The sequence below is a fragment of the Faecalicatena sp. Marseille-Q4148 genome (genome assembly GCA_018228665.1).
In the GTDB taxonomy this organism is placed as follows: Bacteria; Bacillota; Clostridia; order Lachnospirales; family Lachnospiraceae; genus UBA9414.
This window is the reverse complement of sequence record CP073692.1, coordinates 1,153,429-1,211,099: the sequence shown is the minus strand read 5'-3', so window position 1 is coordinate 1,211,099 and position 57,671 is coordinate 1,153,429. Positions and strand designations below refer to the sequence as shown.

Here is a 57,671-nt window from a genome sequence, read left to right as displayed (position 1 = left end):
TTCCAGTTTTGTCTTGGGGCAGCCAGTATTGTTATTTTTCTAATCATGAAACGGCTGAACCGCAACTTATCCTCCCCGACGATTACCGCAGAACTTCTTGGCTGGAAACTAGATATTGTATATAGTTTGGGCATGTCTCTTGCCTTTTTTGTATCGATGTATCTGGAAAAAACACCGCTTGGATTTCTTACGCCGTACTTTGACCAGATTGTAGCGGTCATCGTTATGGTATTCATGCTTCCGGAAAGTATAAAGGTACTGTGGGGAGCGGTAAAAGATCTTTTTCTGTTTTCACCGGATGAGACATTCATGGAGGAAGTCAAAGAAATCTGTCATCCGATACTGGAACAATACCAGTTTACGCCTGTCTTTTTCGATATTACGAGAACGGGACGGCATTTGTGGATTGCGATATATTTTCAGATTGAGGCAGACAGCCTGGAAGTAAAAAATCTGGAACTTGCATTAAAAGTTCTAAATGAAAAAGCAAAAGAAGCTTTCCAGGAGTCTACCTGTGAGCTGATTTTAGTGCCGTAAACTTAGGGCGGATTTAACCGTTGATCTCACTGAGATAGCGGTAGATCGTTGCCGATGAACAGGAAAATTGTCCTGCAACAAAGGAAATTGCTCCTTTGAGCTGGAAAAGTCCTCTGTCATGCAGTTGGCGTATCAGTTCTTTACGTTCACTTTGCGTTAGCCGATCCAACGGTGTTGAAATGGAAGCAGTTGTATCGTCAAAAATTTTCTGCATAAGTGAATGAATGTCCATAGAGAAATGTTCTGTAATTTCCGGAATGCTGTCGGACGTCTCGGAACTTGAGAACGAAAGCGTTTTGGAAAATGCAGGAACATTTGCAGAAGCAGAAGCCGGATGTATGACCGCCATTAGCTTCTCGTGGAGTTCCATGAACCGGCTGTCATCAAAATTAATGCACAGAAGTCCAACAGGGATGCCGGAAGAATCTTTAATAAACATCGTAGAAGAGCGCAGCACATGACCGTTTTCAGCGATGCCTTTATAGTTTACAAGAAAATCATGGGATTCGTATAATTTTCCGGAAAGCATCTGAAGCGCAGCATTGGTCAGCGGGCTTCCAACGGTTCGGCCGCTGATGCTGCCGTTTGCGATTGCGATGATGCAGTTGTGTTCAGGAGTCAGGTCCTGAAGAACAATCTCATAATCCGGTCCTAACGTCTGACCGAGAAATTCAACGAGGGGGATATAGGGCTGTAAAATAGTAGATATCATATTATAGCTTCCTTTTCCTTATTAGAATTAGTTTTTTTCCGAAGATGGTTCTGAAGAAATCAGTTTTGTCAATACAAGACTTTCTGCTTCTATCTGAGATTTCAGATCAAAAATCAGATGACACTGCTGTCTGATATCGGCGGCACGTTCCTCACATTGTGCTTTGATACGCGTCAGACGTTCCTCATACAAAGCGACGCTGTGATTGTCATCAGAGCCTGATGGCAGCATGGATTCTTCCAGGCAGGCTTTTTGATACATCTGTTCTACGGTCTCCAGCTGCTTTAGCAAATCCGGAATTTTCTTTAAATATTCATTATAAACTTCGATAAAATGTGATTCTTTCTGATTCGAAAATAATATTTCCATAAGATGCTCCTTTTTTAATTCTTTATCCGCGCAGTCCTGCGATCAGTCGATTCGGGTGAATCAGCAGTTCTAATCCATCTTCGATAGAAGAGACGCAAATGTCTGCCTCTTTGAGAAGCTTTCCATATACGCCTTCCGTTCCCATGACTGCAACGGAAAATGCGGCTTCTTTTAACATGAGTTCGTCATTGCGTCCATTGCCAAAGGCGGCACATCGTCTTGCACCAACCGATTTTAATAATTCTTTTTTGTAATCTCTTGCATTTCCCGATGGAAATGTCTGTAAATAAACCGGAAGCTGTTCACACTGTTCTTTTGCTGTTCCATTGGTATCTGCAGTCAGCACATAGATACGAAAATTGCCGGCAAGAGTAATCAGTCTTTGACAAACACTCTTTGGAATGACGCCGTCCACGGCAATGGTTCCGTTAAAATCAAGAAAAATAGTGTCAAGTTCTAATGTTTTATATTCCGGGATCTCTATTCTCATAACAACCTCCTGTATGCTTTCCGGTGGAAATAATCTATTAGCTTTAGTATAGTGCAAAAATTGTTTAAAGTCCATGATAATCAATAGAGAAATACAGGATAAAAAAGAGCAAAAGAATATAAAATTAACCAAAAATTTATATATTTTTGTGCAAAATGTAGTATAATAGAGTTAAATTCCGAATAAGAGGTGAGAAAATGAGACAGCCGAAGAAAGAACCATTGTATAAAAGTTTTGGTTATGCATTTGAAGGGATTTTTGCCGGAATCCGAAAGGAACGGAATATGAAGATTCACTGTGTGGCAGCGATAGGAGTGACAGCAGCGGGAATACTATTTCATATTTCTGCACTGGAGTGGTGTATCTGTCTGGTATTGTTTGGAATGATTATGGCGCTGGAACTTGTGAATACAGCAATTGAGGCAGTAGTAGATCTTGTGACGGAAGAGAAACGTCCCCTTGCCAAGCTGGCAAAGGACACTGCCGCCGGAGCAGTTCTGATTGCGGCGCTTATGGCAGCAGCAGCGGGACTTATTATATTTCTTCCAAAGCTTTTACAGCTTTTTTCGCTGTGAAAGAACCGGATAAGGAAGCGCAGAATATGCAGAGAGAGGAGCATGTAACATGGATGGATTTGGAGATAATATTAAGAAACTTTTGTTAGCAGGGATTGGTGTTGTGGCAACAACAGCAGAAAAATCAAAAGAGATGCTGGATGAGATGGTAGAAAAAGGCGAACTGACAGTGGAACAGGGGAAGGCGCTGAATGAAGAGTTGAAACACAACATTAAGAAAACGGTAAAAGAGAAGATGAATGTGGCAGAAGAGCCGGATTCACCGGAAGAAATCAGCGAGATGCTTGAGAAGATGTCGCCGGAGATGATCGAGGCGCTGAAAGAGCAGCTTGCAGCGATGGAGGCAGCAGATGAGCAGGCAGGAAACGCAGGAGTACCGGACTAGATTAAAAGAGATGACAGGGGTGCTGAAAAAGCACGGGATTACAAGAGGTGTAACGCCGGAGAAACTTCGCCTCATTCTGGAAGACCTGGGACCTACATTTATCAAATTGGGACAGATTATGTCCATGCATTCAGATATTTTGCCGAAGCGATATTGTGATGAACTGATGCGGCTCCGCTCAGAAGTTGCCCCAATGAGTTTTTCAGAAGTAGAGGAAGTTCTGGAGAGTGCTTATGGATGCCCCTGGAGCGAAATATTTACAGCAATAGACGATACCCCTCTTGGCTCAGCTTCTATCGCGCAAGTACATAAAGCGGTATTGAAGAACGGCGCTTCGGTTGTTGTGAAAGTGCAGCGAAGAGGGATCTATGAGACGATGGCAAGAGATATCGGTCTTTTACATCGGGCGGTCAAGCTGCTCCCTCCGGTAAGCCTAAAGGAAATGGTTGACCTGGATATGGTGCTTGATGAACTTTGGGCAGTGACGCGTGAGGAGATGAATTTCCTTACAGAAGCAGCTAATATGGAAGAATTTGCAAGACACAATAAAGCAGTTGCATTTGTCGGTGTTCCAAAGCTTTATCAGGAATATACGAATCAGTCCGTACTTGTTATGGAGCATATTGAAGGGTGCAGTGTGGATGATAAGAAAGCATTGCTCGCTGACGGATATGATCTGGAAGAAATCGGAATTAAGCTGATAGACAACTATATCAAACAGGTAATGGATGATGGGTTCTTTCATGCCGATCCACATCCGGGCAATGTAAAAGTGTGCGAAGGAAAGATTATCTGGATTGATATGGGGATGATGGGACGGCTGACGGAGAGGGATCGGGAACTCCTCGGACGGGCAATTCAGGGAATTGCAGTCGGAGATGTGGGACTTCTGCAGGATGTTGTGCTGGCGCTTGGAGATTTTAAAGAAAAACCGGATCAGAGCCAGCTTTATGAAGACATCAGCAGTCTGCTTTCAAAGTACGGAACAGCAGATTTTGGGGCGATTGACATTGCAGAGGTAACAATGGATCTTATGGAAGTGATGAAAGAGAATAAGATTATTATGCCTCATGGAATGACTATGCTCGCAAGAGGATTAACACATATGGAAGGTGTGCTGGCAGATATTGCGCCGGAGATCAATATGGTTGAGATTGCATCGAGGCATATGGCGGGAAAAATCCTCGAAGAAAAGAGCTTGAAAAAAGAGCTGAAAAACAGTGGAAAGAATCTGTACAGATTTATTCAGAAAGCAGTCAATATTCCGTCATTATTATCCGATATCCTTCAGGGCTACTTAAAGGGGCAGACGAAAATTAATCTGGAACTTCATGCAGCCGGAGAATTGGAAAGGCTGCTGCGAAGGCTGGTAAGAAACATTGTAATGGGGCTTTGGGTAATGGCGCTTCTGATCAGCTCCAGCATTATCTGCACAACAGATATGACACCGAAGATATGGGGGATTCCGGCGCTTGGAGCGTTTGGATATCTGATTGCTTTTGGGATTGTAATGTATGTATTTTTAAAACATATTTTTTCGAGAAAATAAATATTTCGGAAGATTGAAAGGGGGATACATGTATGACAGATCATGTAATTATTACGATTGGAAGAGAATTCGGCAGCGGTGGACACGAAATTGGCAACAGGTTGGCAGAGCGTTTGAATATTCCGCTTTATGATCATAATCTGATTGCAATGGCTGCAAGAAAGCTGGCAATTACGAATGAAGAGGCAAGTCAGGTGGATGAGTCGATTCTTGGGAAATTTTTATCCGGCTATGTTGTAAATACCGGAGATTATACGGTGTTTATGAGAGAGGGAGAGGACACCGTGCCGCTCAGCGACAAAGTATTCCGCGCACAGAAAGAGATTATTTTGGAACTGGCGAAGAGAAGTTCATGCATTTTTGTGGGGCGATGTGCAGACTATATTCTTGGAGATTATTCCAATTGCATCAATGTATTTGTCCATGCCTATCGCGATGACAGAGTTCGCCGGATCATGCAGATTTACAAATTGGATGAGCGTCAGGCAAAAGAAAAGATCAAGCGGGTAGATAAAGGAAGAAAGCTCTATTATGAGGCGCATACAGGAAGAGAATGGGGAAGTATTGAATCGCATGACATTCTTTTGAATGTGAGCCTTCTCGGTGTGGAAGGAACCGTGGATGCACTGGAGAGCATTTATCGGAAATGGGAACAATCATAAAACTATATAAAACTATATGCAGGACAGGACGGTAATAGACATGGGATTTTTAAATATGTTTGGAAAAGAACCTTCACTGGAAGAAGGAATTAAAGCACAGCAGGAGACAAAGGGTTCCGTGCTTCTTGATGTGCGTTCAGAAGGAGAATATGCGGAAGGACATCTGGAAGGCAGTGTCAATATTCCGCTAAATAAACTGGCAGGCATTGATCTGCCAAAAGAAACGCCGCTTTTTGTCTATTGTTTAAGTGGGGCAAGGGCAGGGAGAGCAGTTACCTTTTTGACAAAGATGGGATACAAAGCTGTCAACATCGGCGGGGTATCCGGACATGAAAGTAAATTGGTGCGGTAATTGCTAAGAATGTAATTATATTTAAGAAAAAGCATTAAGAAAAGAGGGATTCCATTCATAAAGTATCGTAAGGTGATATGGGATGAATGGAATTTCTTTATGCTCATTTGGAGTGGGAGAAGAAATAATGGGACAAAGTATTGGGATGATTTTGGGAAGCTTGCGCAAGGAAAAAGGCTATTCTTTGAAACAATTAAGTGAGGGACTGTGCGACATTTCAGAACTTGCGAAAATGGAAAGCGGGGAGCTGTCGCCGGGGTATTTTCGTTTAGACCGCTTATTTGGCAGATTGGGTGAATCAACAGAACGGCTGGAATATGTGCTGCCAAAAGAAACGTATCGCTTATATGAGCTGCAGTATCAAGTGCAGTCGGCTATTTGTCATTTGCATTTAGAAGAAGCAGAGCATACGCTGCAGCTGTATGAGAAAGAAAAAAGAGCAGGGAAAAAGCTTCACAGACAATTTATCGAGCAAGCAAAGGCGCAGATATTATGGATTCGCTGGAAACAGGAGAGAAATTCGCTGCATTTGCTGAAAGAAGCATTAAATCATATCGAAAGTGCAATTGTACAGACGATGCAAGGTGAGCGTGCGATTGATCAGCGGATTTTTAGTGCAGAGGAATTAAAACTGCTGCTATTTCGCTGGGAGATTTGTGAGCAGACACAGGAAAAAAGAAACGAAAAGGAATTATGGGAAATTTCAGAATATCTGGAACAGAAGCGCTTAAATCCGGGAGAATTGGTTAAGGTTTATCCATATGCAGTATTATTGCTGAAAAAATACTCCAATCTGCCAGATGCGTATTTTCAGAGCCGGTTAGAAGATGCATTAGAACTTCTGCGGGAAGAGGGAAGAATTTTATATCTTCCGGAGATATTATGGGAAAATGCATTACTGCTGAAACAGGATGGAAAAGAAGCAGAGGCAGAAGAACTGTTAGAAATGCGAAATGCATTAGTAGAAGTAGAGACAGAATATAATATACATTTTGAAGATTTTCCAATGTTTCAGCATATTAACAGGGCATTTGAATTGGACTATGAAGTGATTCGAAAAAGCCGTCTTGCAAAGAAAATGTCGCAGGAAAAATTATCAGAAGGATTATGTACCAGAGAAGCGCTGTCAAAAATTGAACGAGGTAAAGTACAGGTAAGAGAAGAACTGATGAAAAAACTTCTGCATCGCCTAAAACGGGAAAGAGAGCGCGTTGGAATGTATGTTGTGGCAGATCGATTTGAAGCAGTGCGGTTGGAAAGAGAAATTGCTGCCAGAAGACAACGTTTTGAGCATGAAGAGGTAGAAGAAATTTTACAAAAACTAGAAAAAACAGTAGATATGTCAAATATTAAGAATCAGCAGTACATAATATCGGAAAACATCATGACAGAATATTTATGTCATAATATCAAAAGAGAAGAGGCAATAAGGAGATTTAATGAAGCTATAACGCTAACATTACCGCATGCGGAGAATGATATTTTGTCTTATCGTTTAACACATAGTGAAAATATTATTTTGAATCGAATTGCCAATCTTTACTCGGAAGGTTCGACAGAGGAAAAAGAAGTAGCAATTTTGTTATGGGAGAGAATATTGAGTAATTATGAAAATAGCGATTTAAACCCTGTTTATAATATCCGGGATTGGGAATTAATAGCAGGAAATATGGCAGGAGTATTGACTGAATTGGAGAGAACAGAAGAAGCATTTGCGTGGAACAGAAAGCGTATGGTTATGATACTGGAAGCCGGCAAAGGAAATGAATTGGGACGTGCTGTTACGACCATGGCTTGTATTAAAGAATTGACCTGCAAAAAAGAAAGCCCTATGTTGTTTCATCAGGCGCTAAATATTTTAAAATTAATGAAAATGAGATATCGTTATCAAGCTGTAAAAGAATATGTAGAAGAAAAAATGTATAATGTTTAGACATTTTCATCGCTGCCACTGCCGGAATTACCTCCGCTATATAAAAGTATAAAATGAATAGAATATATAATAAAATAAAAAACAATAAATAGTCTGTGAATTATCTTAAAATGAATAATTTTCAAAATAATTCACAGATTTTTTGTGTTAAAAATGCTAAAATTATTCTAATAAGCAAGAAAAATAAGCTATCCACGGAGGTGAAGTCTATGAAAAAGAAATGGTTAGCAGCGTTGTTTTTGAGTGTGATTTTGGTGATTTCCGGCTGCAGCACAGGCGAAATGAGAGAGAAAAAAGGCAGTCAAAAACAGGGAGAACAGTTGACTCTTGTGACAGAAAAAATGTATGAAGGCATTACGAAAGATATTGTGCGCTATTATATGTCACAGCATCCGGGAAAAGGTGTGAAAGTAACATATTTGCCGACAGAACCGCAGGAACGGGAGACGAAATTTCAAAAATTGCGGACAGAAATGATGTCAGGAAAAGGAGCGGATTTATATGTTTTGGGCAATCCTGATGAGCAGATCAATGCGTCTCTTCGAAATACGCAGTTATTTACGAATGTCAGCAAAAGTATGCAAAGCGGAGTATTTGCGTCTCTGAATGAATATATGGAAGAAGATGCTTACTGGAAAGATGGAGATTATCAAAAGTCACTTTTAGGCGCCGGACAGTATGAAGGAAGACAGTATATTATCCCATTGGCATGCGAGTATTATGTGTTTGCATCTCCGCAGGAAAACAATGCGCTTCAGGGGGAGACATTAGAAGAATGGTATGAGAATGCATTAAATTCGGACAATATGCAGATGCGTGATGCAGTTGTAGCGGCAGTAGACGATATGTCCAGCAGATGGCAGCAGGTATCTGTGGATTATGAAACGCAAAAGGTAAATTTTGATAAGCAAACATGGAGTTCTTTCATGAAAAAAGTACTTCTGCAAGAGGAACAGAATGTGCAGGAGAATCCATATATGCTTGGCAAGATGGAAATTGACGGGATGCTCGGAAGAACAGCGGGAACAGGAGGCTATCGTTATCAGGCGGTACCAAATCAATTTGGAAATAAGATGGCATCGATTACAGTTTATGGCGGAATTGGAATGTCTTCCGAACAAAAAGAAGAGGCATATGAGCTTTTAATGTATTTTGCAGATCCGGAACTTTATGCGAAGAAGCAAACGAGCTATACAAGTATCGGAGTAGGAGATTTTCCGGTCAGCGAATCCGGAGTTAAGAATTATTTAAACGCGCATTACCAGATTTATGATGAGACTGTCATTCAGGCGGTGTTAGAAAGCTTCAGAGAACTGGAGAGCGGTTATTTTGTGTCACAGGCAGATTATAGTTTTTATGACCTGACAGGAGGAATGCGGCTTCAGGCAGAGAGAGATGCGTCTCCGACAGGAGTAGATACGCTGGTAGCGAAGATTGCTGAACAGGCGGAGGAAGAATATACGATTCTTGTGAAAGAATAAGAAAAGCGGCTATAGAAATGAGGGACTGCTTATGAAGAAAAAGAATGGGGGATTTTGGCTGGCATTTCCGGCAATCGCCGGTTTTACTGTTTTCTACTTTGTACCATTTTTGATTACGGTTTGGTATTCTGTGTCATTTGGAATTGGACAGCGGGAATTTGTCGGAATGGCGAATTTTATAGATTTATTCCATAATGAGATGTTTCTTCTTTCGTTAAAGAATACGGGGCGCTTTTTAGCAGTAAGCGTCCCTGTGATTCTTGCCGGATCGCTGCTGCTTTCAATGCTGCTGCAAAAACTGACACGAGGATTGAAAGGATTCCGCCTGGCATATTTCTATCCAATGATGATTCCAATTGCTTCAACAGTACTCGGTGTACAGTTATTTTTCGGGGAAACAGGTATCGTTAATCGTTTTTTACTTTTGGTAGGAGAAAATGATAAAGATTGGCTTCATTCATCACTTGCATTTTGGGTGATTTGTATTTTATATTGGTGGAAATATACGGGATATCATGTATTGATTTTATTTGCAAGACTTCAAATGATTCCGAAGCCTTATTATGAAAATGCCAGACTGGATGGAGCGGGAAATGGAACAATCTTTCGCTGTATTACGTTGCCGTTGATCGCCCCTGTGCTTTTATTCAATCTCGTGCTTGCCCTTATGAATGCATTTAAGTGTTATCGTGAAGCATTCTTGCTTGGCGGAAACTATCCAAATGACAGTATTTACCTGCTGCAGCACTTTATGAATAATAATTTTCAAAATCTGAATTATCAGAAGATTTCATCCGCATCTGTTGTGCTTCTGACAGTGATTCTTGTATTTTGTGGAATCGGTTATGGAATTTATCGTGTGATAAGGGGGCGGGCTTATGAGTAAGATGAGAAAAATGCCGGCCAGACGACAAAAAAGATATTGGTTTATGCTGCTGCTGGCAGGGATTGCACTGCTTCCGGTTATTTATATGCTCTTTAGTTCTTTCTGGGAGATGCCGGAAAGAAAAGTTTCGCTGATGGGATATTATCATGTATTTCTGGCGGAACCGGGATATCTGATGAAATTTTGGAGAAGTATGGGGCTTTGCCTTGTAATTGCGACAGGGCAGACAATTATTAGCTGTATGGCAGGAACTGCATTTGCCAAATACAATTTTATTGGAAAGAGGATGCTCTTTGGGATTATGCTTCTCTTTATGTTACTGCCGGTTCAGGTAACATTGCTTCCGAATTACATTTTGCTTGAAAAACTTGGATTTCTGAATAGTTGGAAAGCATTGATTATTCCGGGAATTTTCGCACCATTTGGAACGGTATGGATGGCATTTGTATTTCGCTCTCTTCCGGGAGAGATCCTTGAGGCAGCAAGCCTTGATGGAGCTACAAAGCTTCAGAATGTATTTCAGATTATGGCTCCGGCAGTAAGACCGGCTGTACTTACCTTGTTTATATTAAGTTTTGTAGAAAGCTGGAATATGGTAGAACAGCCAATTACATTTCTTGAAGGGCCGGAACAATATCCGTTATCTGTTTTTTTAGCCGGGCTTGAAGGCAATGAGCTGACGGTTCAGTCCGTATGCGGTATACTCTGTCTGCTTCCGGTTACATTTTTATTTTTCTACTATCATGAGGAACTGGTAGAGGGAATCGGAGATTCATTATGGGGTTGATTGTATGAGAAAGAAACAAGTCTGGAGAGGCGGATGCATTATTTTAATGCTCCTTGTGTATTGTACAGTACTGTCAATCCAAATAGAAAATTTAATGCGGATTGAAGTGAGTGTGACAACCGGGGAAAGCGGGAAGGAAGGAGAAGTTCTGCTCCCGCAGCGTTCTGTACATGAAAATGAGATGGGAAATATTGTTTACTGTGTTGAAGAAGTTGCCGGGAAATTTAGGACTGAGGAAAAGGTACAGGAACGACCGATCACTGTTTATGGAAAAGAAAATGGATATGTAATTGCGGATCGTTCCAGTCTCACAAATGATTACGGAGGAATGCTTCGGGTAATTGTTGATTCCTCTTATCCGGTAAAAGAAAATGAGGTTGTAGAAATCATACCGGGCGGGAAAAATCAAGTGCAGGAGAGACATTGGAAAATGATGGAACAGATAAAATGGCTTGCTGTTTTCCCGGCATTGCTGCCCGTATGGATTTTGTGGTGCAATCAGATTTTAAAATTACTGGATGGATTTTGGAAACACCAATACGTTCAAGGTGTGGCAGGAGGGGCTGTTCTTGTAATACAGGCTGCGATCTTATATGGGATAACGAGCATGGTTCAGATTCCGCGGAAGTTTCTTCCAAAAGAACAGATTTTCGACATATCATTTTATGCAGACAGAATTCATCATTTTTTCTTTGAAATGGATAATTTATCAGGGAATCCTGCGCTATATAGGGAAATTCGTTATGAATATTTGTCAGAATTGTGTCTATACGGAGCGCTCTGTATTGCGCTTTGGCTTGGAATGGTGTTATGGAGTACATTAAAGCGCAGAAAATAAGAACGAAAAAGAATTCCATTCATATACTATTGTGGAGGTGATAGTGATGAATGGGATTCTTTTTGCATTTTTAGGAACAATCGTTACTTTTTTAGTAACAACGCTGGGAGCAGCGGGAGTTTTCTGTGTGAAGCGGGATGTAAATGAAATTTGGCAGAGCGGTTTTCTTGGGTTTGCAGGCGGCGTAATGATCGCGGCATCGGTCTGGTCTTTGCTGCTTCCGGGAATTGATTTTGCAGAGGAACAGGGGCAGATTGGCTGGTTGGTTGTAACAGTTGGATTTTTGACAGGGGTACTTTTGCTGCTGCTTGCAGACAGTCTTTTGAAACGGTGGTATCGGAGGGAAGCGGGACAGGAAACATCTTTGCGAAAAAGTACGATGATGCTTGTAACGGCAATTACAGTCCATAATATTCCGGAAGGGATGTCAGTAGGGCTTGCTTTTGCCCTGGCAGCACAGCAGCTGGAAAATCCGGCGCTTTTATCCGGTGCAATTGCACTGACGATTGGGATTGCCATTCAGAATTTTCCGGAGGGAACTGCAGTGGCACTGCCGCTTCAGAAAGAGGGGATGGGAAAATGGAAGGCATTTTTTATTGGCAGTATGACGGCAATCGTGGAGCCCATCTTTGGTGTGCTGGCGGCGATCTTTGCCGGAGCAGCCAGATCATGTATTGCTCTGGCGCTGTCATTTGCGGCAGGAACGATGATTTATGTGGTAGTAGAAGAATTAATTCCGGAGGCGCATATGGAAGAAGAGGGAAAAGCGGGAACACTCGGATTTATTGTGGGATTTCTTGTCATGATGATTTTGGATGTGGCGCTTGGGTAAGTTTATGGAGAGAACAACATATAATGTTGAAAAGACTTGACAATGATAACAGGAAAGCGTTAAAATATGGTTGTTAGTAAAGACTAACCAAAGAAAAGGAGGAACAGAGATGTTAGGATTTCTGATGGAACATATGGGGACAATTGTTGTCTCGCTGCTTTTGCTTCTAAGTGTTGCAGCAATTATCATAAATATGAGTAAAAAAAAGGGAAAAGGATGAGGAGGCTGCTCCGGCTGTACGTCGGCAGGGTTTTGTCATAAAAAATGATTTTGAAAAATGGAAAACCGGTGCGTCTGGCATCGGTTTTCTATTGTCAAAAGAAAGTGGCTGCTATATAATATGAAGAGAGCAAAGGAGGGGAAAGATGTATACATTAAAAAAATTTATTAAATACTATGGACCGTATAAGACGGTATTTTTTTTGGATTTAATTTGTGCGGCGCTGATCAGTTTCATTGATCTGGCATTTCCGCAGATTTTAAGAACGCTGACAGCTACGCTGTTTACAGAGGACAGCAGCTTGATTCTTAAAGCGCTGCTTCCGCTTGGAATAGGTCTTCTTCTAATGTATGTGATCCAGGCATTTTGTAAGTATTATGTGAGTTATCAGGGACATATGATGGGAGCCAGAATGGAGCGGGATATGCGCCAGCAGTTGTTTGAACATTATGAGAAATTATCTTTTTCTTATTATGATGCGAACAACTCAGGACAGATGATGAGCAAATTGGTATCAGATTTGTTTGATATTGCAGAATTCGCTCACCATGGACCGGAGAACTTATTCATTTCTGTGATTAAGATTGTCGGTTCATTTATTTTCCTGACAATGATCAATTGGAGATTGACAATGATTCTTGCAGTTGTTGTTGGATTTATGGTCATTTTCTCTGTGCGCCAGAATAAGCGGATGCAGGCAACCTTTATGGATAACCGGAGAAAGATTGGGGATATTAATGCCAGCCTTCAGGATACCCTTGCAGGAATCCGGGTGGTACAGTCTTTTGCAAATGAGGAGATTGAGTGGGAGAAATTCACAAGAAGCAATGAAAATTTCCTTGTTTCCAAAGGAAATAACTATCAGTGCATGGGATTTTTTATGAGTGGAAATGCATTTTTCCAGGGACTGATGTATCTTTCCACGCTGGTATTTGGAGGTTTATTCATTGCACAGGGTAAGATGGAAGCAGCAGATCTTGCGATGTTTGCGCTGTATATCGGCATTTTTATTAGTCCGGTGCAGATTCTTGTGGAATTAACGGAGATGATCCAGAAAGGCTTGTCCGGATTCCGGCGTTTTCTTGCAGTGCTTGCGACAGAGCCGGATATTCAGGATAAAGAAGATGCGAAAGAGATTGAAGATGTATCAGGCGAGGTTGAGTTTGATCATGTATCTTTCCGGTATACGGATGAAGAAGCGGTATTGTCAGATATTTCCTTTAAGATTGAAGCGGGAAGATCCGTAGCGCTTGTAGGGCCGTCCGGCGGTGGCAAGACAACAATCTGTTCACTCATTCCAAGATTTTATGATGTAACAGGCGGAAGAGTACTTGTAGACCAGAAAGATGTAAGAGATCTGACGATGAAGAGTCTCCGCAGTAAGATTGGAATTGTGCAGCAGGATGTCTATCTGTTCTGTGGAACGATCCGGGAGAATATTGCCTACGGAAAGCCGGATGCATCGATGGACGAGATTATTGAGGCTGCTAAGAAGGCAAATATCCATGAATTTATTATGGAACTGCCGGAAGGATACGATACATTTGTAGGAGAGCGGGGAACAAGACTTTCAGGAGGACAGAAACAGCGGATTTCTATTGCGCGGGTGTTCCTTAAGAATCCTCCGATTCTGATTCTTGACGAAGCGACAAGCGCTCTGGACAATGAGAGTGAACGCCGGATACAGAAAAGCCTGGAAGCTCTGGCGAAAGACCGGACAACGATTACGATCGCACACAGACTTTCTACGATCCGCAATGCCGATGAGATTATTGTTATTAACGAAGCAGGAATTGCCGAGAGAGGAACGCATAAAGAACTTCTGGGTATGAATGGTCTCTACGCCCATTATTATAAAATGCAGTTTGAAGGTCTGGAGACAGTTGATTGTGGAGAAGAATAAAAAAGAAAAGGAGAATATATTATGAGCAACGAAAAATTAAATGCAAAGATTCTGGAACTGCAGGATGATATCATTGCGTCTATTCAGCAGAGCATCCGCATTGACAGCATTAAAGGAGAGCCGGAAGAGGGCGCGCCTTATGGAAAAGGACCGCGGGCAGCGCTTGATGATGCCCTGGCGCTCGGAGAACGTCTTGGATTTAAGACCGGCAATGTGGGAAATCGTGTTGGCTGGGTTGAAATCGGTGAAGGCGAAGAGATGGTAGGCGTACTTGGTCATCTGGATGTTGTGCCGCTTGGAGAAGGCTGGATTCATCCGGCATTTGGCGCTGAGATCCATGATGGAGTGCTGTACGGCAGAGGTGTTCTGGATGATAAAGGACCGACAATCGGTGCAATCTGGGCATTAAAAGCAATCCAGGATCTCGGATTGAAATTGGACCGCAGAATCCGTGTATTATTTGGAACAGATGAAGAAAATGGTTCCTCCTGCGTACATTATTACATTGAGAATGGTGGAGAGCTGCCGACGATCGGATTTACTCCGGATGGAGAATATCCGATGATCTTCTTCGAAAAGGGAGCATCTAACTTTACCGTTGGCAAGAAGAATATTGAGCAGGGAAATGTGAAGGTTGTAAGCTTTGCGGGCGGAACAGCGGCGAACGTTGTAACACCGAAATGCCGTCTTGTGGCAGAGGGAGATCTGGATGTAAAAGAAGCAGAAGGTCTTACGGTAACAAAGAAAGATGGACAGACAATTATCGAAGCAATCGGAAACGGCGCTCACGGAAGTACACCGGAACTTGGCGTGAATGCGGCTGTAAAACTTGCCGAGGCTGTGAAGCACATTGCGTTTGGCGGAGATTTCCAGAAAATGTTAAATTTCATTCTTGAGGAATTAAATGGCGAGACAAACGGCGCACATATGGGAATTCTTTATCAGGATGAAGAGACAGGCGAGACGACAGTGAACCTGGGAGTTGTGAATTTTGATGAAAATGGAATGAGTATGACACTGGATATCCGCTATCCGAAAAATGCATGTGCACAGCATGTGATGGAGCAGGTATGTGAGGCAGCAAAAAGACAGGGATTAGAAGCTGAGAGAACAAGCTCTGTTCCATATCTTTATATCCCGCAGGATTCAGAACTGGTTGTGAAACTGATGAAAGTATACCGGGAAGAAACAGGAAGAGATGAGAAACCGCTTGCAATCGGCGGAGGCACTTATGCAAAAGCATTTAAAAATATGGCAGCATTTGGACCGATGTTCCCAGATGCACCGGCATGTATCCACCAGCCGAATGAATGCGTTGCAGTAGATGAACTGATAAAATCCATTCAGATTATTACTGCTGCAATGTACGAATTAGCGCAGAAGTAGGAAGATAAGAAATCCGATTAAATTTTTATAGAAATCCAGCAGATATTTTTCATATGAAAATGTCTGTTGGATTTTTTGATGTAAAAGATAATCGGACAAAAAGAAAAGACGTTTGTGCAAGTTGCTTTTTTGAGGGTGTGCTATAATAATAGAGGTTTTATAAGGAGGGATGGATCAGTGAAAAAATTCAATAAAATCAATGATAAACATATGGCGTTTGTTCTGTTTGCACTGTGCTGGGCAGCGTATTTTACATCGTACATCGGCAGACTGAATTATTCTTCAGCCATGCCGGAAATGCTCCGTCTTTCTGTTCTGGACAAATCTCAGGCAGGCTTTATCAGTATGGCGTATTTTTTTGCGTATGGCATCGGACAGTTGATCAACGGATTTCTCGGAGATAAGATGCATCCGCGCAAAATGATATTTACAGGGCTGTTTCTGGCAGGCGTTATGAATATTGTTATGGGATTTATGAACAGCTTTGGAACGATGGCGGTTTTTTGGTGTGCCAATGGGTTTCTTCAATCAATGATCTGGCCACCGATTCTTCGGATCTTTGCAGAAATGTTAAATGAAGCAGCGAGAGTGCGTTACAGCATTCATATTACATCTACGATGGCGCTGGGAACGCTGACATCTTACCTGCTGTCGGCAATTATGCTGGAAGTATTTGGATGGCGGGCAGTATTTTTTGCAGCGGCGACAGTGATGTGTACAGTAGCAGTGGTTTTTCAGATCCGGTTTCGTGCAGTGGAACAGTATGCCAGTGAACATGGAGAGCCACATAAGGATGAAGCAGGAAGAGCCGGAACAGAAACTTCGGTTCCATTTTCAAAAGTGCTGATCGGTTCCGGATTGTTTATGATTTTAATCCCGGTTATCGTACATGGGGTACTCAAAGACGGAGTAACTTCCTGGGTACCGACCTATATTCAGGAGGTATTTCATACATCGCCGTCTTTTTCGATTCTGATTACGACAGTGCTTCCGATTGTAAATTTAACGGGGGCGTACGCAGCACAATTCATGTATCAGAAGTTTTTCCGGAAGCAGGAGATCAGAACCGTCGCATTTTTCTTTGTGATTGCGACAGCTGCATTAGCTGGTTTGTGGAAATTTGGAGATGTGTCGGTAGTTGTGACTGTGGTGCTGCTTGGAATTATTACGGCGTCCATGATGGCGGTAAATACATTAGTTGTGAATCTGCTTCCACTTCATTTTGTTAAAATGGGAAGAGCGGCCACGGTATCCGGATTTTTGAATTCAATGGCATATCTTGGAACAGCTATTTCCACATTTACTATTGGAATTATGGTAGAGTCCTCCGGATGGAACAGAACGATTTTGGGCTGGCTTATTATGACAGCGGCAGCGATGCTGATTTGCTTCCTGCTGCATAAGAAGAAGTTTGAATAAAATTGCAGGTAATAGAATAAAAATTGCATAAAAATGTATGTTGACTTTTGTCAGAATTAATGAAATAATATTGTGGATTATGTTGAAAGGAATGAAACTATTATGAATTTAAGGAGACAAAAGCTCTTAACGAGAGCGGGCATTGTTCTGCTGCTGACCGTATTATCTTCCATGACGGTATTTGCAGCAGAGACAGAAGCGCCGCTTTCTTCTATGTATGCCACGGCATGGGCGCTTGTGCCGCCGATTGTTGCCATTGGTCTTGCTCTGATTACGAAAGAAGTATACAGTTCTTTATTAGTCGGTATTGTAGTCGGCGCCTTGCTTGGAACAGATTTTCATCCGGTGAAAACGGTGGAGTCGGTTTTTAAAGGGGGATTTATTTCTGTATTATCTGATGAAGGAAACATCGGAATCATTATGTTTCTTGTTATCTTAGGAATCATGGTGTCTATGATGAATAAAGCAGGAGGTTCCGCGGCGTTCGGAAAATGGGCCGGAGAGCATATTAAGTCAAGAGCAGGGGCTCAGCTTGCTACGATCGGTCTTGGAATACTCATTTTTATCGATGATTACTTTAATTGCCTGACAGTAGGAAGCGTTATGCGTCCGGTAACAGATAAACATAAAATATCCAGAGCAAAGCTTGCGTATCTGATTGATTCTACAGCAGCTCCGATCTGTATCATTGCACCAATTTCTTCCTGGGCAGCAGCGGTAGCCGGATTTGTAGAAGGAGAAGACGGACTTAGTATTTTCGTCCGGGCAATTCCGTATAATTTCTATGCTTTGCTGACGATTATCATGATGCTTGGAATCGTATATCTGAAAATGGATTATGGTTCTATGAAGCTGTATGAAAAAAATGCAAAGAATGGCGATCTTTTTACAGCGGGAAAGCGGGTAAATGGAACAGAAGATGTGAAGGAAAAGCCAAATGGACGAGTGCTTGATCTTGTCTTCCCAATTCTTGCGCTGATCGTCTGCTGCGTAACAGGAATGCTCTATACCGGCGAGTTCTTTAGCGGTGCAGGCTTCGTAGAGGCATTTTCTCAGAGTGATGCGCCGAGCGGTCTGGCAATGGGAAGCTTTTTCGGACTTGTGATTACGATTGTGTACTATCTGCTGCGCCGGGCTTTGAAATTCCGGGAATGTATGGAATGTGTTCCGGAAGGATTTCAGTCTATGGTACCGGCGATTCTCATTTTAACTTTTGCATGGACATTGAAAGCAATGACAGATCAGCTGGGAGCAGACGTGTTTGTAGCTACAGCAATGGAATCTTGTGCGGAAGGGCTGATGAATCTGCTTCCGGCAATCATTTTCTTAGTAGGATGTTTCCTTGCATTTGCCACAGGGACTTCATGGGGAACATTCGGAATTTTGATTCCGATTGTTGTAAAAGTATTCGAACAGAGCAATCCTACTTTGATGATCATTGCAATTTCTGCATGTATGGCAGGAGCGGTCTGCGGAGATCACTGTTCACCGATTTCCGATACAACGATTATGGCATCGGCAGGGGCACAGTGTGATCACGTCAGTCATGTTGCGACACAGCTTCCATATGCGCTTACAGTTGCGGCAGTATCTTTTGTTTCTTATATTGTGGCAGGCTTTACCCAGTCTGCATGGATTTCACTTCCGTTTGGAATCGTGCTGCTTGGAGTGGTACTGCTTGTAATGAAGAAATATCAGAAGAAGCAGCAGAACTAAAGAAAAATTTATGAAAAAATAAAAAAAGGGGCTGTCGGGAAATGATAGTTCCAAACAGGGGCAGATTTGACTTGTATGAGTCAAACCTGCCCCTGAAACTTTTCCATAAAAAGAGAAAAAGATGGCTAACGACAACCATCATTTTCTCCGTTCCATGTTATAATGGAACTATGCTAAACAAAGACTATTATAACGATTTTTTTGAATTAGGGCAACAGAAAATTAACTTCAGTTTCTTCGAATTGTGTTTACCAGACGACGATCCAGTCTATACCCTGAAAAAAGTGATGGAGGAGTTAGATTTTTCTGGCTTATTAGCCAATTGTTCTGATAAGGGAAGAACCGGGTACAACCCAATCATGATGTATGCTGTAGTTACTTACGCAAACATGCGTGGGATAAGAGCTGTTGACCGTATTGTAGAATTATGTGAAAGAGATCTCGCCTTTATCTGGCTTACGAAAGGTCAGAAGCCGAAACGGGATGCTTTTTATGACTTCAAGAATAAGAAACTGACCGCTGATGTACTGGATGAGCTGAATTATCAGTTTCTTCGTCGCCTGCAAAAAGAAGGATTCATCACACTAAAAAATCTTTTTATTGACGGTACAAAAATAGAAGCCAATGCGAACCGTTATACGTTTGTCTGGAGAGGAACAATCAATTATCATCTTGCAGGACTACTGGATACTATTGATTTATTGTATCAAAAGTATAACGTTTTGATTGATGAAAATGAGTATGGCATCAAATATGACATTCCCCATGCACATATGTTCGTGATCGAAGGAATGGAGAAAGTACGGGATGTCATTGAAAAGAACCGAAAAAGAAAACTGACAAAACATAAAAAGTTATCCAATAATACAATCATAGAGATTGACAATTGTTCTCCGTTGGAGATACTGAAGCTCCAAAAAAATCTGATACAGATAGCAGAACAGGAACAGATTACATTTGTTTATGGAAAAGGAAAAAGAAAATCGGAAATCCAGCAGCTTTACGAAGAATTGGAAGCCTGTGGTGAACGTCTTATGGGATATAAAGAGTGTTTTGAGATCATGGGAACAGACAGAAACAGTTATTCCAAAACAGATCTGGAAGCTACTTTTATGCGGATGAAAGAGGATCATATGCTGAACGGGCAATTAAAAGCGGCATATAATGTTCAGATTGCAGTAGAGAATTATTTCATTGTCCAGACTTATGTCAGCAATGATCGGACAGATTATAATACGTTGATTCCGGTTTTGGAAAAACATCAAAAAGCATTTGGGGATATTCTTGAGGAAGTGACAGCAGATAGCGGGTATTGCAGCGAAAGAAACCTACTGTACTTAAAAGAACATAAAATCTCCAGCTATATCAAGCTGCAGGATCATGAAAAACGGAAAACACGTGCGTATACAGAAGAAATCGGAAAGTATTACAACATGAAAACGCAGATATTTGAAGATGAGTTGTATTATATTTGCCATGACGGAAGAGAATTGCATCATATCCGAACAGAAACAAAAGCACAGACTGGTTATACACAAACCTTTGAAGTGTATGGATGTGCAGACTGCAGTGGTTGTGAACATAAAGCAAAATGTCTCTATAAATATGATGCCGAAAAAGATAGAGAGAAAAATAAAGTGATGAAGATCAACGAACAATGGGAAGCTTTGAAAGAAGAATCCCATAAAAACATCCAGAGTGAGAAAGGGATCTTAAATCGTCAGATTCGTTCCATCCAGACAGAGGGACATTTTGGAGACATTAAAGAAAATGACAGTTTCCGCCGATTCAATTACCGGACATCCGAAAAAGTATATAAAGAATTCATGCTGTATGCGATTGGAAGAAATATAAATAAATACCATCGTTTTCTTCATGAAAAAATCCAAAAATTTGAGAAAAAAATCGAAGAAACAGTTGCTTAGAAAATGTGTACGTTTAAATATGCAGGTTGAGGGGTTTTTGTGCCCAAAAATACATACGAAAAAGACAAAATACGAATCTCTCATAGAAGATCAGGTGCGAAAAACACTGATTTCTAAAGGAGATTCGTATTTTGAGATTTAGAGCCTAAAAATCGGTATTAACCGACAGCCCCTTTTTTGATATGTGGAATTTTTTTTTACATAGTTTTTAATATCTTTTAGAATAGTCCGGTAATTTTTCCGGTTTCATCTACATCGATGCGCTCAGCTGCCGGAACTTTTGGAAGTCCAGGCATTGTCATAATCTCTCCAGTCAGAGCGACAATGAATCCGGCGCCGGCAGAAATCTTTAAGTTTCTGACAGTAACTTCAAAATCTGTTGGTGCGCCAAGCTTTGTCTGATCGTCTGTCAAACTGTACTGTGTCTTAGCAACGCAGATCGGGCAGTTGCCAAAACCAAGTCCTTCCAGTTCTTTTGCCTGTTTCTTTGCAGCGGCAGTAAGGACAACCTGTTTTCCGCCGTAAATTTTCTGAACGATCTGATTTAATTTATCTTCAATGCTGCCATCAAGTTCATATGCAAATGTAAAATCATTCGGTTCTTCTGTCAGACGAAGTACTTCTTCTGCCAGCCGTGTGCCGCCTTCGCCGCCTTTTGCCCATACTTCTGAAAGTGCAACATTAACACCGAGTTCTTTGCATTTTGCTTCTACAAGATCCAGTTCTGCTTTTGTATCTGTTGGGAATGCATTGATTGCAACAACACATGGAAGATGGAAGACATCTTTAATATTGTGTACATGCTTCAGCAGGTTTGGAAGACCTTTTTCAAGCGCTTCCAGGTTCTCGCTGTTCAAATCTGCTTTCGGAACGCCGCCGTTATATTTTAATGCGCGAACAGTAGCAACGATGACAACTGCGTCCGGTTTTAAATCTGCCATACGGCATTTGATGTCGAGGAATTTCTCGGCTCCGAGGTCAGCGCCGAATCCAGCTTCTGTAATAGCGTAATCGGCAAGCTTCATAGCCATTTTTGTAGCTGTGACAGAGTTACAGCCATGTGCAATATTGGCAAATGGTCCGCCGTGAACGATAGCAGGCACATGTTCCAGTGTCTGAACAAGGTTTGGTTTCAGTGCATCTTTCAGAAGAGCAGCCATTGCACCTTCGGCATGAAGATCGCCTGCTGTAACCGGCTTCTGATCTGCGATCTTTCCGTATGTGTAACCAACAATGATGCGTGATAAACGTTCTTTTAAATCTGTGATATCTTTTGCGAGACATAAAACTGCCATAATCTCAGAAGCAACTGTGATATCGTAACCGTCTTCACGCGGAGTTCCGTTTGGCTTACCGCCCAGTCCGTCTACTACATAGCGGAGCTGACGGTCATTCATATCAACGCAGCGTTTCCATGTAATCTTGCGTGGATCAATGTTCAGCTCGTTTCCCTGATAAATATGATTGTCGATCATTGCAGCAAGAAGATTGTTGGCAGCTCCGATCGCATGGAAATCACCTGTAAAATGGAGGTTGATATCTTCCATTGGCACTACCTGGGCATATCCGCCGCCCGCTGCACCGCCTTTGACGCCAAAGACCGGTCCGAGAGAAGGTTCGCGAAGTGCGACCATAACATTCTTGCCAAGTTTTTGAAGTCCGTCTGCAAGTCCGATTGTAGTCGTTGTCTTTCCTTCTCCGGCAGGAGTCGGATTGATTGCAGTTACAAGAATTAATTTACCATTTGGACGATCACTTTCCTTTAACAGGTTGTAGTCGATCTTTGCTTTGTATTTTCCGTACTGTTCCAGGTACTTGTCCTCAATGCCTGCTTTTGCAGCGATTTCTGTAATTGGTGCCATAGCACATTCCTGTGCGATTTCAATGTCTGATTTGTATCCCATCTCAGAATCTCCCTTCATTACGTCTAATTTCATAGATAAGTTTCTGTTGAAACACCGCCGTGCATTCGCTTGTGCCTGCAATAGTTTCATCTGCCTGAAGTGCAAAAAGAAATATGCAGATGCAGACAAAAGATTGAAAATAAAACAGGCAGCATATGCGAATAACACATATACTGCCCAGACGGTCGGCTTTTCAAAGTTCTGCTTCCCCTGTGGTTTTCCACATATCCGTCAGTCGGCAAAACTCTTTCGGTTAAGGCAATCGTAACATAAACAGAGTGGAATTTCAACAAGCATTTTTAATTTCTTTGAATAGATTTTGATTTTTCAGGTCAAAACGTGTATAATAGCACCGTGTACCGCAAGGATACACAAGAATAAAAAAGAACAGGAGCGGATATGACGTATGAAACAGATGAAGATAAAGAACTTTATGAAAAAAAGCGCTGCAGTTTCCATGGCAGTGTTGGTGTTGGGAGCAGTATCTCTTGCCGGATGTGGAGAAAAGAAAGCATCCGAAACGGCATCGGAAGGAAGCACGGAGAGCAAAGAAGCGTCACAGACTCAGGAGAAAGATCTCTTGTCGGGAAAACACCATGCAGAGATTGTCATAAAAGATCATGGAACGATTAAAGTTGAACTGGATGCAGACAGCGCGCCGATTACGGTAACGAATTTTGTCAATCTGGCGAAGGACGGTTTTTATGACGGGCTGACGTTTCATCGGATTATGGAAGGATTTATGATGCAGGGAGGAGATCCTGCGGGCAATGGTACCGGAGGATCAGACGAGACGATCAAAGGAGAGTTTGCATCTAATGGAGTAGAAAATCCAATCTCTCATAAACGGGGAACGATTTCGATGGCGAGAGCGCAGGATCCGGACAGCGGAAGCTCTCAGTTCTTTATTGTCCATGAGGACAGTACGTTTCTCGATGGGGATTATGCTGCATTTGGCACTGTGACAGAAGGAATGGATATTGTAGATGATATTTGTGAGAATGCAGTCGTAGTGGATCAGAATGGAACGGTAAAAGACGGTACACAGCCGGTAATCGAGAGCATAAATGTGACTGACTAGGAAGAAGCGCCGGTCAGTATGGAAAAAAATACAAAGAAAAGTGCAGGAAAACGGTATTTTCAAGTTGAGAAAATGCCGTTTTCGTTTTATAATAAGAAATAGTGTATACAAGAGTCCATATGCTTGTGTAGCTTATGTGAAAAATGAGTAAGAGAAAGAAGATGAGAATTGTTATGCTGAAGGTAGAGCATTTATCATATGATGTGACGGAAGAGGGGAAAACACAGTCCATCTTAAAAGATGTAAATTTCCATGTAAATGACGGAGAGATGCTTGTCATTACCGGACCGAATGGCGGAGGAAAATCTACGATTGCTAAATTGCTGATGGGAATTTACCCGGCGACAAAAGGAAAGATTCTATTGGATGGACAAGATCTGTCTGAGATGAGTATCGATCAGAGAGCGAATGCAGGAATTGGATTTGCATTTCAACAGCCGCCGCGTTTTAAGGGGATGACGGTAGAACGGCTGCTGAATCTGGCGGCAGGAGAGCCTCTTGCCGGAAAGAGATGCTGTGAACTGTTAAGCAATGTAGGGCTTTGTGCTCAGGAATATATTCACAGGGAAATTGACGCAACACTGTCAGGCGGTGAAATGAAGCGGATCGAGATTGCATCTGTTCTTGCGAAGAAACATAACATCTGTATTTTTGATGAGCCGGAGGCAGGAATTGATCTCTGGAGTTTTTCCATGCTTGTCAAAGAATTTGAAAAGATCCATAAGAGTAAGAGAGAAAGTCTGCTTTTGATTTCGCATCAGGAACGGATCATTCAGATGGCAGACCGGATCATGGTGATCCGGGACGGTCAGGTAGAAATCTGCGGACCGAGGGAAGAAGTGCTTGATACACTGGCATTTGATGCGATCCAGTCAAAAGCATGTATCCGTACAGGAGGTGAGTTCTAATGGCAGAGTTGAATCAGATCACAAGCGAAGTGCTGGCACAGATTGATCCGGCAGGATTTGAACAGAAAGGTGCATTCAATCTGCGGGAGAACGGTTATTCTGTCTGTCAGGGTGACAGTGAACATATAAAGATTAAGAAGAAAACGGATCGGGAAGGCATCGATATTTTTATCAGCAAGGATGCTCAGAATGAGTTTGTACACATTCCGGTTGTAGTATCGCAATCAGGCATTACAGATGTTGTTTACAATGATTTTTATGTAGAAGATGGTGCAAATGTTACAATCATCGCCGGCTGCGGAATCCATAACAGCGGCTGCAATGATACAAGACATGACGGAATCCATGCATTTCACATCGGAAGCAATTGCAATGTCACTTATGAAGAGAAGCATTACGGAGAAGGAAGCGGAACCGGCGGTCGTATTTTGAATCCGGTTACAAAGATTTATATGAAAGAAAATTCTGTTTTTAATCTTGATACCGTACAGATTAAAGGAGTGGATTCTACTATCCGTGAGACGGAAGTAGAAGTTGGCGCCAACAGCAGAATTTATGTAACAGAGAAATTAATGACACACGATGAGCAGAGTGCGGAGTCGAATATGGCAATTGTCTTGAACGGAGAAGGAAGTTCCGCGCAGGTGATTTCAAGATCTGTGGCGAAGGGAAGTTCCCGGCAGATTTTTCATCCGAAGGCAATCGGAAACACAAGCTGTCATGCCCATATTCAGTGTGATTCTATCATCATGGAACAGGCAAATGTATGCTCAATTCCGGAGATTGATGCTCACCATGTAGACGCTCAGATCGTGCATGAAGCAGCCATTGGAAGAATCAATAATGAACAGCTGATCAAGCTTCGTACATTCGGATTGAATGAGGAGGAGGCAGAGGCAGTTATTATTGATAACTTCTTAAATTAGCAATAAATACAAATGAAGGAAAGTGGAGGAAGTTGACATGTTAAATGCAAAAGTAGCAGAATTATTGAACACACAGGTAAACAAAGAATTCTATTCAGCATATCTGTATCTTGATTTTGCAAATTATTATGAGACAAAGGGCTTAGATGGATTTGCAAACTGGTATAAGATTCAGGCGCAGGAAGAAAGAGATCATGCAATGCTGTTCTATCAGTATTTACAAAATAATAATGCGAAAGTAACTTTAGAAGCAATTGATAAGCCGGATAAAGTATTTTCCTGCAACATGGGACCGTTGAAAGCCGGATTAGAGCATGAAGAATATGTGACATCTTTGATCAACAATATTTATGCAGCAGCATACGAAGTGAAAGATTTCCGTACGATGCAGTTCCTTGACTGGTTCATCAAAGAGCAGGGAGAAGAAGAGACAAATGCAAATGAGCTGATTACGAAGATGGAAATGTTCGGTTCCGATCCGAAGAGTCTGTATATGCTGAACAGTGAACTGAAAGCTCGTGTATACAGCGCACCGTCACTTGTGCTGTAATTTGAAGAAAGAAGAGAACGGCTGTAAGACGCTTTGATAAAGCTATAAAATTAATATACCCGCACGCAGAGAAGCAATGATTCAAGGCTCTGTGATGCGGGTATATTTTTAATCAGCGAAGGTATGATGTTTCCGGTGGAAGAATGTTGCTATCCAATAAAGAAGGGAGGCAGCGCAGACACCAATGCTGTCAATCCCCACATCTTTTACTGATGGTCCCCGCCCGGCAACAAAAGACTGATGAAATTCATCAGTTGCAGCGAAACAGACACAGAAGATGAGCGCAGTGAGAATCAGTGCCCGTCCCCTGAGCCCACAGACGAAAAGTGGGAAAAGGACAAGAAGCGTCAGGATAAAATACTCTGTCATATGGGCAAGTTTCCGTATCGGATGTTCCAGATATTCGGCATAAGATTCGATTTCAGATTCCGTGAGCTCCAGATGAAGTACCTGATTGCCGACATTGACTGCCATGTGGCTGATCTTGCTGCTGAGACTGCCGGACGCTTCACCGGTCTGGGCAGAAAATGAGAAGATCAGACACATCATTGCCAGAGCCGGAAGAAATGAAAGAAGACAAAATAGCATACGTTTATTTGAAATCAATGAGTTCAATTGTCGCACCTCCTTACAATCGAATTTTATTATAGCGGCTGAAAGCGTGTTTGTCAAAATCAGAAGGAGAGAAAGCGGAAGTTTCAGGGGAAACGCAGAAAATCCGGAGATGGATTTGGTACTGTTCAAATGTGAAAAAAATGGTATAATATATGGCAGTGCAGAGAACAAAGAAAGAAGGATTTACATGACAAAAGTTGATATTATTTCAGGATTTTTAGGAGCTGGGAAAACAACATTTATCAAACAGCTCGTCTCAAGTGTATTTCAGGGAGAGAAGATCGTACTGATTGAGAATGAGTTTGGAGAGATTGGGATCGACGGAGGTTTTTTGAAGGAAGCCGGAATTGAGATTACGGAAATGAATTCAGGATGTATTTGCTGTACACTTGTAGGAGATTTTAGCACAGCACTGAAGAAAGTTGTAGAAGAATATCATCCGGATCGGATTCTCATTGAACCATCCGGAGTCGGCAAATTATCCGATGTGGCAAAGGCGGTAGAAGCCGTTCGCGAGCAGGCAGAAATTGTGCTGAACAGTCGTATTACTGTTGTAGATGGAAAAAAAGCAAAGCTTTACATGAAGAATTTCGGAGAATTTTATAATAATCAGATTGAACATGCAACAACAATTGTTTTGAGTCGTACACAAATGATGACGGAAGAGAAATTACAGACGTGTGTGGAGCAGATTCGAAAAGAGAATCAGACAGCAACACTGATTACAACACCGTGGGATCAGTTGAATGGAGAAGTAATCCGTCAGGCACTGGAACACTCAAAAGATGCAGCGAATCTGATTTCAGAAGAATGTAACTGCCACGAGCATCACCATGCCCATGAAGAAGGCTGCAGTTGCCACGAGCATCACCATGACCATGAAGAGAGCTGTGGCTGCCATGAGCATCACCACCACCATGCGGATGAAGTGTTTACAAGTTGGGGAAGAGAGACTGTAAAGAAATATACAAAAGAAGAAGTGGAGACTTTGCTGAAGGCATTTTCTGAGACAGAAGCATATGGAGAGGTGCTGCGGGCAAAAGGAATTGTTCAGGGAACGGAAGGAAATTGGATTGAATTTGATTATGTACCGCAGGAGTATGAAATCCGGGACGGACATCCGGACTACACAGGAAAGATCTGTGTGATCGGAACAAAGCTGAATGAAGAAGCACTGGACAGACTGTAGGAGAGAAGATATGGAGACAGCAGTAGATATTTTTACCGGATTTTTAGATAGCGGAAAGACGTCTCTTATAATCGATGCGGTGGAACATTCGGATTTTGATGAGTATCGTCAGACAGTGCTTATCCTCTGTGAAGAAGGAGAAGAAGCGTTCGATCCGGCGCTTCTGAAAAAGGCAAATATCATTCCGCTTGTGTTGGAGGAAGAAGAACAGTTTAACAAGGAGTTTCTTATGGGAATCTGGCGCAATTATCATCCGGATCATGTACTGATTGAGTATAATGGAACATGGGAGATGAGTACAATTCTGGAGACAGAGATGCCGCAAGGCTGGATGATTACCGGGATTTATTCAACCGTAGATGCCACGACAGCAGAATTATATCTGACAAATATGAGAACGATGTTTTTAGAACAGGTATTTCAATCAGACCTGGTAATTGTGAATCGCTGTACCGATGAGACAGACTGGGCTAAGATCCGGCGCAGTATTAAGGTTATGAATGCGAAAGCACAGATTGTATTTGAGCGTGAGAACGGAGAAGCGTTTGAGCAGGGAGAAGAAGCGCTTCCATTTGATATTACGAAAGATCTGATTGAAGTGGATGATATTGATTACGGACTCTGGTATATTGATGCGCTGGAGCATCCGGAACACTATCGCGGAAAGAAAATCCGTTTTCTTGCACAGGTATACAAAGGGAAAAAACTGGCACAGAATGAATTTGTGCCGGGACGTTTTGTGATGACATGCTGTGAGGAAGACATTAAGTTTCTCGGATTTTTGTGTAAATGCAGGGAAGAAATCCCATATGAAAAACGCTCCTGGGTAACAGTGACTGTCACCTATGAGACAGTCATGACAAGAGATGGAGAAGCGCCGATGCTGGAACTTGATGAGATTGAACTGGCGTACCGGCCAAAGAATGATGTAGTAACATTTTACTAGAAAATGTTACTGATAAATAAAAAACAACCCGCTGATTCAGATGTCTTTATTCTGAGCAGCGGGTTATTATTATAGCTTATCTGTATGCATGGAAACATGCTTTTTCAATGCCTCAAAACTTTCTGAACTGATGACGTGTTCAATCCGGCAGGCATCCTCCGAAGCGATTTCGGAAGGCACACCAAGCTGTGTCAGCCAGGAAGACAGAAATGTATGACGTTCATAGATTGTTTCCGCAATGGTTCTTCCGGCATCTGTCAGTGAGATATTGCCGTCAGAAGCCACCGTGATGTAATGGTTTTCTCTTAGATTCTTCATTGCCACGCTGACGCTTGGTTTTGAGAAGCCGAGTTCATTTGCAATATCAATAGAACGCACATAACTTTTCTTTAGAGACAGGATTAATATAGTTTCCAGATAATTTTCAGCAGATTCTTGAATCTTCATCACTACACACCTCGTATTGCTTGATACATTAATCATATCATAGATTCAGTGAAAGTCAAACTTAGAAGAATTTATCTTTGATTCCAATGAGGAAGATACAAAGGATCATAATCGGCAGGATATAAGTAATATAGACTCTCATCCAGTTTTGGATCTTGAGACCTTTGCCGGTGTTGGCTTCCTGACAGTAATTCTTCCATCCCCAACCATAGCGGCTGACACAGAAGAGCAGATAGACAAGTGAGCCAAGCGGAAGAAGGACGTTGCTGACAACGAAATCTTCCAGATCAAGCACAGCGCTTCCAGGACCAAATGGCTGGAAACCGGACCAGAGATTATAGCCGAGTACGCAAGGCCATGATAAAATAATGATCGCAATTGCATTGATGACAGAGGCTTTGCGGCGGCTCCAACCAGTCAGATCCATTGTACAGGATAAAATATTTTCAAATACGGCAAGCACTGTTGAAAAAGCGGCAAATGCCATGAAAACAAAGAACAGGCTTCCCCAGAGACGTCCAAGAGGAATATGGTTAAATACATTAGGCAATGTAATAAAAATCAGACTTGGACCGCTGTCCGGTGCCACATCAAAGGCAAAGCATGCCGGGAAGATGATCAGACCTGCTGTGATTGCAACAAAAGTATCAAGAACAGCTACATTTACTGCTTCTCCTAACAGGGAGTGCTCTTTGCCGATGTAGCTGCCAAAGATAGCCATTGCACCAATACCAAGACTTAAAGTAAAGAAAGCCTGATTCATAGCAGCAACAACAGTATCTACAATACCAATCGCAGCCATACGTTTGAAGTCCGGTTTCAGATAGAAGGCAAGACCTTCAGAACCGCCATCCATGAAAATACTGTTGATGGCAAGGGCAACCATAACGATCAGCAATGCGATCATCATAAATTTCGTAATGCGTTCCAGTCCTTTTTGAAGTCCGATGGAACAGATAAAAAAGCCGATAATGACAACTGCCATCATTAACCCACCCATAGCGGCAGGACTGGCAAGCATGTCAGAAAAAATCGTATTGACTGTTTCGGTTGATGCCCCGACAAATTTACCGGTGACTGTCTGATAGAAATAATAGAGCATCCAGCCACAGACAGTGGTATAGAGCATCATTAAAATATAGTTTCCGGCCATTGCCACATAGCCGTGAAGATGCCATTTCTGCCCGGGTTTTTCTAAGGCATTGTATGCTCTGACCGGGCTTTTCTGGCTGGCGCGTCCAACTGCAAATTCCATTGTCATTACAGGAAGTCCCAGTACGACTAAAAAGAAAATATAGATCAGCACAAAAGCACCGCCCCCGTACTGTCCGGTAATAAATGGGAATTTCCAGACATTGCCAATGCCGATCGCACAGCCGGCAGAAAGCAGGATAAATCCCAGACGGGAACTTAGTTTTTCTCGTTTCATAACTCTCTCTCCTTTACATATCCATTGTGTTTAAGTATAAATTTCTTCCTCTTTTCAGTCAAGTACTAAAATGATATACTAATGTGGTAAAACGCGAATGGAGAAAATTGTATGGTATTTGAGGTTAAAATAGATCAAGATAAGGCAGAAATAGTAAAATATGTCGGAAGTGGAAGTGCTGTCATAGTTCCGGAGAACATAGAGGGACGCAGTGTTACAGCGCTTGGTCCATATACATTTTCGGAACATGGAAAAGATCTAAGAGAAGTGATTTTGCCGGATACGGTCAGACGAATCGGAAGATATGCTCTTTATGGATGTGCAAATCTTCAGAAGATAGTTTTGACGGATACACTTCAGGATATTGGGGGAGGAGTGTTTACCGGATGCCGCATTCGGGAGATTGAAGTAGATCTTTATCATGGGCGGAAATGCTGTCTGCGGGATATTGTTGCAGAAAACCGATTTTGTCTTTCGGTAACACTTCGGTATCACACAAACGGGAAGGAAGAAACGGCCAGACTGATTTTTCCGGAACATTATGAAGAAGCGGTGGAGAATACTCCGGCAAGGATTGTCATGACAGAATACCACGGATCGGGAGGAAATTATCGACAATGCATATATAATAAGGAAGTAGATTACAAAAGATATGATGAGATGTTTGTTTATGCCAGAGCAAGAGAGGAGAAAGAAACTGTATTTGAACTTGTATTTTCGCGTTTGCTGTTTCCGTACCAGCTTTCAGAGGAGGCGAAAGAACGGTACGAAGAATATGTCAGAGCAAATGTGAAGGAGGCGGCAGCATTTTTGATCGTTCGAGAGTGGGAGAAGGGAATTTTTTATTTAACAGAAAGTAATCTATGGACGGAAGAAGGACTAAATGCTGCGCTAGATTTTGCGGCAGAGAAAAGAAAGACAGAATTTGTCAGCTTTTTAATGGAAGAAAAACATAAAAGATACAAAGCAAAGCCAAAGTTATTTGAATGGTAGGAGAGGATAGATGAAAGAATTGGAGAATGGGCGTCTCTATGAAATTGGATGCAGAATTTTAAGGGCGGCCGGAAATGAACTCTATGTCCGGATGAGATTTCTCGATGTGGCGTTATCCGGATTTGTTTTTCAAATGGATAACGAAGTGAAAACAGCCGGTACAGACGGACTTTTTATTTACTTTAATGTCAGAGATCTGGGCGGTTTGTATCGGGAAGACCGGATAGAGGTAAACCGGCTGTATCTCCATATGGTACTGCACTGTATTTTCCGGCATATGCTGAAAAAAGGAAGCCGTGAGAAAGAATTGTTTTCACTTGCCTGTGATATTGTCATTGAGTCGGTTATTGACAGCCTGGATCTGAGAAATGTGCGGCGGGGGCGGTCGCCTCTTAGGAGAGAAACCTACCGGCAGATGGAGCAGAAGATGCGGGTTCTTACAGCGGAAAAGGTGTATCGGGAATTAGAACACATGAACTTGACAGAAATAGAATTTCAGAAGCTTCAGAAAGAATTTACTGTGGACGATCACTGTTTCTGGGAAAACAGTGAAGATCCGAAGCGAAAAACGGAAATTCAGAATCGCTGGGAAGATGTGAGTGAGCAGATGCAGACAGAGATGGAGACCTTTGCGAAAGAAAGTACTCAAGATGCAGGAGATTTGCTGGAACAGATGCAGATTGAAAATAGAGAACGATATGATTATCGGGAATTTTTGAGAAAATTTTCAGTGTTTCGGGAAGAAATTGGTGTAGATGCAGATTCATTTGATTATACTTTTTACAGTTATGGATTGAGATTTTATGGAAATCTTCCGCTGATTGAACCACAAGAGTGGAAAGAAGTAAAAAAGGTGGAAGAGTTTGTGATCGTGGTTGATACCTCCATGTCCTGTTCCGGGGAGCTGGTCAGGAATTTTCTGGAGGAGACGTACAGCATTTTGTGTGAACAGGAAAGCTTCTTCCGGAAAGTGAAGATCCACATTATCCAATGCGATGAAAGGGTACAGGAAGATATTAGAATTACTGAAGAAAAAGAACTAAAAGCCTATATGGAACATCTGGAAATGAAAGGCGGAGGCGGAACAGATTTCCGTCCGGCATTTGAATATATTGCAGAACTTTTGGAACGCGGAGAATTTGAACAGCTTAGAGGTGTGCTTTATTTTACGGATGGACAGGGAAGCTATCCGGAGAAAAAACCACCCTATGATACTGCGTTTGTATTTATGCAGAAGGACTATAAAGATGTGGATGTACCGCCCTGGGCGATGAAGCTTGTAATCGAGGAAGAAGATGTGAAAGAGCAGGAGGAAGAAAAGTTATGGACATCAAGCGTGCAAAACAGGAAATAAAAGATGCGGTGGAAGCGTATCTGATGAAAGATGAGGATGGAGAATATGCCATCTCATCGATCCGGCAGCGACCTGTGCTTCTGATGGGCCCGCCAGGAATCGGAAAGACACAGATTATGGAGCAGATTGCCAGAGAGTGCGGGATTAATCTTGTGGCTTACACAATTACACATCATACAAGACAGAGTGCGGTGGGGCTGCCGTTTATTAAAGAAAAAATGTACGGTGGACAAGCTTATTCAGTTACAGAATATACGATGAGTGAGATTATTGCAGCCGTATATGAGAAGATGGAGCAGACCGGAATACGGGAGGGAATTTTGTTTATTGATGAGATTAATTGCGTCTCAGAAACACTTGCACCGACAATGCTGCAGTTTCTCCAGTGCAAGACATTCGGCAATCAGAAAGTGCCGGAGGGCTGGGTAATTGCAGCAGCCGGGAATCCGCCGGAGTATAATAAATCTGTTCGGGAGTTTGATGTTGTTACGTTAGACCGGATTAAGATGATCCATGTAGAAGAAAACTTTGAAGTATGGAAGGAATATGCTTATCGGGAAGGAATCCATCCGGCAATCCTTGCTTATCTGGAGCTAAAAAAAGAAAATTTCTATCGTATGGAAACAACGGTAGATGGCAAGCGATTTGTGACGGCACGAGGCTGGGAAGATTTATCGGAATTAATCAAGGCATATGAGAAACTTGATAAGACGATTGACCGGGAAATTGTGTATCAGTATATACGACATTGGAAAATTGCAAAGGATTTTGCAAATTATTTAGAATTGTATGCAAAATACAAAAAAGATTATGGTCTGGAGAAGATTTTGGAAGGACAGTACAGTGATAGTACGTTGGAACGGCTGAAGTTTGCAGCTTTTGACGAGAGACTTAGTGTAGTTGGACTTTTACTTGGAAAGTTAAATGAACTGTTCCGGAATGCTTATGATACAGACCGCTTTGTGACAGAACTCTTTGGCTGGCTCAAGTCATTTCAGGCGGCAGGAGGAGCTTTTACGGAGACGATTCTTGCAGCAGAACAGAAATACGAAGGGCTTCGAACAGCGGAACAGATGACGAAGGCAGAAAACCGGATGGCAAAACGTATCTGTACAACACTGGAAGGCTATGGAAAAGCCATTCTTTTAGAGCATCTTCAAGGGGAGGATGCGTTAAGATATGTAAAAGAGGCGTTTGCACAGGAAGTGCAGAGGAGGGAACTGTCGATCAAAACAGTCGGGGCTGCACTGGAACATGCGTTTTTATTTTTGGAAGCCGCTTTCGGAGAGAGCCAGGAGATGGTAATTTTTGTGACAGAACTTGATACAAATTACTATGCAATACAGTTTATTAAGGAAAATGGCTGTGATCTTTATTACAAACACCATCGGGGAATGCTGTTTGAAGAAACAAGAGAAGAGATCCTTTCTGAACTGAATGAGGTGGAACAGGAAATGCGTGAAAAGGAGTAAGAAAAAATGGCGAAAAATTATTCAGAAGATGTTTCCGGAATTAATTGGAAACAGTTCTACAAACAGGTACTTGTGCTGATTATTCCAATGGCACTTCAGAACCTGATCAACGTGGGAGTAACGGCAGCGGATGTATTTATGCTTGGGCTGGTTGGTGAGACAGCTCTTTCAGGTGCATCTCTGGCCGGTCAGATCCAGTTTGTTATGACGCTTGTGTTTATGGGGGTAACGTCCGGCGCGACGGTGCTGACAGCACAATATTGGGGAAAGGGAGATTGCAGAACGATTGAAAAAATACTTGGTATGGCATTTCGGATCGCCTTTCTGGTGGCGTTATTTTTTGCAGCGGCAGCATTTTGTATTCCGGATATGTTAATGCGGATTTATTCTTCTGAACCGGAAGTCATTCAGGAAGGTGTAAAATATTTAAGAATCGTAGGTGTATCGTATCTTCTGATGGCATTTACGCAAATCTATCTGAATATCATGCGAAGTATTGAGAAAGTTGTGATTGCAACGGTTGTATACAGTGTTTCATTACTTGTCAACATTCTCATCAATGCAGTGCTGATTTTTGGACTGTTTGGTATGCCGAAGCTTGGAATCGTGGGTGCTGCGATAGGAACACTGGCGGCCCGTGTTGTGGAAGCGGCAATTGTTTTCTGGTATGCAACTGTGAAAAACAAAATTGTAAAAATACATATAAGAGATCTTTTTACTACAGATAAACTTCTGATGGGAGATTTTCTCATGTATTCGCTTCCGGTAGTGTTAAATGAGCTGATGTGGGGACTTGGCTCTTCAGCAAATACGGCGGTAATCGGTCATTTAGGAAGTGCGGCAGTGGCTGCCAATTCTGTGGCACAGGTAGCGCGGCAGCTTGCGACCGTCGTTGCCTTTGGAATATGCAATGCAACGGCGATCTATCTTGGAAAAACGATTGGAGAACAGCGGTTTGAAGATGCAAAAGTATATGGACGCAAATTTATCAAGTTGAGTCTGATTGCAGGCTGTATTGGCGGAGGTCTGATTCTGATCGCGGCTCCGATCGCCAATGCAGTGATGGCTCTTACACCGGAAGCACAGAGCTATCTAACATTTATGTTCTTTGTAATGTCTTATTTCACAGTGGCGCAGGCATTAAATACAACACTGGTTGTTGGGGTATTTCGCTCCGGAGGGGATACAAAGTTTGGTCTGGCTCTGGATGTTGGAACGATGTGGGGATGCTCTATTTTGCTTGGAGCACTTGCGGCATTTGTATTCCATGCCCCGGTACAGATTGTCTATATGCTTTTAATGAGTGATGAAATCATTAAACTTCCGATTACTTTGAAACGGTTTTACGGTTATAAATGGATTAAAGACGTGACAAGAGATATGAGTACCCTTGAATAGTACGATATAGAGTGATAGAATAATAAAGCATAACAAATTTGAGAGAATATAAAGGAGTGTATGTCATTATGGCAGAAGAAAACAAAAATACATGCAGCAAAGAGAGCTGTGAAGGCTGTGCACATGCGGCAACTTGCAGCAGCAAGAAAACAGATATGCATGAGCCGGCGAACCCACTGTCTCATGTAAAAAAAGTAATTGGTGTTGTGAGCGGTAAAGGCGGTGTCGGTAAATCAATGATTACGGCATCGATTGCCCGCGTACTTGTGAAACAGGGATATAAAGTAGGAATTCTTGATGCAGATATTACAGGTCCGTCGATTCCGAAGATGTATGGAATTCATGGGAAAGCAGTTGGAAGTCAGGATGGTATTTTCCCGATAGAGGCAGAAGACGGAACAAAGATTATGTCTGTGAATCTGCTTTTGGAATCCGAGGAAGATCCGGTAATCTGGAGAGGTCCGATTATTGCAAGTGTTGTAAAGCAATTCTGGTCAGAAGTTATCTGGGGAGAATTAGATTATCTTCTTGTAGATATGCCTCCGGGAACCGGAGACGTTCCGCTGACAGTATTCCAGTCTCTTCCGGTAGACGGAGTAGTGATTGTTACTTCTCCGCAGGATCTTGTCCGTATGATCGTAAAGAAAGCTTATAATATGGCTAAGAAGATGGATATTCCGGTGCTGGGAGTTGTGGAGAATTACAGCTATCTGGAATGCCCGGACTGTAAAAAACGTATCAATGTATTTGGCGAGAGTCATATTGAAGAAGTGGCTGAAGAACTGGAAATTCCGGTGCTTGGTAAGATGCCGATCGATACAAAACTTGCAGAGTATGTGGAGGCAGAACGGTTCTGGCAGGTAGAGAATGAATATCTGGCAGGAGTGGAAGCATATCTGAAATAATATTCCAACAGAATATCGTGAGTATGCAGTGAGAAGCGAATCTCTGCAGCGAAGAGCAAACATCCCTCTTTCTACCATTGCTGGTGGAAGGGGGATGTTTTATTTTGGGCAGAAAAAAAAGAAAAAACGAATATATGTTCGAAAACACTTGCTTTTTTGAATCAGACAGGTTAAAATAAAACAAACAAATGTTCGAAAAGAGGCGTTTTGCATGAAGATAATGGAAAAGATGACAATATATGAAAAGCTGAATATTCTGTCTGATGCAGCCAAGTATGATGTGGCATGTACTTCAAGCGGAAGTGAACGCAGAGGAGATGGGAAAGGCATCGGGAATTGTGTGAAGTCAGGGATCTGCCATAGTTTTTCCGCAGACGGAAGGTGTATTTCGCTTTTGAAGATTCTGTTTACGAATGAATGTATTTTTGATTGTAAGTATTGTATTAACCGCTCTTCGAATGATGTGATTCGAGCTTCGTTTACTCCGGAGGAAGTATGCCGTCTGACGATAGAGTTTTATCGGAGAAACTATATTGAAGGTCTGTTTTTAAGTTCCGGAGTGATAGAAAGTCCCAATCATACGATGGAACTGCTCTATGCAACACTTTTAAAATTGCGCAGAGAATATCATTTTCAAGGATATATTCATGTGAAAGCGATTCCGGGAGCAGATCCGGAACTGATCCGCAGAACTGGTTTTTTGGCAGACCGCATGAGTGTGAATTTAGAACTGCCGACGGCAGAGGGGCTGAGAAAGCTTGCACCGCATAAGTCTCGAAAGAATATTTTGACACCAATGCGGCTTGTGCAGAATCAGATGGAGGAGAATCGTCAGGAACTCATGGCATTTCGACATGCCCCTGAATTTGTTCCGGCGGGACAGAGTACCCAGATGATTATCGGAGCAACTCCGGAGACGGATTTTCAGATTCTCCATGTTGCAGAATCATTATATCGGAAGTTTCAGTTAAAAAGAGTATTTTATTCTGCTTTTGTCCATGTGAATGATGACGCGGCGCTTCCGGCGAGATGTGACGAAGGTCCTCCGCTTTTGCGGGAACACAGATTATATCAGGCGGACTGGCTTCTGCGCTATTATGGTTTTGAGGCAGATGAACTTCTGACAGAATCAAATCCTAATTTCAATGCGCTGTTTGATCCGAAGTGTGACTGGGCGCTCAGGCATTTGGAGTACTTTCCGCTGGAGATTAACCTGGCTCCCTACGATGCACTTTTGCGGGTTCCGGGAATTGGTTATAAGTCAGCGGGACGGATTGTCCGTGCGAGAAGGCTTGGAAAGATTCAGTTTGAAGATTTGAAGAAGATGGGAGTCGTGTTAAGGAGAGCAATCTATTTTATTACCTGTTCCGGTAAGATGATGTATCCGATAAAGTTTGAAGAAGATGCGATCACAAGGAATTTGCTCAGTACGAAAGAGAAACTGCCAAGAGAGATTAGGGAGATGAACTACCGACAGCTCACCTTATTTGATGATGTGACATTTCATAGTGCGGCAGGAGGATTGAGATGATAAAAAGGATTTATCTTTGTGAAGACAATGTGACTGGCTTATTTTCAGCGCTCTATGATGCGTGGCGGGAAGGGAGAACTCAGGAGAATGCAGGAATTGCTCTGAAAGGATTTGTAGAACAGGAGCTGTTTTGTGAATATGTGGAAAGCTGTCCCGCCGAACGAAAGGCGCGAGCAATAACGCAGATGATCCGAAAGCATCTTGGGCAGGAAGCCTGTCGAGCCATTTATTATGCGGCTTTATCGTGCAGCAAGGAAAAGGGAACGGCAATTTGGCAAACGCTGCAGGAAGCCCGCAGGATACAAGACAGCAGAAAGATTATGGCGCATTTGAGCCATCCGGGAGTGGAGAAAGTATTTGAATTGAGCCGCAGTGTGGGGAATGAAGCGCATATTTTTCTGGAATTTGTCAGATTCCGGGAATTGCAGAATCATGTTCTGTATGCAAGAATAGAGCCAAAGAATCAGATTCTGACATGTATTGCAGATCATTTTGCAGACAGGCTTCCATTGGAGAACTGGATGATCTATGATGAGACACACCGGATGTTTCTTGTACACCGGAGTCAGAAAAACTGGTTTTTGCTTCACGGGGCAGAGGCAGACGAGGAAACGCTGAGAAAGTATTCAGGAGAAGAGAGAGAATATGAACGACTATGGAAAGGATTTTGTGAGAATATTGCTATTTTGGAACGAAGGAATCAAGGACTGCAGCAACAGCATTTGCCATTAAAATATCGAAAGAACATTGTAGAATTTGGTGAAAAATATAGTTGACATTCCAATTCCGGCATGGGATAATACATCGGTGGTAAGAAATGCCGTATCAATAGAAAGGCCATGAAAGGAGCAGGCAGTATGGATATCAAGAAACGGATCAGACTGACACCGAATGACGTGGACGAATTTGTTAAAGCGGCTGGTCAGTGTGATTTTGACGTCGATGTATTTTATAACAGAGTGATTATTGATGCCAAATCAATTCTGGGTGTATTGAGCTTAGACTTAAATCAGACGCTCACTGTAAGATATGGTGAGAAGAATGAACTGTTTGAAGAAACACTTCAGAAGTTCAGTGTGGCATAAATAAACAAAAAGCTGCTGCAGGGATTGAATTCCTGCAGCAGTTTTTGTTATGATGATTTTGAAAAAATTTGTGAGATTGTAACTCAAAAGAATAAAAGATTTGGGATTGGTGGTAAAAGGAAGATGGAGTGTCCAATCGTTAAGATTTCTGTGAGAAATCTTGTGGAATTTATTCTGCGAAGCGGAGACATTGACAATCGAATAGGGAAAATGGCAGATAAAGATGCAATGCAGCTTGGAAGCAAGATCCACAGAAAGATTCAAAGACAAATGGGGGCAGATTACCATGCAGAAGTTTCTTTGAAATATCAAATACCTTACGAAAGCTGTATTCTTCAGATTGAGGGGCGGGCAGATGGAATCATAATTGACGAAAATCAAGTTGTGATTGATGAAATTAAAGGGATACTTGGAGAGCTGGAACGATTGGAGGAACCGAAGGAAGTACATCTGGCTCAGGCAAAATGCTATGCCTGTATATACGGCTTGCAGGAAGGTCTGGAAGAGATTGGCGTACAGATGACCTATTGTCAGATGGAGACGGAGGAAATCCGGCGGTTTCAATATACTTATCCTGTTCAGAAGCTGGCGGTATGGTTTTCGGACATTGCAGATCAATATCAGAAATGGGCAAAATTTCAGATAGACTGGAGAGAAAAGCGCAATACTTCGATTCGGACAATTGAATTTCCGTTTGTATACCGGGAAGGGCAGCGGGAGCTTGTGCGGGATGTCTATCGCACAATCCTGCGAAAAAAACAATTATTCATCCAGGCGCCGACCGGAGTGGGAAAGACGATGGCAACAGTCTTTCCGGCAGTGAAAGCAATCGGAGAAGGTTTGGGAGAGAAATTATTCTATTTGACTGCCAAGACGATTACCCGTACTGTGGCAGAAAATGCGTTTCAGACATTAAAGCAGCAGGGGTTGAATATGAAGGTTATAACATTGACGGCAAAGGAGAAAATCTGTTTTTGTGAAACAATGGAATGTAATCCGGAGGCTTGCCCGTATGCAAAAGGGCATTTTGACCGTGTCAATGATGCTGTATTTGAACTCCTGAATGAGACTGGGGAAATGACGAGAGAAGCGCTTGAGAGACAGGCGAGGAAACATCAGGTATGTCCATTTGAGATGTCGCTTGATGCAGCATCCTGGGTAGACGCGGTTATTTGCGATTATAATTATGTTTTTGATCCAACGGCGCATTTGAAACGATTTTTTTCAGAAGGCGGCAGTGGAGAGTACTTATTTCTGATTGATGAAGCCCATAATCTTGTGGAGCGGGCGAGGGAGATGTACAGCGCTGTATTGTATAAGGAAGATGTGTTGGAAGCAAAAAGGCTTGCACGTTATGAGGCGCCGAAACTTGTGAAGAAGCTTGATCTTTGCAACCGTCAGCTTTTGGAGATGAAACGGGAATGTGAATCTTATCAGGTGCATCAAAGCGTTTCTCATATTTATCTGTCAGCGATGAATATTATGGCCGAGTTGGAGAAAATTATGGAGAACCCGGAAAAAGGGAAGCTCAGAGAAGACTTGTTGGATTTTTACTTTCAGATCAGAATGTTCGTAAGCATTTATGATCAGATGGATGAACATTATGTGATCTATACAGAGATGGAGGAGGACGGAAGATTCAAACTGAAATTATTTTGTGTGAATCCGGCTGTGAATTTGAAGACGTATCTGGAACAAGGGAATAGTACGATTTTCTTTTCGGCAACATTGCTTCCGATTCAATATTACAAAAAACTGCTTAGCACAAATGAGAATGATTATGCGATTTATGCAGAGTCTCCGTTTGATGAAAGAAAGCGCCTGCTGCTCATTGGAGCAGATGTGAGTACAAAATATACATTGCGGGGATTGGAAATGTATCGGAGGATTGCAAAGTATCTTTTAGAAATATTGGATACAAAGCATGGAAATTATCTTGTCTTTTTTCCGTCATATCGTATGTTGGAAGAAGTGTATGATGAATTTGTTACACTGCAAAAAGAGAGAATGAAAGAGACCGGGAGAGAAGAAGTGGAAATACTTCGTCAGAAGCCGGGGATGGGAGAAGAAGAACGAGAAGCATTTTTAGAAAGTTTTGAAAAAAAGAGAAAAGGGAGTGTGCTTGGATTTTCTGTGCTGGGTGGAATCTTTTCGGAAGGGATCGATCTATCCAGAGAACGGCTGATCGGGGCAGTTATTGTGGGAACAGGACTTCCGCAAGTGTGTCCGGAGCGTGAAATTCTGAGACAGTATTTTGATGTGAATCAGCTGCCCGGGTTTGATTATGCTTATCTTTATCCGGGGATGAATAAGGTGCTGCAGGCAGCGGGACGTGTGATTCGTACGGATGAAGATGAAGGGATCATTCTTTTGCTGGATGACAGGTTCCAGAGCAGGCAGTATGCCGCTGTATTTCCGAGAGAATGGAAACAGAGGGAATACTGCACATTAGAGACGGTGGAAGAACACATCGAAAAATTCTGGAACCATGTTATTTAGGAAAGTTCCTCAAAATAAGACATAAAATGTGCGGCTGCCTTTGAAACAGGCACATGTTCATTGTAAGCGATGACAAGTTCCCGGGAAGGAAGAGATTCTTCTGTATCTAAAATAAAGAGTTCTTTAGAGTCTTGGGGTACACAGAAATCTGGGACAAAAGCAATCCCAAGACCGATGCGTGCAAGATCAATGAGCAGATCATTGCTGCTTAATTCTGCTTCCGGAACAAGATCCAGTTGGCGCTGTTGGAACAGATTATGTAGGAATTCGCTGGTGGTACTCTGTTTATCCAGCATTAATAATGGATATTTTAGAAGTTCAGCAAAACTAACCCGGCGGTTTTTCAGTTCAAGAAAGGCGTGGCTGGCAATAAACACATCCTGAAAGCGTTTAATCTTTTTGATAGAATATAAATTTGTCAGGGCCGTATTCGGATAGTTTGTAACGATGAAGTCTGCCTGACCGGTTTCCAGAAGTTCTACACAGCGGATAGAAGTCTGGTTTGTTACCTTTATATGTGCGTTTGGAAATTCCTTATGGAATTGCTTTAAATAGGGTACGAGGAAATAGCGGCAGATGGTATCACTGGCACCGATACGGATCTGTCCTCCGGTAAAGGCAGTGTCAGTGAGCTGTGCTTCTCCGCGGCGAATCAGATTCATAGCCGGTTCGATATGGCGGAGAAGGATCTCGCCTTCCGGCGTAAGACGCACTTTTTTGGTACTTCGGATGAACAGAGGCTGATCCAGTTTTTTTTCCAATGTTTTAATGGACTGACTGACTGCGGACTGGGATATAAAAAGCTGTTTTGATGCTTCTGAGAAGCTTAGTGTTGTTGCAACGTAATAGAATACTTTATATAATTCATAGTTAATATCCATTATTAGTTCTCCTTATAAATATTACTGATATTATAGGAGAAAACTTACAAAAAAACAATATCCCTATGAGAATTTCCTGTTTTCCTTTTGAGAAAGCACTTCTTAAGTAACTTTCTGTTTTCAATAAGAAGGGGAATATGATAAGATAGATCATAAGGAGAGGAGAAAGGATCGATATATGAGTCAGAGAAAGAGATGGATTTATGAGATAGCAGCAGTGGCAGGAGCGTTGCTGATTATTTTCGCAGGAGTTCTTGCAAGTTTTGATATTGCAGTTTATGGTGATCCGAAATACCGTTTTTATGAAAAAGAATATATAAAATATCAGGTAACCGAACCATTGGAAATGGAACTGGAAGATGTCATGCATGTGACAAAATATATGATGTCATATTTGCGTGGTCAGGAGCAGGAACTATCAATTGTAACGACCGTAGAGGGAAAGAAACAGGATTTTTTCAATGAGCAGGATCGATTTCATATGGAAGAGGTAAAAGGACTATTTCTTGGAGGCCTGAAGCTGATGAGGATCTCATTTGTAATTGGGCTTGTCCTTTTGGGTTGGATCGGATGGAAGACGGAGCGAAGGTATGGGATTGTATCGAAAGCAGTTTTGATTGCGCTCGGGCTCTTTGCGGCAGCAGCGATTCTTCTCGGCAGTTTTTGTTATGTGAATTTTACGAAAATTTTTGAAATCTTTCATGAAATCTTTTTTGATAATGATCTCTGGCTGTTTGATCCGGCAACAGATTATATGATACGGATGCTGCCGGAAGGCTTTTTCTTCGATATGGTTGTTCGAATCGGCGGATGCTTTGGAATATTTTTTGTGCTGCTTCTTTTGGGAGCGGTTGTGCGAAGATATTTTTATAGAAGGACAATAAGAAAAGAATAAGTTGTACTTATAAGAAAGTTTAGATATATTAATTATACTAATCAAGAGAAATATGATAGAATGAAAGCAAAGTAGAAGTAATTTGCAGCAATGTAATGACACGAATAGATCAAAGGAGGACTATATGAACGGCGTAAGAAGAGTTTATGTGGAAAAGAAACCGGAGTTTGCTGTACAGGCAAAAGAACTGAATCAGGAGATCAAGAGCTATCTTGGAATCCGCACAGTAAAAAATGTGCGTGTCCTGAATCGCTACGATGTAGAGAATCTTTCAGACGAAACATTTGAACGTGCCTGCAATGGTATTTTTGCAGAACCGCCTGTGGACATCTTGTATCTGGAGGAATTTCCGGCAGCAGAAGGAAGCAGCGTTTTTTCAGTGGAATATCTTCCGGGACAGTTTGACCAGAGAGCAGATTCTGCAGTACAGTGTGTACAGTTTATTAAAGAAGATGAACAGCCGGTTATCAAGACAGCAACAACGTATGTGATTGAAGGTGAAATAACAGCAGAAGAGATGGCAGCAATTAAAGATCACTGCATTAATCCGGTAGATTCAAGAGAGACAGGCATGGAGAAACCGGAAACACTTGTAACGGTATACGATGAACCGGCAGATGTTAAGATCTTTGACGGTTTTAAAGATATGCCGGAGGAAGAATTAAAAGAGTTATATAGTTCTCTTGGACTTGCAATGACATTTAAAGATTTCCAGCATATCCAGAGATATTTCAAATCAGAAGAAGACAGAGATTCGTCTATGACAGAGATCCGTGTACTTGATACATACTGGTCTGATCATTGCCGTCATACAACATTTTCTACAGAATTAACAGATGTAACTTTTGGAGAGGGAGACTATAAAACTCCGATTGAAGATACATACCGTCGTTATCTTGCAGATCACAGTGAGATTTTCAAAGGACGTGAAGATAAATTTGTATGTCTGATGGATCTGGCACTGATGGCAATGCGCAAATTAAAAAAAGAAGGAAAATTAGAAGACCAGGAAGAATCAGAAGAAATCAACGCCTGCAGTATCGTTGTGCCGGTTGAGGTAGATGGTGTAGAAGAAGAGTGGCTTGTAAACTTTAAAAATGAGACACATAACCATCCGACAGAGATTGAACCGTTTGGTGGAGCTGCCACATGTCTTGGCGGTGCAATCCGTGACCCGTTATCAGGACGTACTTATGTATACCAGGCGATGCGTGTAACAGGTGCAGCAGATCCAACAGTCTCTGTAAAGGAGACGCTGAAGGGAAAACTTCCTCAGAAGAAGCTCGTTCGAGGCGCTGCACACGGCTATAGTTCTTATGGTAATCAGATCGGACTTGCAACAGGTATGGTAAAAGAAATCTACCATCCGGATTATGTTGCAAAACGTATGGAAATCGGTGCGGTTATGGGTGCTGCTCCGAGACGTGCGGTTATCCGTGAGACATCCGATCCGGGAGATATCATTATTCTTTTAGGAGGACGTACCGGACGTGATGGCTGCGGCGGTGCTACAGGTTCTTCAAAAGTACATACGGAAGAGTCTATTGAGACTTGCGGTGCAGAAGTGCAGAAAGGAAACGCTCCGACAGAACGTAAGATTCAGAGAATGTTCCGTCGTGAAGAAGTCAGCAAATTGATCAAGAAATGTAATGACTTTGGAGCAGGCGGTGTATCTGTAGCAATCGGAGAATTAGCTGCCGGTCTGAAAGTAGATCTGGATAAGGTTCCGAAGAAATACGCAGGGCTTGACGGAACAGAAATTGCAATCTCTGAGTCTCAGGAACGTATGGCTGTTGTTGTGGATCCAAAAGATGTTGCGGAATTTCTCGGATATGCAAAAGAAGAAAACCTCGAAGCAGTAGAAGTAGCAGTTGTAACAGAAGAGCCGCGTCTTGTACTGAATTGGAGAGGAAAAGATATTGTTAATATTTCCCGTGCATTCCTTGATACGAACGGTGCGCATCAGGAGACCAAAGTAGAAGTAGAAATTCCAAATAGAGAGAATTGTCCGCTTGTGAAGTCAGAAATTGCTGATGTAAAGGCAAAATGGCTTGAAACATTAAGCGATCTTAATGTCTGCTCACAAAAAGGACTTGTGGAGATGTTTGACGGTTCTATTGGAGCAGGAAGTGTATTCATGCCTCACGGTGGAAAATACCAGCAGACAGAAACACAGAGTATGGTAGCAAAACTTCCGGTATTAACAGGAAAATGCGATACGGTTACAATGATGAGTTTTGGATTTGATCCGTATTTGTCAAGTTGGAGTCCATATCATGGAGCTGTTTATGCAGTAACAGAATCTATTGCAAAGATTGTTGCCAACGGCGGCGATTTTAGTAAGATCCGTTTTACTTTCCAGGAATACTTCCGCCGTATGACAGAAGATCCAAAGAGATGGAGTCAGCCTTTTGTGGCATTGCTTGGAGCATATGATGCACAGCTTGGATTTGGTCTTCCGTCCATCGGAGGAAAAGACAGTATGTCAGGAACATTCCAGGATATTGATGTTCCTCCGACACTTGTTTCATTTGCAGTAGACGTTGCAAAAGAAAAAGATATTATTACTCCGGAATTAAAGAAGGCAGGCAATAAGCTTGTATGGCTTCGAATCGAGAAAAATGATTATGATCTTCCGGTATATGCATCTGTTATGGATCAGTATGGAAAATTCCGTGCAGATATTCAGGCAGGAAATATTGTTTCTGCATATGCATTGGATCGTCATGGCGTAATTCCGGCTGTCAGCAAGATGGCATTTGGTAACGGCTTTGGTGTGAAGATTGAGCATAACATGGATGCACGCGAACTGTTTGCACCTGCATTTGGCGATCTTGTAGCAGAAGTTCCGGCAGAATGTGTAGAAAAACTTGCAATTACATATACTGTGATCGGTGAAGTACTTGCAGAACCGAAATTTACATATGCTGACACAGAGATTTCTCTGAAAGAAGCGGTTGAGACATGGAAAGCTCCGCTTGAAAAGGTATTTGCAACAGTTTCTGATGAAAATAGCGATGAGCCGGTAGAAAGCAAATTGTACGATACAAAAGACATTCACATCTGTACACATAAGATTGCACAGCCGACAGTATTTATTCCGGTATTTCCGGGAACAAACTGTGAGTATGACAGTGCAAGAGCATTTGAGCGTGCAGGTGCTAAAGCGAATGTAAAAGTATTTAGAAATATGGATGCAGAAGATATTCGTGACTCTGTAGCAGAATTTGAAAAGGCGATTGCCCAGGCACAGATTATTATGTTCCCTGGCGGATTCTCAGCAGGAGATGAACCGGATGGTTCTGCGAAGTTCTTTGCAACCGCATTCCAGAATGCGAAGCTGAAAGAAGCAGTGCAGAAATTGTTAAATGAGCGTGACGGACTTGTACTTGGTATCTGTAATGGTTTCCAGACACTTGTAAAACTGGGACTTGTACCGCACGGAGATATTGTAGGTCAGACACCGGATTCTCCGACACTGACATATAATACGATTGGACGCCATATTTCTAAGATGGTATATACAAAGGTAGTTACAAACAAATCCCCATGGCTTGCGCAGGCACAGCTTGGCGGTGTTTATGTAAATCCTGCATCACATGGAGAAGGTCGGTTCGTTGCCAGCAAGGAGTGGCTTGATAAGCTGTTTGCAAATGGTCAGGTAGCAACACAGTATTGTGATCTGGATGGAAATGTAAGCATGAATGAAGAGTGGAATGTAAACGGCTCTTATATGGCAATTGAAGGTATTACAAGTCCGGATGGACGTGTGCTTGGTAAGATGGCACACTCAGAAAGAAGAGCAGACGCTGTTGCAATGAATATTTATGGAGAACAGGATCTGAGAATCTTTGAATCAGGAGTTGCATATTTCAAATAAGTTCTCTTTGGCGCCGTGAGAGTGGCAGACGAGGACAAAAGATAAAAGGAATGAGAAAAGAGAGCAGACAGTACCGTTTGGTATTGTCTGCTTTCGCAGTTTTTGAAGAAAAATGAAAATGACATAAAATTAACAAGGAAATGAAAGATTAATAGAATCAAATTTCATAATTTAAAATAAATATAAAAAAATAATTGTTATAAGTGTAAAAAATGAAATAGAGTGCGCTCTAATATTCATAAAAATGGTAAAAATGATAAAAATAACTTGACAGAATGATAAAAAAGAATTAAAGTGAGAACATGAAAAAAAGGAGATGTCCATTTCCTGGAAGATAAAGTGAAGAGAAAGATTCAGGAGGAAGAAGATATGTCATATGTAGATGAAGTCATGAAACTTGTGATAGAAAAGAATCCGGCACAGCCGGAATTTCATCAGGCAGTGCAGGAAGTGCTGGAATCGCTGCGGATAGTAATTGAGGCCAATGAAGAGAATTATCGAAAAGAAGCTCTATTAGAACGGCTTGTGGAGCCGGAACGGCAGATCATGTTCCGGGTACCGTGGGTGGATGACGCAGGTCAGGTGCATGTAAACACAGGATACCGCGTGCAGTTTAACAGCGCGATTGGACCGTATAAGGGAGGAATTCGTCTTCATCCGTCTGTGAATCTTGGAATTATTAAATTTCTTGGGTTTGAGCAGGTTTTTAAAAACTCTCTGACAGGTCTGCCGATTGGCGGAGGAAAAGGCGGATCAGATTTTGATCCAAAGGGGAAATCAGACAGAGAAATTATGGCTTTCTGCCAGAGTTTTATGACAGAACTCTACAGACATATCGGGGCAGATACAGATGTGCCGGCTGGCGATGTTGGAACAGGCGCAAGAGAAATCGGATATATGTATGGACAGTATAAGAGAATCCGGGGAGTTTATGAAGGAGTTCTAACCGGAAAGGGATTAAGCTACGGAGGCTCTCTGGCACGGAAGGAAGCGACCGGATATGGACTTTTGTATTTGACAGAAGAGATGCTTAAATTGAACGGAATGTCACTGGAAGGGAAGACAGTTGCTGTATCCGGTTCCGGAAATGTGGCTATTTATGCGATTGAAAAAGCACAGCAGCTCGGTGCAAAAGTAGTAACGGCAAGTGATTCTACTGGCTGGGTGTATGATCCGGAAGGAATGGATCTGGCAGCACTGAAGGAGATTAAGGAAGTGAAGCGCGGCCGTATAGCGGAATATCAGAACTACCGGCCGAATTCCGAATACCATGAGGGAAGAGGCGTATGGAGTGTGAAAGTAGATATTGCACTTCCGTGTGCGATTCAGAATGAGCTTTTCCTGGAAGATGCGAAGATGCTTGCAGCGAATGGATGCATTGCAGTTGCAGAAGGAGCAAATATGCCGACAACACTGGAAGCAACCGAGTACCTTCAAGAGCATGGAGTATTATTTGCACCGGGGAAGGCAGCGAATGCCGGAGGAGTGGCTACTTCTGCTCTGGAAATGTCTCAGAACAGTGAGCGTCTGAGTTGGACATTTGAGGAAGTGGATGAGAAACTGCATCAGATTATGGTTGATATTTGTCATCGGATGGCAGATGCGGCTGAGCGTTACGGCGTGAAAGGAAACTATGTAGTAGGAGCGAATATTGCAGGATTCGAGAAAGTGGCAGATGCCATGAACGCGCAGGGGATTTGTTAATAGCGGGAATTTCATTTATAAAGATATGTGTGTGACGATAAAAGACGGAAGCAATTTCGTCTTTTATTTATGAAAATGCAAAAAATGTAAAAAAAGCGAAAAAAAACTATTGACAAATGGAAAGAGATAATAGTATAATAGCACTCGGGTCGTGAGGAACGGCCTAACAGATATGGGATCATAGCTCAGCTGGGAGAGCATCTGCCTTACAAGCAGAGGGTCATAGGTTCGAGCCCTATTGGTCCCATATTTATCGAAAGAATGTGGCGGGATAGCTCAGTTGGCTAGAGCATACGGTTCATACCCGTAGTGTCGCTGGTTCGAATCCAGTTCCCGCTATTTGCTGAAGATTTCAGATGAATAAAAGTTTGAAAAAACAGCAAAAAGTTCTTGACAAATCAGAATTAGTGATATATACTAAAGAAGCTGATTGCAAGAGCAATCTAACAGATATGGGATCATAGCTCAGCTGGGAGAGCATCTGCCTTACAAGCAGAGGGTCATAGGTTCGAGCCCTATTGGTCCCATATTTATTGAAAAGAGAATATGGCGGGATAGCTCAGTTGGCTAGAGCATACGGTTCATACCCGTAGTGTCGCTGGTTCGAATCCAGTTCCCGCTATTTTTAAGAAAGCTTGTGTCCGCAAGCTTTTTTTTCTTTTGTAAAAATGTTTTTGAAGAAGGAAAGAAGGGAGAGGCTATGACATTACAGCAATTAAAATATATTGTGGAAGTTGCAAATTGCGGCTCCTTTAATGATGCTGCGAAAAATCTGTTTATTACACAGCCGAGTCTGTCCGGAACTGTTCGCACTCTGGAAGAAGAGATTGGTTTTGATATTTTTCGGAGAAATAACCGGGGAATTGAAGTTACCGTGGAAGGGCGGGAATTTCTTGGCTATGCACGCCAGGTTCTGGAGCAGACAGAGTTAATGGAGCAGAAATATCTTCATAAGAAACAGAAAAAGCAGCTTCTGTCAGTTTCTACACAGCACTATATGTTTGCAGTAAATGCATTTGTGGAACTGATCCACACATATGGGCGGGAAGAATATGAATTTGCTCTGAGAGAGACAAAGACGTATGAAATTATGGAAGATGTGCAAAATTTTAAAAGTGAAATCGGAATCTTGTATTTGAATAGCTTTAATGAAAAAATCCTGACAAAATTTATGAAAGAAAAGCATCTTGTTTTTCATGAGTTGTTCCGTACAAGACCGTATGTATTTCTTGGAAGAAATAATCCGCTTGCTCAGAAAGAACTGCTGACGGTAGAAGATCTGGAAGAATTACCGTATTTGAGATTTGATCAGGGAGAGTACAATTCGTTTTATTTTTCGGAAGAGATTTTAAGCACTGTGTCCCATAAGAAAAGTATTGTTGTCAACGACCGGGCAACGCTGTTTAATCTGCTGATTGGTTTAAACGGTTATACCATTTCTACCGGATTTATCAGTCAGTTTGAAGACCAGATCATTTCAAGGCCATTAATGGAAGATGACGAGATCAAAGTTGGCTATGTTGTGCGAAAAAGCCATGTGGTCAGTGAACTCGGTCAGATGTATTTAGATGCACTTCGCAGTGTTTTAAAAACTGATATTAGTTAAACCTATAACAAGATATTTGTTTTTTGACTTGGACAAGAACAGAAAAGTCTATTACAATATCAAACAGAAAGCAGAGAGGAAATGAGAATATGAGTGATAAGAAAACAATCATTGAATTGAAGCATCTTGGAAAAGAATTTCAGGGAGCAAAATCAAATGTGCGTGCCCTTCGTGATATTAATCTTGAGATTCAGGAAGGGGAAATTTTTGGAATCATCGGATTGAGTGGAGCCGGAAAAAGTACTCTTGTAAGATGCATGAATTATCTGGAAGAACCGACAGAAGGAGCAGTGATCTTTGACGGAAAAGAACTGGGGAAATTATCTGACAAGGAGCTCAGAGAAGCAAGAAGATCCATAGGAATGATTTTCCAGCAGTTTAATCTTCTGTCACAGCGGAATATTTTACGAAATATCAGTTTCCCGCTTGAGATTGCGGGAGTGCCAAAAAAGGATGCGCTGAAAAGAGCAAAAGAACTTTTAGAGGTGGTAGGACTTGGAGATAAAGCAAAAGCATTTCCGGCTCAATTGTCCGGAGGACAGAAACAACGAGTAGCAATCGCAAGAGCACTCGCTGCAAATCCAAAAGTGCTTCTCTGTGATGAGGCTACAAGTGCTTTGGACCCGAATACAACAAAGTCCATTTTAGATCTGTTAAGAGAGATTAATCAGAAGTTTGGCATTACAATTATTATTATTACCCACGAGATGAAAGTGGTAGAATCTGTTTGCCATCGGGTAGCGATTATTGATCAGAGTCAGATTGCAGAGTGCGGACTTGTAGAAGAAGTATTCTCCAATCCGAAGTCACAGATCGGACGTCATTTTATTCTCGGAGATTCACTCAAAGAGATTTCTTTTGATACAAAGTCTTTTTATCGTATTATTTTTGACGGGTTGGAAGCTACAGAGCCGGTAATTGGCAAAATGGCTCTGGCATGCGGATTCCCGGTAAATATTGCATATGCGTCTACAAAGCGAATTGGGGATAAGGCATTCGGGCAGATGGTCATTCAGGTGCCGGCGAATGTTGAAGACAGACAAAAGGTTATAAGATTTCTTGAGACAGAGAAGATACCATATGAGGAGGTAGAGGGAAATGAATTTTGATGCAGAAACATGGCGTATGATCGGAATTGGTATGCTGCAGACAATTTATATGACAGGAATCGCATCACTTCTTTCGTATGTGATCGGACTTCCGCTTGGAGTGATCCTTGTCGTAACAGAAAAAGACGGGATTCGGCCGATGCCGACGTTGAATCGTATTTTAGGATTTGTAATTAATATATTAAGATCGGTTCCGTTTATTATTTTGCTGATTTTAGTGATGCCGGTAACGAAGGTACTTGTAGGAACAAAGATTGGCCCGACAGCCATGATTCCGCCGCTTGTATTTTCCGCAGCGCCTTATATTGCGAGAATGATTGAATCTTCTTTGAAGGAAGTTGATTATGGAGTAATCGAAGCAGCCAAATCAATGGGAGCAAGTACATGGCAGATTATTTATAAAGTACTTGTTCCGGAGGCGGTTCCGTCTATTCTTGTAGGAGCAGCGATTTCAGTCACAACAATTATTGGCTATACAGCAATGGCAGGATTTGTCGGAGGCGAAGGACTTGGAGATATTGCAATCCGTTATGGAGTGTACCGCTATGAATTCCCAATTATGATCGTAACAACAGTATTGCTTGTTGTAATCGTTCAGATTGTGCAGGCGGGAGGAATCAGTCTGTCGAAGAAGAGCGATAAGCGTATTCGTTAGACAGTTGAGATAAAAGACAACATGTATTACAGGAGGAATGTATTATGAAATTGAAAAAAGTATTATGTATTGGAACAGCAGCAGTATTATCATTGGCGCTTCTCGCAGGATGCGGCGGAGAAAGCAAAGACAGCGGAGAAAGTAAAAAAGAAAGCAAGAAGATCGTTGTTGGTGCATCCCCATCACCGCATGCGGAAATTTTGAAAGAAGTACAGCCGATTCTTGAAGAAAAAGGATATGAACTGGAGATCAAAGAATATTCTGATTATGTAATCCCGAATACAGCAGTGGAAGAAGGCGAAATTGATGCCAATTATTTCCAGCATATTACTTATATGAATAATTTTAACGAAGAGCGGGGAACACATCTTGTATCTGCCGGAGAGATCCATTACGAACCGTTTGGAATTTATCCGGGAACAGCAGCAAAGTTAGAGGATTTAAAAGACGGAGATAAAATTGCAGTACCAAATGATACAACAAATGAAGCAAGGGCATTGCTTTTATTAGAATCACAGGGTATTATAACATTAAAAGATGGCGCCGGCCTGAATGCAACAAAGAAAGACATCGAAGAGAATCCGCACAACGTAGAGATTGTTGAACTGGAAGCAGCACAGATTCCGCGTGTTTTATCAGAAGTGGCATTTGCGTGCATGAATGGTAACTATGCACTGGATGCAGGATATACAGCAGAAAAGGATGCACTTGTTGTTGAGGATGCTTCTTCAGATGCAGTAAAAGCATATGTCAATGTCATTGCAGTAAAGGAAGGCAACGAAAATAACGATGCAGTGAAAGCGCTGGTTGAGGCTTTAAAGAGTGATGATGTGAAAACATATATTGACAAGACTTATAATGGCGCTGTTGTAGTCGTAGAATAAGAGGTAAAAATATGCGCGTAGGTATGGGATATGATGTACACAAATTAGTAGAAGGAAGAGATTTGATTCTTGGCGGGGTTAAGATACCTTATGAAAAGGGGTTGCTTGGACATTCAGATGCAGACGTACTGTTACATGCAATTATGGATGCACTTCTTGGGGCAGCAGCTCTTGGAGATATCGGAAGACATTTTCCGGATACGGAAGAAGCCTATAAAGGAATTTCCAGCATGAAACTCCTGGAACATGTCAGAACACTTTTGGATGAGAAACTGTATGTGATTGAAAATATCGATGCGACCATTATTGCGCAGCGTCCGAAGATGCTTCCGCACATTCCGGCAATGCGTCAGAATATTGCAGAGGCGCTTCAGATAGAAGTGGATCAGGTAAATGTGAAAGCAACAACAGAGGAAGGGCTTGGGTTTACCGGAAGTGGAGAGGGAATTTCTTCACAGGCAATCTGTGCGATAGAGAAAATAACAAATTTTAGTTATGATGTGACACCTGTAGAAGGATGTTCATCCTGTCCGGGATGTGGCAGAAAATAAGAAAGAATCAGGCAGTGGCGGAATCAAATACCGGCGCTGCCTTTTCCCGTGAAAGAAAGTACAGGCGCCGAATTCAAAGAAAAGATGCAGATGGCGCCGGACAGGAGGAAGAGATGATTCGAAAACTAGAACAGGAAGAGCATAAAAAAACAAGAAAGCTCTGGGAAGAAATCTTTTGTGAAGATTCAAAGAAATTTCTGGATTATTATTATTCAGTCAAAACAGAAGAAAATGAAATCTTTATCATAGAGGCAGATGGGGATATCCGCGCAATGCTTCAGCTAAATCCCTACGAGATGGTTATGCCGGGAGGAGTTAAAAAAACCAATTATATTGTTGGGGTAGCTACAGAGAAAGCGTACCGGGGAAGAAAATTTATGGCAAGGCTTCTGCATCGGGCGCTTGAGGAAATGTACAGAGAGCATCAGCCCTTTACCTTTCTTATGCCGGCAGCAGAAGCAATCTACGCGCCCCATGGGTTCCGATTTATTTATCACCAGAAACGCTGTAAGATTGCCGGAAAGAAAAGGGAATTTCCGGAAGGGATTTTGTGTCGGCAGGCAGAAGAAAAAGATTGCTGTAAGATTGCTGCTTTTGCAGAGCAGTATCTTCAAGAACGCTGCCTTGTGAGGACACGGCGGACTGAGGCTTATTATCAGATGATGCTGAAAGAGCAGATGAGTGAAAATGGAGGGATTCTGCTGCTGGAGCGGGAAGGACAGCTGTTAGGCTGTGTATACTATGCAGAAGAAGAGGAGTATATGGAGATACGGGAACCGCTTTTGCTTCCGGAAGTGGAGAAACTGCTTGGAACAATCGTGTACGCTTTGACAGGCGGGGAAGAGCGGATGATCCTCTGTCAGGCTGTGGAAGAACAGATGCTGTCAGAAGATAGGGCTGTGTGGGAAATGATTCCGGAAAAGCCGGTTATTATGGCGAGAATTGTTGATCTGAAAGCATTTTTGGAATGTTTTCGTGCCAGAGAAGCATTTTCCGAAGAGATTGCTGTGAAAGATGAGATTCTTTCTGGAAATTGTGGGAAATGGAAGATTGAGGCTGAAGAAGGAGAAGTTCTTCGCGTCACGAAAGAAGGAGAACTCGGGGATACGGACGAGAGGGTAATTACAGTAGAAAAGCTGGTGGAAGCGTCCTGTTTCTGGAACAGAGTATTTCTCAATGAAATTGTATAAGAAGCAGAATAAAAAGCGGTTTTCTGTTTTTACAGGTTGAATGGGAGTTGACAAAAAAAACATTTTCCCATACACTATATATCAGATATGAAAAGGCGAAGAACGAAGAGAGTAACAGTTTCAGAAACTGACAGAGAGAAGCTGCCATCGGCTGGAAGCAGCTTTCAGAGGAGAAATTGTGAAGTGCATTCGGGAGCTGATCCGGTGAAAGCGCTGTCCAAGCCGGATACGTAGGCTGACGTTACCGGCATAAAGTGAAAAGAAGCAATTCTTTTAATGAAGAGTGGAACCGCGGAACACTTCGTCTCTTGAAGAAACAGGAGATGGAGTGTTTTTTGATTCATGAAGGAGGATGATGAACATGAAATTATATAATACGATGTCAAAAAGAAAAGAAGAATTTGTACCGATTGAAGAAGGAAAGGTGCGGATGTATGTATGCGGACCGACGGTCTACAATTTTATCCACATTGGCAATGCAAGACCGATGATTATTTTTGATACGGTAAGACGTTATTTTGAGTACAAAGGTTATGAAGTGAATTTTGTATCAAATTTTACAGATGTAGATGACAAAATTATTAAAAAGGCAAACGAAGAACAAGTTACAGCAGAGGAAATTTCCACACGCTATATTGCAGAATGCAAGAAAGATATGGAAGCGATGAACGTAAGACCTGCTACGACACATCCGCTTGCTACGCAGGAAATACCGGGAATGATTGCTATGATCGAGACCTTGATCGAGAAGGGATACGCTTATGAGAAGAACGGTACGGTATATTTCCGTACAAGAAAATTCGAACCATATGGAAAATTATCCCATAAGAATCTGGATGATCTGCGTTCCGGAGAAAGATCTCTTCTTGTGACCGGAGAAGATGAAAAGGAAGATCCGCTTGATTTCGTACTTTGGAAACCAAAGAAAGAAGGAGAGCCATTCTGGACATCTCCGTGGAGTGATGGACGTCCGGGCTGGCATATTGAATGTTCAGAGATGTCTAAAAAATATCTTGGAGAACAGATCGACATCCATGCAGGCGGAGAGGATCTGATCTTCCCGCACCATGAAAATGAGATCGCCCAGAGCGAAGCTGCGAATGGAAAAGAATTTGCACACTACTGGCTGCACAATGGATTCCTGAATATAGATAACCGTAAGATGTCCAAGTCTCTTGGCAATTTCCGCACAGTGCGTGAAATTACAGAACAGTATGATCCTCAGGTATTTCGGTTCTTTATGCTGAGCGCTCACTACAGAAGCCCGCTGAATTTCAGCGCAGAGCTGATGGATGCTGCCAAGAACGGTTTTGAGCGCATTGTGACAGCGGTAGAGAATCTGAAGTATTTGCTCGGCAACGCAAAAGAAGATGCGATGACAGCAAAAGAGCAGGAAAAATTTGCAAAGACAGAAGCGTTTGTGAAGGAATTTGAAGGGGCAATGGAAGATGACTTTAATACAGCAGATGCGGTATCCGCAATCTTCAATCTTGTAAAATATGCAAATACAAATACAGACGAAACATCTTCCAAAGAATTTTTGGAACAATTAAAAGGACTGATCGTAAAACTGGCAGACGTACTGGGGCTGATTGTGGAGAAGAAGGAAGAAATGCTTGATGAAGAGGTTGAGAGCTTGATCGCGGAACGCCAGGCAGCGAGAAAAGCAAAGAATTTCCAGAGAGCAGATGAGATCCGTAACGAGCTTCTTGAAAAAGGAATTATTCTGGAAGATACAAGAGAAGGTGTAAAATGGAAAAGAGCATAGGATTTGATGACTGTCTGAGAGCGGCATTTGATATGCAGGATGTGGATGTACAGAGTTATTCCCCTTTGACGCTGGCGTATATTGGTGACTGCGTGTTCGATCTGATAATTAAGAGTCTTATCGTGAATCAGGGAAATAAACAGGTTCAGAAGCTTCATGCAGAAACGAGCGCGCTTGTCCAGGCTTCTGCCCAGTCCAAAATGATGCGCCCGCTTCAGGAGCTTTTGACAGAAGAGGAGCATGCAGTGTATAAGCGGGGAAGAAATGCCAAGTCGGTTTCCCCGGCAAAGAATCAGAGCATTACCGATTACAGGCGTGCAACAGGATTTGAAGCGTTGATAGGATATTTGTATCTGGAA

At 42.1% G+C, this 57,671-nt stretch carries 51 protein-coding genes, 4 tRNA genes and 1 other annotated feature (2 of these 56 only partly in view); of the genes, 47 read left to right on the top strand and 8 right to left on the bottom strand.

Going from position 1 to position 57,671, the window contains the following annotated elements:
• Positions 1–537 carry the 3' portion of a cation transporter gene (locus tag KFE17_05790; GenBank protein QUO33248.1) on the top strand. 351 nt of this gene lie to the left of the window's left edge, so only the last 537 of its 888 coding nucleotides appear in the window; the start codon falls outside the window, past its left edge; its stop codon occupies positions 535–537.
• 13 nt (positions 538–550) lie between these two features.
• Here the strand turns inward: KFE17_05790 and KFE17_05785 are convergent, their stop codons facing one another.
• Genes KFE17_05785 through KFE17_05775 form a run of 3 tightly spaced genes read right to left on the bottom strand, consistent with a single transcriptional unit; the run spans position 551 to position 2,108 of the window.
• A complete protein-coding gene (locus KFE17_05785) occupies positions 551–1,249 on the bottom strand; it encodes a PAS domain-containing protein (GenBank protein QUO33247.1) in 699 nt (232 codons plus the stop codon).
• Between the two features lie 27 nt (positions 1,250–1,276).
• The gene (locus KFE17_05780) at positions 1,277–1,618 is read right to left on the bottom strand and encodes a hypothetical protein (protein QUO33246.1); all 342 of its coding nucleotides are present in this window, start codon (positions 1,616–1,618) and stop codon (positions 1,277–1,279) included.
• A gap of 22 nt (positions 1,619–1,640) precedes the next feature.
• Positions 1,641–2,108, bottom strand: a complete 468-nt coding sequence (locus tag KFE17_05775; protein QUO33245.1) for an ATPase P — start codon at positions 2,106–2,108, stop codon at positions 1,641–1,643.
• Between the two features lie 197 nt (positions 2,109–2,305).
• Here KFE17_05775 and KFE17_05770 point away from each other — a divergent pair, with 197 nt between their 5' ends.
• The 16 genes from KFE17_05770 (at position 2,306) to KFE17_05695 (ending at position 20,957) form a co-directional block, all read left to right on the top strand.
• The gene (locus KFE17_05770) at positions 2,306–2,683 is read left to right on the top strand and encodes a diacylglycerol kinase family protein (GenBank protein ID QUO33244.1); all 378 of its coding nucleotides are present in this window, start codon (positions 2,306–2,308) and stop codon (positions 2,681–2,683) included.
• Between the two features lie 49 nt (positions 2,684–2,732).
• Positions 2,733–3,068, top strand: coding sequence for a hypothetical protein (locus tag KFE17_05765; GenBank protein QUO33243.1), 336 nt, complete (start codon positions 2,733–2,735; stop codon positions 3,066–3,068).
• The gene (locus KFE17_05760; GenBank protein ID QUO33242.1) at positions 3,034–4,617 is read left to right on the top strand and encodes an AarF/ABC1/UbiB kinase family protein; all 1,584 of its coding nucleotides are present in this window, start codon (positions 3,034–3,036) and stop codon (positions 4,615–4,617) included. Before KFE17_05765 ends, KFE17_05760 begins: the two co-directional genes overlap by 35 nt.
• Positions 4,618–4,649: 32 nt before the next feature.
• On the top strand, positions 4,650–5,279 hold the full coding sequence (locus KFE17_05755) for a cytidylate kinase-like family protein (protein ID QUO33241.1): 630 nt from the start codon (positions 4,650–4,652) through the stop codon (positions 5,277–5,279).
• A 40-nt stretch (positions 5,280–5,319) separates the two neighbouring features.
• Positions 5,320–5,631, top strand: a complete 312-nt coding sequence (locus tag KFE17_05750; protein ID QUO33240.1) for a rhodanese-like domain-containing protein — start codon at positions 5,320–5,322, stop codon at positions 5,629–5,631.
• Positions 5,632–5,758: 127 nt separating this feature from the next.
• The gene (locus KFE17_05745; protein ID QUO33239.1) at positions 5,759–7,564 is read left to right on the top strand and encodes a helix-turn-helix transcriptional regulator; all 1,806 of its coding nucleotides are present in this window, start codon (positions 5,759–5,761) and stop codon (positions 7,562–7,564) included.
• 209 nt (positions 7,565–7,773) lie between these two features.
• Positions 7,774–9,045: a hypothetical protein gene (locus KFE17_05740; GenBank protein QUO33238.1), complete on the top strand. Its 1,272-nt coding sequence runs from the start codon at positions 7,774–7,776 to the stop codon at positions 9,043–9,045.
• Between the two features lie 31 nt (positions 9,046–9,076).
• Positions 9,077–9,931, top strand: a complete 855-nt coding sequence (locus tag KFE17_05735) for a sugar ABC transporter permease (protein ID QUO33237.1) — start codon at positions 9,077–9,079, stop codon at positions 9,929–9,931.
• Positions 9,924–10,718, top strand: a complete 795-nt coding sequence (locus KFE17_05730) for a carbohydrate ABC transporter permease (protein QUO33236.1) — start codon at positions 9,924–9,926, stop codon at positions 10,716–10,718. The genes KFE17_05735 and KFE17_05730 overlap by 8 nt, the downstream gene beginning before the upstream one ends.
• Positions 10,719–10,722: 4 nt before the next feature.
• A complete protein-coding gene (locus KFE17_05725) occupies positions 10,723–11,556 on the top strand; it encodes a hypothetical protein (GenBank protein ID QUO33235.1) in 834 nt (277 codons plus the stop codon).
• A 46-nt stretch (positions 11,557–11,602) separates the two neighbouring features.
• On the top strand, positions 11,603–12,388 hold the full coding sequence (locus KFE17_05720; protein QUO33234.1) for a ZIP family metal transporter: 786 nt from the start codon (positions 11,603–11,605) through the stop codon (positions 12,386–12,388).
• A gap of 365 nt (positions 12,389–12,753) precedes the next feature.
• On the top strand, positions 12,754–14,511 hold the full coding sequence (locus KFE17_05715) for an ABC transporter ATP-binding protein (protein ID QUO33233.1): 1,758 nt from the start codon (positions 12,754–12,756) through the stop codon (positions 14,509–14,511).
• Between the two features lie 21 nt (positions 14,512–14,532).
• The gene (gene pepV, locus KFE17_05710) at positions 14,533–15,897 is read left to right on the top strand and encodes a dipeptidase PepV (GenBank protein ID QUO33232.1); all 1,365 of its coding nucleotides are present in this window, start codon (positions 14,533–14,535) and stop codon (positions 15,895–15,897) included.
• A gap of 177 nt (positions 15,898–16,074) precedes the next feature.
• Positions 16,075–17,316 (top strand): MFS transporter, encoded by a 1,242-nt coding sequence (locus tag KFE17_05705; protein QUO33231.1) that lies wholly within the window; start codon positions 16,075–16,077, stop codon positions 17,314–17,316.
• Positions 17,317–17,418: 102 nt separating this feature from the next.
• Positions 17,419–19,032: a Na+/H+ antiporter NhaC family protein gene (locus tag KFE17_05700; GenBank protein ID QUO33230.1), complete on the top strand. Its 1,614-nt coding sequence runs from the start codon at positions 17,419–17,421 to the stop codon at positions 19,030–19,032.
• A 170-nt stretch (positions 19,033–19,202) separates the two neighbouring features.
• Positions 19,203–20,957 (top strand): IS1182 family transposase, encoded by a 1,755-nt coding sequence (locus KFE17_05695; GenBank protein ID QUO33634.1) that lies wholly within the window; start codon positions 19,203–19,205, stop codon positions 20,955–20,957.
• A gap of 218 nt (positions 20,958–21,175) precedes the next feature.
• On the opposite strand, the gene KFE17_05690 is transcribed toward KFE17_05695, so the two are convergent.
• Positions 21,176–22,861: a formate--tetrahydrofolate ligase gene (locus KFE17_05690; GenBank protein QUO33633.1), complete on the bottom strand. Its 1,686-nt coding sequence runs from the start codon at positions 22,859–22,861 to the stop codon at positions 21,176–21,178.
• Between the two features lie 433 nt (positions 22,862–23,294).
• Here KFE17_05690 and KFE17_05685 point away from each other — a divergent pair, with 433 nt between their 5' ends.
• The 4 genes from KFE17_05685 (at position 23,295) to KFE17_05670 (ending at position 26,326) form a co-directional block, all read left to right on the top strand.
• Entirely contained in the window at positions 23,295–23,942 is a 648-nt protein-coding gene (locus KFE17_05685; protein ID QUO33632.1) for a peptidylprolyl isomerase, read from the top strand.
• Between the two features lie 173 nt (positions 23,943–24,115).
• Positions 24,116–24,850, top strand: coding sequence for an ATP-binding cassette domain-containing protein (locus KFE17_05680; protein ID QUO33631.1), 735 nt, complete (start codon positions 24,116–24,118; stop codon positions 24,848–24,850).
• Positions 24,850–25,776 (top strand): SufD family Fe-S cluster assembly protein, encoded by a 927-nt coding sequence (locus KFE17_05675; protein QUO33229.1) that lies wholly within the window; start codon positions 24,850–24,852, stop codon positions 25,774–25,776. Before KFE17_05680 ends, KFE17_05675 begins: the two co-directional genes overlap by 1 nt.
• A gap of 37 nt (positions 25,777–25,813) precedes the next feature.
• The gene (locus KFE17_05670) at positions 25,814–26,326 is read left to right on the top strand and encodes a ferritin (GenBank protein ID QUO33228.1); all 513 of its coding nucleotides are present in this window, start codon (positions 25,814–25,816) and stop codon (positions 26,324–26,326) included.
• A gap of 108 nt (positions 26,327–26,434) precedes the next feature.
• Here KFE17_05670 and KFE17_05665 read toward each other — a convergent pair whose 3' ends face one another.
• Positions 26,435–26,875, bottom strand: a complete 441-nt coding sequence (locus KFE17_05665) for a VanZ family protein (protein ID QUO33630.1) — start codon at positions 26,873–26,875, stop codon at positions 26,435–26,437.
• Positions 26,876–27,128: 253 nt separating this feature from the next.
• Here KFE17_05665 and KFE17_05660 point away from each other — a divergent pair, with 253 nt between their 5' ends.
• A complete protein-coding gene (locus KFE17_05660; GenBank protein QUO33227.1) occupies positions 27,129–28,130 on the top strand; it encodes a GTP-binding protein in 1,002 nt (333 codons plus the stop codon).
• A 10-nt stretch (positions 28,131–28,140) separates the two neighbouring features.
• The gene (locus tag KFE17_05655; GenBank protein ID QUO33226.1) at positions 28,141–29,076 is read left to right on the top strand and encodes a GTPase; all 936 of its coding nucleotides are present in this window, start codon (positions 28,141–28,143) and stop codon (positions 29,074–29,076) included.
• A gap of 69 nt (positions 29,077–29,145) precedes the next feature.
• On the opposite strand, the gene KFE17_05650 is transcribed toward KFE17_05655, so the two are convergent.
• The gene (locus KFE17_05650; GenBank protein ID QUO33225.1) at positions 29,146–29,523 is read right to left on the bottom strand and encodes a metal-dependent transcriptional regulator; all 378 of its coding nucleotides are present in this window, start codon (positions 29,521–29,523) and stop codon (positions 29,146–29,148) included.
• A 61-nt stretch (positions 29,524–29,584) separates the two neighbouring features.
• A complete protein-coding gene (locus KFE17_05645; protein QUO33224.1) occupies positions 29,585–30,952 on the bottom strand; it encodes a sodium-dependent transporter in 1,368 nt (455 codons plus the stop codon).
• A gap of 111 nt (positions 30,953–31,063) precedes the next feature.
• On the opposite strand from KFE17_05645, the gene KFE17_05640 reads away from it, so the two are divergent.
• The 9 genes from KFE17_05640 (at position 31,064) to KFE17_05600 (ending at position 42,189) form a co-directional block, all read left to right on the top strand.
• Positions 31,064–31,945 carry a leucine-rich repeat domain-containing protein gene (locus tag KFE17_05640; GenBank protein QUO33223.1) on the top strand — a complete coding sequence of 294 codons (882 nt, stop codon included), beginning with the start codon at positions 31,064–31,066 and terminating at the stop codon, positions 31,943–31,945.
• A 10-nt stretch (positions 31,946–31,955) separates the two neighbouring features.
• Positions 31,956–33,299: a VWA domain-containing protein gene (locus KFE17_05635; GenBank protein ID QUO33222.1), complete on the top strand. Its 1,344-nt coding sequence runs from the start codon at positions 31,956–31,958 to the stop codon at positions 33,297–33,299.
• Positions 33,269–34,771: an AAA family ATPase gene (locus tag KFE17_05630; GenBank protein QUO33221.1), complete on the top strand. Its 1,503-nt coding sequence runs from the start codon at positions 33,269–33,271 to the stop codon at positions 34,769–34,771. The genes KFE17_05635 and KFE17_05630 overlap by 31 nt, the downstream gene beginning before the upstream one ends.
• Positions 34,772–34,777: 6 nt before the next feature.
• A complete protein-coding gene (locus KFE17_05625) occupies positions 34,778–36,169 on the top strand; it encodes an MATE family efflux transporter (GenBank protein ID QUO33220.1) in 1,392 nt (463 codons plus the stop codon).
• Positions 36,170–36,237: 68 nt separating this feature from the next.
• On the top strand, positions 36,238–37,074 hold the full coding sequence (locus KFE17_05620) for an Mrp/NBP35 family ATP-binding protein (protein ID QUO33219.1): 837 nt from the start codon (positions 36,238–36,240) through the stop codon (positions 37,072–37,074).
• A 211-nt stretch (positions 37,075–37,285) separates the two neighbouring features.
• Positions 37,286–38,605, top strand: a complete 1,320-nt coding sequence (locus KFE17_05615) for a putative DNA modification/repair radical SAM protein (protein QUO33218.1) — start codon at positions 37,286–37,288, stop codon at positions 38,603–38,605.
• Entirely contained in the window at positions 38,605–39,381 is a 777-nt protein-coding gene (locus KFE17_05610; GenBank protein QUO33629.1) for a TIGR03915 family putative DNA repair protein, read from the top strand. The genes KFE17_05615 and KFE17_05610 overlap by 1 nt, the downstream gene beginning before the upstream one ends.
• Before the next feature lie 81 nt (positions 39,382–39,462).
• The gene (locus tag KFE17_05605) at positions 39,463–39,690 is read left to right on the top strand and encodes an HPr family phosphocarrier protein (GenBank protein ID QUO33217.1); all 228 of its coding nucleotides are present in this window, start codon (positions 39,463–39,465) and stop codon (positions 39,688–39,690) included.
• 123 nt (positions 39,691–39,813) lie between these two features.
• On the top strand, positions 39,814–42,189 hold the full coding sequence (locus KFE17_05600; GenBank protein QUO33216.1) for an ATP-dependent DNA helicase: 2,376 nt from the start codon (positions 39,814–39,816) through the stop codon (positions 42,187–42,189).
• Here KFE17_05600 and KFE17_05595 read toward each other — a convergent pair.
• Positions 42,186–43,070, bottom strand: a complete 885-nt coding sequence (locus KFE17_05595) for a LysR family transcriptional regulator (protein ID QUO33215.1) — start codon at positions 43,068–43,070, stop codon at positions 42,186–42,188. The genes KFE17_05600 and KFE17_05595 overlap by 4 nt on opposite strands.
• Positions 43,071–43,248: 178 nt before the next feature.
• Between KFE17_05595 and KFE17_05590 the strand changes: the two genes are divergently transcribed.
• The 15 genes from KFE17_05590 to KFE17_05520 all read left to right on the top strand — a co-directional run.
• Entirely contained in the window at positions 43,249–43,965 is a 717-nt protein-coding gene (locus tag KFE17_05590; protein QUO33214.1) for a TIGR01906 family membrane protein, read from the top strand.
• 124 nt (positions 43,966–44,089) lie between these two features.
• The gene (locus KFE17_05585; protein ID QUO33213.1) at positions 44,090–47,845 is read left to right on the top strand and encodes a phosphoribosylformylglycinamidine synthase; all 3,756 of its coding nucleotides are present in this window, start codon (positions 44,090–44,092) and stop codon (positions 47,843–47,845) included.
• A gap of 369 nt (positions 47,846–48,214) precedes the next feature.
• Positions 48,215–49,549, top strand: coding sequence for an NADP-specific glutamate dehydrogenase (gdhA, locus tag KFE17_05580; protein QUO33212.1), 1,335 nt, complete (start codon positions 48,215–48,217; stop codon positions 49,547–49,549).
• Positions 49,550–49,723: 174 nt separating this feature from the next.
• Positions 49,724–49,796 (top strand) — tRNA-Val (locus KFE17_05575).
• Positions 49,797–49,814: 18 nt separating this feature from the next.
• A tRNA-Met gene (locus KFE17_05570) sits at positions 49,815–49,888 on the top strand.
• Between the two features lie 115 nt (positions 49,889–50,003).
• A tRNA-Val gene (locus KFE17_05565) sits at positions 50,004–50,076 on the top strand.
• Between the two features lie 21 nt (positions 50,077–50,097).
• A tRNA-Met gene (locus KFE17_05560) sits at positions 50,098–50,171 on the top strand.
• Positions 50,172–50,249: 78 nt separating this feature from the next.
• Entirely contained in the window at positions 50,250–51,155 is a 906-nt protein-coding gene (locus KFE17_05555; GenBank protein ID QUO33211.1) for a LysR family transcriptional regulator, read from the top strand.
• An 89-nt stretch (positions 51,156–51,244) separates the two neighbouring features.
• Positions 51,245–52,264: an ATP-binding cassette domain-containing protein gene (locus tag KFE17_05550; GenBank protein QUO33210.1), complete on the top strand. Its 1,020-nt coding sequence runs from the start codon at positions 51,245–51,247 to the stop codon at positions 52,262–52,264.
• Positions 52,254–52,919, top strand: coding sequence for an ABC transporter permease (locus KFE17_05545; GenBank protein ID QUO33209.1), 666 nt, complete (start codon positions 52,254–52,256; stop codon positions 52,917–52,919). The genes KFE17_05550 and KFE17_05545 overlap by 11 nt, the downstream gene beginning before the upstream one ends.
• A 44-nt stretch (positions 52,920–52,963) precedes the next feature.
• Positions 52,964–53,803: a MetQ/NlpA family ABC transporter substrate-binding protein gene (locus KFE17_05540; protein QUO33208.1), complete on the top strand. Its 840-nt coding sequence runs from the start codon at positions 52,964–52,966 to the stop codon at positions 53,801–53,803.
• Positions 53,804–53,814: 11 nt separating this feature from the next.
• A complete protein-coding gene (locus tag KFE17_05535) occupies positions 53,815–54,354 on the top strand; it encodes a 2-C-methyl-D-erythritol 2,4-cyclodiphosphate synthase (GenBank protein QUO33207.1) in 540 nt (179 codons plus the stop codon).
• Between the two features lie 113 nt (positions 54,355–54,467).
• Complete coding sequence (locus KFE17_05530; protein QUO33206.1) at positions 54,468–55,544, top strand: GNAT family N-acetyltransferase; 1,077 nt, start codon at positions 54,468–54,470, stop codon at positions 55,542–55,544.
• Positions 55,545–55,633: 89 nt separating this feature from the next.
• Positions 55,634–55,856: a binding site (T-box leader), on the top strand.
• 49 nt (positions 55,857–55,905) lie between these two features.
• Positions 55,906–57,312, top strand: a complete 1,407-nt coding sequence (cysS, locus tag KFE17_05525) for a cysteine--tRNA ligase (GenBank protein ID QUO33205.1) — start codon at positions 55,906–55,908, stop codon at positions 57,310–57,312.
• Positions 57,297–57,671, top strand: the 5' portion of a protein-coding gene (locus tag KFE17_05520) for a ribonuclease III (GenBank protein QUO33204.1). The gene runs 96 nt beyond the window's last position; the window shows 375 of its 471 coding nt (coding positions 1–375); the start codon lies at positions 57,297–57,299; the stop codon falls past the right edge of the window. Before cysS ends, KFE17_05520 begins: the two co-directional genes overlap by 16 nt.

What these genes read in the sequence shown, in the direction of transcription:
- KFE17_05785 (QUO33247.1), bottom strand. Translation starts at nt 1,249, where the DNA reads ATGATATCTACTATTTTACAGCCCTATATCCCCCTCGTTGAATTTCTC.
- KFE17_05780 (QUO33246.1), bottom strand. Translation starts at nt 1,618, where the DNA reads ATGGAAATATTATTTTCGAATCAGAAAGAATCACATTTTATCGAAGTT.
- KFE17_05775 (QUO33245.1), bottom strand. Translation starts at nt 2,108, where the DNA reads ATGAGAATAGAGATCCCGGAATATAAAACATTAGAACTTGACACTATT.
- KFE17_05770 (QUO33244.1), top strand. Translation starts at nt 2,306, where the DNA reads ATGAGACAGCCGAAGAAAGAACCATTGTATAAAAGTTTTGGTTATGCA.
- KFE17_05765 (QUO33243.1), top strand. Translation starts at nt 2,733, where the DNA reads ATGGATGGATTTGGAGATAATATTAAGAAACTTTTGTTAGCAGGGATT.
- KFE17_05760 (QUO33242.1), top strand. Translation starts at nt 3,034, where the DNA reads ATGAGCAGGCAGGAAACGCAGGAGTACCGGACTAGATTAAAAGAGATG.
- KFE17_05755 (QUO33241.1), top strand. Translation starts at nt 4,650, where the DNA reads ATGACAGATCATGTAATTATTACGATTGGAAGAGAATTCGGCAGCGGT.
- KFE17_05750 (QUO33240.1), top strand. Translation starts at nt 5,320, where the DNA reads ATGGGATTTTTAAATATGTTTGGAAAAGAACCTTCACTGGAAGAAGGA.
- KFE17_05745 (QUO33239.1), top strand. Translation starts at nt 5,759, where the DNA reads ATGGGACAAAGTATTGGGATGATTTTGGGAAGCTTGCGCAAGGAAAAA.
- KFE17_05740 (QUO33238.1), top strand. Translation starts at nt 7,774, where the DNA reads ATGAAAAAGAAATGGTTAGCAGCGTTGTTTTTGAGTGTGATTTTGGTG.
- KFE17_05735 (QUO33237.1), top strand. Translation starts at nt 9,077, where the DNA reads ATGAAGAAAAAGAATGGGGGATTTTGGCTGGCATTTCCGGCAATCGCC.
- KFE17_05730 (QUO33236.1), top strand. Translation starts at nt 9,924, where the DNA reads ATGAGTAAGATGAGAAAAATGCCGGCCAGACGACAAAAAAGATATTGG.
- KFE17_05725 (QUO33235.1), top strand. Translation starts at nt 10,723, where the DNA reads ATGAGAAAGAAACAAGTCTGGAGAGGCGGATGCATTATTTTAATGCTC.
- KFE17_05720 (QUO33234.1), top strand. Translation starts at nt 11,603, where the DNA reads ATGAATGGGATTCTTTTTGCATTTTTAGGAACAATCGTTACTTTTTTA.
- KFE17_05715 (QUO33233.1), top strand. Translation starts at nt 12,754, where the DNA reads ATGTATACATTAAAAAAATTTATTAAATACTATGGACCGTATAAGACG.
- pepV (QUO33232.1), top strand. Translation starts at nt 14,533, where the DNA reads ATGAGCAACGAAAAATTAAATGCAAAGATTCTGGAACTGCAGGATGAT.
- KFE17_05700 (QUO33230.1), top strand. Translation starts at nt 17,419, where the DNA reads ATGAATTTAAGGAGACAAAAGCTCTTAACGAGAGCGGGCATTGTTCTG.
- KFE17_05695 (QUO33634.1), top strand. Translation starts at nt 19,203, where the DNA reads ATGCTAAACAAAGACTATTATAACGATTTTTTTGAATTAGGGCAACAG.
- KFE17_05690 (QUO33633.1), bottom strand. Translation starts at nt 22,861, where the DNA reads ATGGGATACAAATCAGACATTGAAATCGCACAGGAATGTGCTATGGCA.
- KFE17_05685 (QUO33632.1), top strand. Translation starts at nt 23,295, where the DNA reads ATGAAAAAAAGCGCTGCAGTTTCCATGGCAGTGTTGGTGTTGGGAGCA.
- KFE17_05680 (QUO33631.1), top strand. Translation starts at nt 24,116, where the DNA reads ATGCTGAAGGTAGAGCATTTATCATATGATGTGACGGAAGAGGGGAAA.
- KFE17_05675 (QUO33229.1), top strand. Translation starts at nt 24,850, where the DNA reads ATGGCAGAGTTGAATCAGATCACAAGCGAAGTGCTGGCACAGATTGAT.
- KFE17_05670 (QUO33228.1), top strand. Translation starts at nt 25,814, where the DNA reads ATGTTAAATGCAAAAGTAGCAGAATTATTGAACACACAGGTAAACAAA.
- KFE17_05665 (QUO33630.1), bottom strand. Translation starts at nt 26,875, where the DNA reads ATGATGTGTCTGATCTTCTCATTTTCTGCCCAGACCGGTGAAGCGTCC.
- KFE17_05660 (QUO33227.1), top strand. Translation starts at nt 27,129, where the DNA reads ATGACAAAAGTTGATATTATTTCAGGATTTTTAGGAGCTGGGAAAACA.
- KFE17_05655 (QUO33226.1), top strand. Translation starts at nt 28,141, where the DNA reads ATGGAGACAGCAGTAGATATTTTTACCGGATTTTTAGATAGCGGAAAG.
- KFE17_05650 (QUO33225.1), bottom strand. Translation starts at nt 29,523, where the DNA reads ATGAAGATTCAAGAATCTGCTGAAAATTATCTGGAAACTATATTAATC.
- KFE17_05645 (QUO33224.1), bottom strand. Translation starts at nt 30,952, where the DNA reads ATGAAACGAGAAAAACTAAGTTCCCGTCTGGGATTTATCCTGCTTTCT.
- KFE17_05640 (QUO33223.1), top strand. Translation starts at nt 31,064, where the DNA reads ATGGTATTTGAGGTTAAAATAGATCAAGATAAGGCAGAAATAGTAAAA.
- KFE17_05635 (QUO33222.1), top strand. Translation starts at nt 31,956, where the DNA reads ATGAAAGAATTGGAGAATGGGCGTCTCTATGAAATTGGATGCAGAATT.
- KFE17_05630 (QUO33221.1), top strand. Translation starts at nt 33,269, where the DNA reads ATGGACATCAAGCGTGCAAAACAGGAAATAAAAGATGCGGTGGAAGCG.
- KFE17_05625 (QUO33220.1), top strand. Translation starts at nt 34,778, where the DNA reads ATGGCGAAAAATTATTCAGAAGATGTTTCCGGAATTAATTGGAAACAG.
- KFE17_05620 (QUO33219.1), top strand. Translation starts at nt 36,238, where the DNA reads ATGGCAGAAGAAAACAAAAATACATGCAGCAAAGAGAGCTGTGAAGGC.
- KFE17_05615 (QUO33218.1), top strand. Translation starts at nt 37,286, where the DNA reads ATGAAGATAATGGAAAAGATGACAATATATGAAAAGCTGAATATTCTG.
- KFE17_05605 (QUO33217.1), top strand. Translation starts at nt 39,463, where the DNA reads ATGGATATCAAGAAACGGATCAGACTGACACCGAATGACGTGGACGAA.
- KFE17_05600 (QUO33216.1), top strand. Translation starts at nt 39,814, where the DNA reads ATGGAGTGTCCAATCGTTAAGATTTCTGTGAGAAATCTTGTGGAATTT.
- KFE17_05595 (QUO33215.1), bottom strand. Translation starts at nt 43,070, where the DNA reads ATGGATATTAACTATGAATTATATAAAGTATTCTATTACGTTGCAACA.
- KFE17_05590 (QUO33214.1), top strand. Translation starts at nt 43,249, where the DNA reads ATGAGTCAGAGAAAGAGATGGATTTATGAGATAGCAGCAGTGGCAGGA.
- KFE17_05585 (QUO33213.1), top strand. Translation starts at nt 44,090, where the DNA reads ATGAACGGCGTAAGAAGAGTTTATGTGGAAAAGAAACCGGAGTTTGCT.
- gdhA (QUO33212.1), top strand. Translation starts at nt 48,215, where the DNA reads ATGTCATATGTAGATGAAGTCATGAAACTTGTGATAGAAAAGAATCCG.
- KFE17_05555 (QUO33211.1), top strand. Translation starts at nt 50,250, where the DNA reads ATGACATTACAGCAATTAAAATATATTGTGGAAGTTGCAAATTGCGGC.
- KFE17_05550 (QUO33210.1), top strand. Translation starts at nt 51,245, where the DNA reads ATGAGTGATAAGAAAACAATCATTGAATTGAAGCATCTTGGAAAAGAA.
- KFE17_05545 (QUO33209.1), top strand. Translation starts at nt 52,254, where the DNA reads ATGAATTTTGATGCAGAAACATGGCGTATGATCGGAATTGGTATGCTG.
- KFE17_05540 (QUO33208.1), top strand. Translation starts at nt 52,964, where the DNA reads ATGAAATTGAAAAAAGTATTATGTATTGGAACAGCAGCAGTATTATCA.
- KFE17_05535 (QUO33207.1), top strand. Translation starts at nt 53,815, where the DNA reads ATGCGCGTAGGTATGGGATATGATGTACACAAATTAGTAGAAGGAAGA.
- KFE17_05530 (QUO33206.1), top strand. Translation starts at nt 54,468, where the DNA reads ATGATTCGAAAACTAGAACAGGAAGAGCATAAAAAAACAAGAAAGCTC.
- cysS (QUO33205.1), top strand. Translation starts at nt 55,906, where the DNA reads ATGAAATTATATAATACGATGTCAAAAAGAAAAGAAGAATTTGTACCG.